Origin of the sequence: Planktotalea frisia (assembly GCF_001890925.1) — a bacterium.
Taxonomy (GTDB): Bacteria; Pseudomonadota; Alphaproteobacteria; order Rhodobacterales; family Rhodobacteraceae; genus Planktotalea; species Planktotalea frisia.
In genome coordinates this window covers 1-56,634 of the sequence record NZ_MLCB01000033.1, presented here as the reverse complement: position 1 = coordinate 56,634, position 56,634 = coordinate 1, and the positions used below count along the sequence as shown (strand labels likewise).

At 54.3% G+C, this 56,634-nt stretch carries 55 protein-coding genes and 1 pseudogene (1 of these 56 only partly in view); 27 read left to right on the top strand and 29 right to left on the bottom strand.

All coding sequences use genetic code 11. The annotated features are described in order from the left end of the window. On the bottom strand, window positions 1-482 hold the 5' portion of the coding sequence (locus PFRI_RS02275; protein WP_072629134.1) for a LysR family transcriptional regulator. 415 nt of this gene lie to the left of the window's left edge; the window shows 482 of its 897 coding nt (coding positions 1-482); the start codon lies at window positions 480-482; its stop codon lies beyond the left edge, outside the window. Window positions 483-566: 84 nt separating this feature from the next. On the opposite strand from PFRI_RS02275, the gene PFRI_RS02270 reads away from it, so the two are divergent. Further along, window positions 567-1,199, top strand: coding sequence for a class I SAM-dependent methyltransferase (locus PFRI_RS02270; protein ID WP_072629133.1), 633 nt, complete (start codon window positions 567-569; stop codon window positions 1,197-1,199). On the opposite strand, the gene PFRI_RS02265 is transcribed toward PFRI_RS02270, so the two are convergent. From PFRI_RS02265 to PFRI_RS02220, 10 genes are all read right to left on the bottom strand, one after another. Continuing rightward, window positions 1,196-1,696 (bottom strand): hypothetical protein, encoded by a 501-nt coding sequence (locus tag PFRI_RS02265; RefSeq protein WP_084649564.1) that lies wholly within the window; start codon window positions 1,694-1,696, stop codon window positions 1,196-1,198. The genes PFRI_RS02270 and PFRI_RS02265 overlap by 4 nt on opposite strands. Before the next feature lie 149 nt (window positions 1,697-1,845). Beyond that, on the bottom strand, window positions 1,846-3,237 hold the full coding sequence (locus PFRI_RS02260; protein ID WP_072629132.1) for an aminotransferase family protein: 1,392 nt from the start codon (window positions 3,235-3,237) through the stop codon (window positions 1,846-1,848). Window positions 3,238-3,390: 153 nt separating this feature from the next. Beyond that, window positions 3,391-4,716 carry an NAD(P)/FAD-dependent oxidoreductase gene (locus PFRI_RS02255; protein ID WP_072629131.1) on the bottom strand — a complete coding sequence of 442 codons (1,326 nt, stop codon included), beginning with the start codon at window positions 4,714-4,716 and terminating at the stop codon, window positions 3,391-3,393. Beyond that, on the bottom strand, window positions 4,713-5,444 hold the full coding sequence (locus PFRI_RS02250) for an SDR family NAD(P)-dependent oxidoreductase (protein ID WP_072629130.1): 732 nt from the start codon (window positions 5,442-5,444) through the stop codon (window positions 4,713-4,715). The genes PFRI_RS02255 and PFRI_RS02250 overlap by 4 nt, the downstream gene beginning before the upstream one ends. After that, on the bottom strand, window positions 5,441-6,154 hold the full coding sequence (locus tag PFRI_RS02245; protein ID WP_072629129.1) for an SDR family NAD(P)-dependent oxidoreductase: 714 nt from the start codon (window positions 6,152-6,154) through the stop codon (window positions 5,441-5,443). Before PFRI_RS02245 ends, PFRI_RS02250 begins: the two co-directional genes overlap by 4 nt. A 51-nt stretch (window positions 6,155-6,205) precedes the next feature. After that, entirely contained in the window at window positions 6,206-7,756 is a 1,551-nt protein-coding gene (locus tag PFRI_RS02240; RefSeq protein ID WP_072629128.1) for a trimethylamine methyltransferase family protein, read from the bottom strand. Further along, window positions 7,753-8,514, bottom strand: coding sequence for an NAD(P)-binding domain-containing protein (locus PFRI_RS02235; RefSeq protein ID WP_072629127.1), 762 nt, complete (start codon window positions 8,512-8,514; stop codon window positions 7,753-7,755). Before PFRI_RS02235 ends, PFRI_RS02240 begins: the two co-directional genes overlap by 4 nt. Beyond that, window positions 8,511-10,001: an aldehyde dehydrogenase gene (locus PFRI_RS02230; RefSeq protein WP_072629126.1), complete on the bottom strand. Its 1,491-nt coding sequence runs from the start codon at window positions 9,999-10,001 to the stop codon at window positions 8,511-8,513. The genes PFRI_RS02235 and PFRI_RS02230 overlap by 4 nt, the downstream gene beginning before the upstream one ends. Then, window positions 9,998-10,906 carry a dihydrodipicolinate synthase family protein gene (locus PFRI_RS02225; RefSeq protein ID WP_072629125.1) on the bottom strand — a complete coding sequence of 303 codons (909 nt, stop codon included), beginning with the start codon at window positions 10,904-10,906 and terminating at the stop codon, window positions 9,998-10,000. Before PFRI_RS02225 ends, PFRI_RS02230 begins: the two co-directional genes overlap by 4 nt. Further along, window positions 10,903-11,598 carry a GntR family transcriptional regulator gene (locus PFRI_RS02220; protein WP_072629124.1) on the bottom strand — a complete coding sequence of 232 codons (696 nt, stop codon included), beginning with the start codon at window positions 11,596-11,598 and terminating at the stop codon, window positions 10,903-10,905. The genes PFRI_RS02225 and PFRI_RS02220 overlap by 4 nt, the downstream gene beginning before the upstream one ends. Window positions 11,599-11,713: 115 nt before the next feature. On the opposite strand from PFRI_RS02220, the gene pdxR reads away from it, so the two are divergent. The 7 genes from pdxR to PFRI_RS02185 all read left to right on the top strand — a co-directional run bounded on the left by pdxR (window position 11,714) and on the right by PFRI_RS02185 (window position 21,489). Beyond that, window positions 11,714-13,183, top strand: a complete 1,470-nt coding sequence (gene pdxR, locus PFRI_RS02215) for a MocR-like pyridoxine biosynthesis transcription factor PdxR (RefSeq protein WP_072629123.1) — start codon at window positions 11,714-11,716, stop codon at window positions 13,181-13,183. A 145-nt stretch (window positions 13,184-13,328) separates the two neighbouring features. Then, window positions 13,329-15,107 (top strand): sulfoacetaldehyde acetyltransferase, encoded by a 1,779-nt coding sequence (gene xsc, locus PFRI_RS02210; protein WP_072629122.1) that lies wholly within the window; start codon window positions 13,329-13,331, stop codon window positions 15,105-15,107. A gap of 5 nt (window positions 15,108-15,112) precedes the next feature. Next, a complete protein-coding gene (pta, locus tag PFRI_RS02205) occupies window positions 15,113-16,165 on the top strand; it encodes a phosphate acetyltransferase (RefSeq protein ID WP_175549223.1) in 1,053 nt (350 codons plus the stop codon). Continuing rightward, window positions 16,162-16,911 (top strand): TSUP family transporter, encoded by a 750-nt coding sequence (locus tag PFRI_RS02200; RefSeq protein WP_072629121.1) that lies wholly within the window; start codon window positions 16,162-16,164, stop codon window positions 16,909-16,911. The genes pta and PFRI_RS02200 overlap by 4 nt, the downstream gene beginning before the upstream one ends. A 30-nt stretch (window positions 16,912-16,941) precedes the next feature. Then, a complete protein-coding gene (locus tag PFRI_RS02195; protein WP_072629120.1) occupies window positions 16,942-19,761 on the top strand; it encodes a molybdopterin oxidoreductase family protein in 2,820 nt (939 codons plus the stop codon). 82 nt (window positions 19,762-19,843) lie between these two features. Continuing rightward, window positions 19,844-20,617: a 4Fe-4S dicluster domain-containing protein gene (locus PFRI_RS02190; RefSeq protein ID WP_072629119.1), complete on the top strand. Its 774-nt coding sequence runs from the start codon at window positions 19,844-19,846 to the stop codon at window positions 20,615-20,617. Then, on the top strand, window positions 20,617-21,489 hold the full coding sequence (locus PFRI_RS02185) for a dimethyl sulfoxide reductase anchor subunit family protein (protein WP_072629118.1): 873 nt from the start codon (window positions 20,617-20,619) through the stop codon (window positions 21,487-21,489). The genes PFRI_RS02190 and PFRI_RS02185 overlap by 1 nt, the downstream gene beginning before the upstream one ends. Before the next feature lie 37 nt (window positions 21,490-21,526). Here PFRI_RS02185 and PFRI_RS02180 read toward each other — a convergent pair whose 3' ends face one another. The 8 genes and pseudogenes from PFRI_RS02180 to PFRI_RS02140 form a co-directional block, all read right to left on the bottom strand. Beyond that, entirely contained in the window at window positions 21,527-21,820 is a 294-nt protein-coding gene (locus tag PFRI_RS02180) for a DUF1330 domain-containing protein (protein WP_072629117.1), read from the bottom strand. A 15-nt stretch (window positions 21,821-21,835) separates the two neighbouring features. Then, window positions 21,836-22,455, bottom strand: a pseudogene (locus PFRI_RS02175) (DUF1523 family protein). A gap of 14 nt (window positions 22,456-22,469) precedes the next feature. Further along, window positions 22,470-22,739: a hypothetical protein gene (locus PFRI_RS02170; protein WP_072629116.1), complete on the bottom strand. Its 270-nt coding sequence runs from the start codon at window positions 22,737-22,739 to the stop codon at window positions 22,470-22,472. Window position 22,740: 1 nt separating this feature from the next. After that, window positions 22,741-24,111 (bottom strand): DUF6638 family protein, encoded by a 1,371-nt coding sequence (locus PFRI_RS02165; protein WP_072629115.1) that lies wholly within the window; start codon window positions 24,109-24,111, stop codon window positions 22,741-22,743. Beyond that, entirely contained in the window at window positions 24,108-24,599 is a 492-nt protein-coding gene (locus PFRI_RS02160; RefSeq protein ID WP_072629114.1) for a hypothetical protein, read from the bottom strand. The genes PFRI_RS02165 and PFRI_RS02160 overlap by 4 nt, the downstream gene beginning before the upstream one ends. Before the next feature lie 170 nt (window positions 24,600-24,769). Continuing rightward, window positions 24,770-26,701 carry an ATP-binding protein gene (locus tag PFRI_RS02155; protein WP_072629113.1) on the bottom strand — a complete coding sequence of 644 codons (1,932 nt, stop codon included), beginning with the start codon at window positions 26,699-26,701 and terminating at the stop codon, window positions 24,770-24,772. Between the two features lie 72 nt (window positions 26,702-26,773). After that, window positions 26,774-27,898 (bottom strand): hypothetical protein, encoded by a 1,125-nt coding sequence (locus PFRI_RS02150; RefSeq protein ID WP_072629112.1) that lies wholly within the window; start codon window positions 27,896-27,898, stop codon window positions 26,774-26,776. 232 nt (window positions 27,899-28,130) lie between these two features. Further along, the gene (locus PFRI_RS02140) at window positions 28,131-29,207 is read right to left on the bottom strand and encodes a type III PLP-dependent enzyme domain-containing protein (RefSeq protein ID WP_072629110.1); all 1,077 of its coding nucleotides are present in this window, start codon (window positions 29,205-29,207) and stop codon (window positions 28,131-28,133) included. Window positions 29,208-29,371: 164 nt separating this feature from the next. Between PFRI_RS02140 and PFRI_RS02135 the strand changes: the two genes are divergently transcribed. Beyond that, window positions 29,372-30,493, top strand: coding sequence for a serine/threonine protein kinase (locus PFRI_RS02135; RefSeq protein ID WP_072629109.1), 1,122 nt, complete (start codon window positions 29,372-29,374; stop codon window positions 30,491-30,493). Window positions 30,494-30,607: 114 nt separating this feature from the next. On the opposite strand, the gene PFRI_RS02130 is transcribed toward PFRI_RS02135, so the two are convergent. Beyond that, a complete protein-coding gene (locus tag PFRI_RS02130; protein ID WP_072629141.1) occupies window positions 30,608-31,816 on the bottom strand; it encodes an aminopeptidase P family protein in 1,209 nt (402 codons plus the stop codon). A 243-nt stretch (window positions 31,817-32,059) separates the two neighbouring features. Between PFRI_RS02130 and PFRI_RS02125 the strand changes: the two genes are divergently transcribed. Further along, the gene (locus PFRI_RS02125; RefSeq protein WP_072629140.1) at window positions 32,060-33,535 is read left to right on the top strand and encodes an NAD-dependent succinate-semialdehyde dehydrogenase; all 1,476 of its coding nucleotides are present in this window, start codon (window positions 32,060-32,062) and stop codon (window positions 33,533-33,535) included. A gap of 35 nt (window positions 33,536-33,570) precedes the next feature. Beyond that, on the top strand, window positions 33,571-34,410 hold the full coding sequence (locus tag PFRI_RS02120; protein ID WP_072629108.1) for a PaaX family transcriptional regulator C-terminal domain-containing protein: 840 nt from the start codon (window positions 33,571-33,573) through the stop codon (window positions 34,408-34,410). Here the strand turns inward: PFRI_RS02120 and PFRI_RS02115 are convergent. Continuing rightward, window positions 34,353-35,222: an SDR family oxidoreductase gene (locus tag PFRI_RS02115; protein WP_072629107.1), complete on the bottom strand. Its 870-nt coding sequence runs from the start codon at window positions 35,220-35,222 to the stop codon at window positions 34,353-34,355. The two genes, PFRI_RS02120 and PFRI_RS02115, sit on opposite strands and share 58 nt — an antisense overlap. 65 nt (window positions 35,223-35,287) lie before the next feature. On the opposite strand from PFRI_RS02115, the gene PFRI_RS02110 reads away from it, so the two are divergent. After that, window positions 35,288-35,914 carry a class I SAM-dependent DNA methyltransferase gene (locus PFRI_RS02110; RefSeq protein WP_072629106.1) on the top strand — a complete coding sequence of 209 codons (627 nt, stop codon included), beginning with the start codon at window positions 35,288-35,290 and terminating at the stop codon, window positions 35,912-35,914. Here PFRI_RS02110 and PFRI_RS02105 read toward each other — a convergent pair. The 3 genes from PFRI_RS02105 to PFRI_RS02095 are packed head-to-tail and all read right to left on the bottom strand — an operon-like array spanning window position 35,911 to window position 38,093. After that, a complete protein-coding gene (locus PFRI_RS02105; RefSeq protein WP_072629105.1) occupies window positions 35,911-36,888 on the bottom strand; it encodes a sterol desaturase family protein in 978 nt (325 codons plus the stop codon). The two genes, PFRI_RS02110 and PFRI_RS02105, sit on opposite strands and share 4 nt — an antisense overlap. A gap of 12 nt (window positions 36,889-36,900) precedes the next feature. Next, window positions 36,901-37,653, bottom strand: coding sequence for a class II aldolase and adducin N-terminal domain-containing protein (locus tag PFRI_RS02100; protein WP_072629104.1), 753 nt, complete (start codon window positions 37,651-37,653; stop codon window positions 36,901-36,903). Continuing rightward, window positions 37,650-38,093, bottom strand: a complete 444-nt coding sequence (locus PFRI_RS02095) for a VOC family protein (RefSeq protein WP_072629103.1) — start codon at window positions 38,091-38,093, stop codon at window positions 37,650-37,652. Before PFRI_RS02095 ends, PFRI_RS02100 begins: the two co-directional genes overlap by 4 nt. 67 nt (window positions 38,094-38,160) lie before the next feature. On the opposite strand from PFRI_RS02095, the gene ade reads away from it, so the two are divergent. The 6 genes from ade (at window position 38,161) to PFRI_RS02065 (ending at window position 44,007) form a co-directional block, all read left to right on the top strand. Beyond that, window positions 38,161-39,957, top strand: a complete 1,797-nt coding sequence (gene ade / locus PFRI_RS02090) for an adenine deaminase (RefSeq protein ID WP_072629139.1) — start codon at window positions 38,161-38,163, stop codon at window positions 39,955-39,957. Window positions 39,958-39,976: 19 nt separating this feature from the next. After that, entirely contained in the window at window positions 39,977-41,449 is a 1,473-nt protein-coding gene (locus PFRI_RS02085; protein ID WP_072629102.1) for an AMP nucleosidase, read from the top strand. A 132-nt stretch (window positions 41,450-41,581) separates the two neighbouring features. Next, window positions 41,582-41,869 carry an HU family DNA-binding protein gene (locus PFRI_RS02080; protein ID WP_072629138.1) on the top strand — a complete coding sequence of 96 codons (288 nt, stop codon included), beginning with the start codon at window positions 41,582-41,584 and terminating at the stop codon, window positions 41,867-41,869. A gap of 74 nt (window positions 41,870-41,943) precedes the next feature. Further along, the gene (locus tag PFRI_RS02075) at window positions 41,944-42,819 is read left to right on the top strand and encodes a DMT family transporter (protein WP_072629101.1); all 876 of its coding nucleotides are present in this window, start codon (window positions 41,944-41,946) and stop codon (window positions 42,817-42,819) included. Window positions 42,820-42,856: 37 nt separating this feature from the next. Further along, window positions 42,857-43,570, top strand: coding sequence for a cytochrome c biogenesis CcdA family protein (locus PFRI_RS02070; protein WP_072629100.1), 714 nt, complete (start codon window positions 42,857-42,859; stop codon window positions 43,568-43,570). Window positions 43,571-43,686: 116 nt separating this feature from the next. Beyond that, the gene (locus PFRI_RS02065; RefSeq protein ID WP_245812218.1) at window positions 43,687-44,007 is read left to right on the top strand and encodes a thioredoxin family protein; all 321 of its coding nucleotides are present in this window, start codon (window positions 43,687-43,689) and stop codon (window positions 44,005-44,007) included. Here PFRI_RS02065 and PFRI_RS02060 read toward each other — a convergent pair. After that, window positions 44,004-45,002, bottom strand: a complete 999-nt coding sequence (locus PFRI_RS02060; protein ID WP_072629137.1) for an asparaginase — start codon at window positions 45,000-45,002, stop codon at window positions 44,004-44,006. The two genes, PFRI_RS02065 and PFRI_RS02060, sit on opposite strands and share 4 nt — an antisense overlap. 175 nt (window positions 45,003-45,177) lie before the next feature. Here PFRI_RS02060 and PFRI_RS02055 point away from each other — a divergent pair, with 175 nt between their 5' ends. The 3 genes from PFRI_RS02055 to PFRI_RS02045 all read left to right on the top strand — a co-directional run bounded on the left by PFRI_RS02055 (window position 45,178) and on the right by PFRI_RS02045 (window position 47,371). Continuing rightward, window positions 45,178-45,705 (top strand): invasion associated locus B family protein, encoded by a 528-nt coding sequence (locus PFRI_RS02055; RefSeq protein WP_072629099.1) that lies wholly within the window; start codon window positions 45,178-45,180, stop codon window positions 45,703-45,705. 110 nt (window positions 45,706-45,815) lie between these two features. Next, window positions 45,816-46,991, top strand: coding sequence for a dual-specificity RNA methyltransferase RlmN (gene rlmN / locus PFRI_RS02050; protein WP_072629098.1), 1,176 nt, complete (start codon window positions 45,816-45,818; stop codon window positions 46,989-46,991). 167 nt (window positions 46,992-47,158) lie between these two features. Next, window positions 47,159-47,371: a hypothetical protein gene (locus tag PFRI_RS02045; protein ID WP_072629097.1), complete on the top strand. Its 213-nt coding sequence runs from the start codon at window positions 47,159-47,161 to the stop codon at window positions 47,369-47,371. Between the two features lie 15 nt (window positions 47,372-47,386). Here PFRI_RS02045 and PFRI_RS02040 read toward each other — a convergent pair whose 3' ends face one another. After that, entirely contained in the window at window positions 47,387-48,004 is a 618-nt protein-coding gene (locus PFRI_RS02040) for a TetR/AcrR family transcriptional regulator (RefSeq protein ID WP_072629136.1), read from the bottom strand. 179 nt (window positions 48,005-48,183) lie between these two features. Between PFRI_RS02040 and PFRI_RS02035 the strand changes: the two genes are divergently transcribed. From PFRI_RS02035 to PFRI_RS02015, 5 genes are read left to right on the top strand one after another with little or no spacing between them, the layout of a single operon-like run. Next, entirely contained in the window at window positions 48,184-49,113 is a 930-nt protein-coding gene (locus PFRI_RS02035) for an AEC family transporter (RefSeq protein ID WP_072629096.1), read from the top strand. A 30-nt stretch (window positions 49,114-49,143) separates the two neighbouring features. Further along, a complete protein-coding gene (gene fghA / locus PFRI_RS02030; protein WP_072629095.1) occupies window positions 49,144-49,974 on the top strand; it encodes an S-formylglutathione hydrolase in 831 nt (276 codons plus the stop codon). Then, window positions 49,971-50,426 carry a YaiI/YqxD family protein gene (locus PFRI_RS02025; protein ID WP_072629094.1) on the top strand — a complete coding sequence of 152 codons (456 nt, stop codon included), beginning with the start codon at window positions 49,971-49,973 and terminating at the stop codon, window positions 50,424-50,426. The genes fghA and PFRI_RS02025 overlap by 4 nt, the downstream gene beginning before the upstream one ends. Continuing rightward, complete coding sequence (locus PFRI_RS02020; protein WP_072629093.1) at window positions 50,426-51,046, top strand: HAD family hydrolase; 621 nt, start codon at window positions 50,426-50,428, stop codon at window positions 51,044-51,046. The genes PFRI_RS02025 and PFRI_RS02020 overlap by 1 nt, the downstream gene beginning before the upstream one ends. Further along, a complete protein-coding gene (locus tag PFRI_RS02015; RefSeq protein WP_072629092.1) occupies window positions 51,043-51,948 on the top strand; it encodes an ornithine cyclodeaminase family protein in 906 nt (301 codons plus the stop codon). The genes PFRI_RS02020 and PFRI_RS02015 overlap by 4 nt, the downstream gene beginning before the upstream one ends. Before the next feature lie 77 nt (window positions 51,949-52,025). Here the strand turns inward: PFRI_RS02015 and PFRI_RS02010 are convergent, their stop codons facing one another. Continuing rightward, the gene (locus PFRI_RS02010; protein ID WP_072629091.1) at window positions 52,026-53,267 is read right to left on the bottom strand and encodes an MFS transporter; all 1,242 of its coding nucleotides are present in this window, start codon (window positions 53,265-53,267) and stop codon (window positions 52,026-52,028) included. A gap of 102 nt (window positions 53,268-53,369) precedes the next feature. Here PFRI_RS02010 and zapE point away from each other — a divergent pair, with 102 nt between their 5' ends. Next, window positions 53,370-54,428 (top strand): cell division protein ZapE, encoded by a 1,059-nt coding sequence (zapE, locus tag PFRI_RS02005; protein WP_072629090.1) that lies wholly within the window; start codon window positions 53,370-53,372, stop codon window positions 54,426-54,428. 4 nt (window positions 54,429-54,432) lie between these two features. Here the strand turns inward: zapE and PFRI_RS02000 are convergent, their stop codons facing one another. Then, on the bottom strand, window positions 54,433-55,035 hold the full coding sequence (locus tag PFRI_RS02000) for a pyridoxamine 5'-phosphate oxidase family protein (protein WP_072629135.1): 603 nt from the start codon (window positions 55,033-55,035) through the stop codon (window positions 54,433-54,435). A gap of 583 nt (window positions 55,036-55,618) precedes the next feature. Then, the gene (locus PFRI_RS01995) at window positions 55,619-56,548 is read right to left on the bottom strand and encodes a LysM peptidoglycan-binding domain-containing protein (RefSeq protein ID WP_072629089.1); all 930 of its coding nucleotides are present in this window, start codon (window positions 56,546-56,548) and stop codon (window positions 55,619-55,621) included. Window positions 56,549-56,634: the final 86 nt, after the last annotated feature.

The window sequence follows — 56,634 nt, the reverse complement described above, 5'->3', positions numbered from 1 at the left end:
GCAATAAGGTCAGGCTGTTCAGGGCGGACATTTCGCACAGCTATGTCCGCTTCGCGTTGGATCAGGTCACTGACAGAGTTGTCTGCAACGACATCCACCACAATTTTGGGCGCAATGATACGCAACTTGCTGATGATCGATGGCAAAAGATGAGCGGCGAATAATTCGGACGCGGAAATGCGCACGAGCCCCTCGATCGCTTGGGATTGGCCAGAGGCAACAAGCGTCACACGTCCCGCCGCATCCGCCATAGCGCGCACATGTTCGGCAAGATCGGTACCGGTTTGCGTCACTTTCAAAGATCGCCCTGCACGTTCGAACAAGGTCGCGCCGAGTTCGCCTTCAAGCGCAGAAATTTGGCGGCCCAAAGTTGGCTGAGTTTGGTTAAGAACCCGCGCAGCCGCAGAAAGCGAGCCGGTCTCGACAACCGCCAAAAACGCACGTGCGTGGTTCCAATCGAAAGAGATAGACTGCCAATTCATGCAATAATGCATAACACAAAGACGTATTTCAGCAATTCCTAGATGATGCATGCATGAATTAAGGTACGTGCAAAGGAGATCACAATGATTGATGCTGCACGCTTTTGGGACAAAATGGCCGAAAAATACTCCAGAGATCCGATCAAGGATATGGACGCCTACACATACACGCTAGAGCGTACACGTTCGCATCTGCGCACTGAGGACACGGTTCTCGAAATCGGATGTGGCACGGGATCAACAGCTCTGCTGTTGGCAAACAGCGTTGGCACGTATCATGGGACGGATATTTCTAACGAAATGATCAAGATCGCGCGGCGCAAAGTGGCAGAAAGTAGCGTGGCGAACCTAAGCTTTGAAGCGCATCCTGCGTTGGAAGGAATACATGTGCACGACGGATTGGATGCTGTGATGGCGTTTAATCTACTGCATCTGTTGCATGACATCCCAGCGACTTTGAAAGCAGCCCACACAGCACTTCGCCCCGGCGGATTGTTCATCACCAAGACGCCCTGCTTGCGCGATGCAAATTGGAAGATCGGCTTGATGCTAAAGTTGATCCCACTCGCACAAAAACTCGGCAAAGCGCCTTTTGTACAGTCGTTCACCGTGAGCGCCTATGACCAGATGACCGAAGCTGCAGGTTTTGAGATTATCGAGTGCGGCAACCATCCCCTAAGCCCGCCTGCCCGCTATGTCGTAGCCCGCAAGATCTAACAAAGTGCGCGTTTCGCCAAGTACAATAGAGCGCGAGCATAGAGTTTATGAAACCCCATGAGCACTATGAACATGTGCCCCATCGCAGGTGTGCCGTCTTTGTCCGTGCGCGCAGGTAGGATTGCGCTACCAAAAAAGAGATGTGTTTGATCACCATCGCTCTGACGCATCAGCCATGTGCGGATCGGCGTATCAGGGACTTGCAGGAGGATTTGATCGACGTCACGCTGCTCAGTGCGCCAAGCAGCCATGCTGTCAGACGTGCCATTGGCGAGCTTAGCGATATCGTCATCGGTTGAGGGTTTTTTCACAGTTAGTTTGAGGATCAAACGTTCGATGCGAAAGAGCCAAGAGTTGAAGAAAGCATTGATAAAATCCTCCAGCGGCACGTTTTTGGCGATGCTCGTTTGGAAGCAATCAGTGTGCGTGTGTGGGTCCGCCTCGTAGACATTTAGAAACGCGGGTTCAGGAAGTGCAGTTGCTGTGATCTGTGACATCATCCGTCCTCAGCTCTGATCTACATACGCCAACGTATGTGGGTGATCGCCACAGCGTCAATCGCAAGCTGGTGTAGTGCGACACTTCGCACGAAAAACGCCGCCGAAGAAGTGCTTCAGCGGCGTTTCTTAAACTTCAGTCAGTCGTTTTAACCGAAAACGCTGCCAAGCGCTTGATCAACCGCATCTGTGATGTGGTCGATATCATCCGCCGTCGCGATAAGTGCGGGCGAGAAACAAAGCGTGTTGTTGCGGCCCGGAATAGAGCGGTTTGTCGCGCCGATGATAACGCCTTGCGCCATACAATCTGCGACCACTGCGCCAACCATTTTCTCGTCCATCGCTTCTTTGGTCCCACGATCAGAGACAAGTTCCGCACCAATAAACAGACCCTTACCGCGCACATCACCGATAACAGCGTGCTTTTCAGACAAAGCTTGCAGGTTGCCCATCATACGTGCGCCCATATCGAGCGTGTTCGCCATGAGGTTCTCGTCCTCGATGATGCGCATGTTCTCAAGCGCTGCCGCCGGACCCGCCGTACAGCCACCAAAGGTCGAGATATCGCGGAAGTAGCTCAGGGGATCGGATGGATCGTCCTTGAACATATCGAACACTTCTTCCGTGGTCACACAGCAAGAGATCGCCGCATAACCAGAAGCCACGCCCTTTGCCATTGTGACGATGTCAGGCTTTATGCCGTAGTTCTGATAACCGAACCAAACGCCTGTACGACCAACGCCGCAGACAACTTCATCGATATGCAGCAAGATATCGTACTTCTTGCAGATTTCCTGAACACGCTCCCAGTAGCCTTCAGGTGGGGTGATGACACCGCCGCCCGCGGTCACAGGCTCAAGGCAAAGCGCGCCAACCGTATCCGCGCCTTCGCGCAGGATGACTTCCTCGATCTGGTTTGCGGCCCAAACGCCGTAATTCTCTTCGGGTGCGCCGTCCTGCTCGTGCTTGCGGTATTCCATGCAGTGCGGAACGCGGATGAAGCCGGGGGCAAACGGACCATACTGCGCGTTGCGCTCGTCCTGACCACCTGCGGACATCGTCGCCAATGTCGAGCCGTGGTAGTCACGATCACGGTAGAGGATCTTGTGCTTCTTGCCGCCATAGCGCTTATGTGCGATTTGACGGACGATCTTAAAGCCTTTTTCGTTGGCCTCAGAGCCGGAGTTCGCATAATAGACACGGCTCATGCCAGGCATCTTGGTAATCAACTTTTCCGCAAACAAAGCACCGGGGATCGACCCTGTTGTACCACCAAAGAAATTCATCTTAACAAGCTGGTCGCGCACAGCATTCGCAATGCTCTCGCGGCCATAGCCAACATTTACTGTCCAAACACCGCCAGACACCGCATCGGTGTGCTCTTTGCCGTGCTGGTCCCAGACTTTGATGCCTTTGCCTTCGATGATCATCTTCGGCTCGCCAGTCTCGAAACCTTTATGCTGAATCAGATGGTGCCATACGTGCGCACGATCTGCGTCTACGACTTTAGAATAGTCGTTGTCTTTGAATGTACCGTCCATTTGCAATCACCTTCTTTGTTGGTGTGCGCCACGTTGTTTGAGCGCATGAAAACGCCCTTGTCTCGCAAGGGTTTTGATACCTCTAGTTCGTATGGAAATACGCGAGTCTGATAGGGCCAGTTTACGTTTGTTCTATATCCAAATTTGGCCGTTCTACAGTTCTACCCCTGCTTGTCTTTCACCCCACGCCAGCCGCGCGCGCGCGCCGAGCGTCGCGACGGGTTCAGGTGGCAGGCGTTTCGGAGCATCGAGCGCTTGCAGCTCAACGAGCATATCCGAGCAATGACCAACTGCCATTTCCGCTGCCATCATCCCACCAAGCGTGCCTTGCACAGTGCCAAGCCCGTTCTGGCAACATGCACTAAACAGTCCGTCATCCACTTCGCCAAAAGCTGGCACATTGTTCAGCGACAAGCAAAGATGACCGCCCCAACGATGTTCCATCTTCAACCCATCAAGCTCTGGGAAACGCGCCTTGAAGCTTGTGTCATGGGTTTTCCATATACGTTTAAGCTTTGAAGGGTTCACCGCCATTTTAGGCTCGTAGGTAAAGCGATTGCGCACAATCAAACGCGACCCTTTGGTGTCGCTGATCCTGCGCACAGTGCTGCCCAAAGGATCAGCAGGCGTCAGCCCCCAATTTGCTTTGCCCGAGAGCTTTTCTGCATCGAATGCCCGCGTCATTGAGCCATACGTAAACACATGCACGAGGCGCTTTTTGAAATGCCCAAAGCTCTGCGCATGACCGTTCACCGCAAGGATTACTTTGGGCGCTTTCACCGACCCATGTTCACTTTGTGCATGCCAAAGCCCTTCACTCCGCTTGAGTGCTAAAACTTTGCTTTGTTCATAAATCTTCACTCGATTGGAGCACAGCTTGCGTGCAACAGAGCGCACAAAAAGCGCAGGTTGCAGCATCACCGTCCCGGGAGTAAATAAACCACCACGGTAGTAAGCGCTTCCTGTGATGTCTTGCATCTGCTGCGCGTCAAGCTGCTGACTTGGCTCACCCAGCTGCTGCAAATGCGCGGCATACTCTTTGTTATGTTGCATGCCCTTGGCGCTGGCCGCACCGTTGATCTTGCCGACTTTCTGAAAAGCCTCGGGTGGCACGCCCAATGCATTTACCATGTCTTGGGCGAACGCGATTGCCGCACGATTGCGCGCAATAATGGATTTATCAGCGCTCACATCGCCCCCATAATCGGAAGACGCCAGATCATGCGGCAGATCGATCATTAACCCTGTGTTGCGTCCCGCTGGCCCTTCGCCCACGCGCAAAGCATCCAGAACGGTGATCTTATCTGAAGGGCAAAGCTGGCTAAGACGGCGCGCAGCCGCAAGCCCGGCAAACCCCGCCCCGATGATAAGCCAATCTGTGGTTTCATCTGCTTCCAATGCGCCGAAACGCACACGCGCTGGCAGGATCGCATCCCACGCCGCAGGGCCGGGGTTGGAAGGGAAACGCGTAACCTTCATGGCAGGCTAAGTTGCGCCATGCGTCCACCATCGATGGTCCAGACTTGGCCTGTGACAAAGCTTGCCTCATCGCAGGCGAGCCAGCAAATCAGTTTCGCCACCTCTTCGGGCGCGCCTGTTCTGCGGATCGGATGGATGGACCCTATTTCAGAGCGGAACTTTGCTGGATCATCCATGCTCTCGATGAAGTCTTCGTTCAATGGTGTGTCGATCCAGCCCGGTGCTACCGCATTGCAGCGCACACCATCAGGTCCGTGATCGACGGCGACCGCGCGTGTCAGCCCGTGCAAGCCAGCCTTGGATGCGCCGTAAGCAGGGTGCCTTGGGTTGTTGCCAAGCCCTTCGATAGAGCCAACATTCACAATCGCCCCTTTCGCGGTTTCCAGCATTGGCATGGCGTAACGCGTCAGAAGGAAAGGCGCAGTCAGGTTGACTTGAATCTGGTCATGCCAATCTTGCAAAGTGCTTTCCTCAACAGTGCCCTCGCGCATGATCCCTGCGCAATTGATCAAGATATCGAGCTGGTCCGCTTTGGCTTTCACCGCTGCGATGACACGCTCTGGCACTGCAGGATCGCTGAAATCGGCACTGATATCTTCATGGACGCTGATGCCCCGCTGCGCGCAAAACACACGCGCGCCACCGGTGGCAAGCAAGGCTGCTGTCGTCGCCCCCATGCCAGAGGAGCCGCCTGTCACCAGCGCGACTTTACCCGCGAACCGGCTCATGTGACCGGCTTCCCGCCATTCACTTCCAAAAGCGCGCCACACATGTATCGCGCGGCATCGGACGCTAGGAAAGCCACGACATCTGCAATATCTTCCGGCTCCGCGATACGTCCCAAAGGCACAGAAGCATTCAAAGCTGCAATTGCCTCATCAGGATCAAACCCGCGAATTTCGAACCCTGAACGGATCATCGGGGTGTTCACTTCATTTGGGCACACCGCATTGACCCGAATATTCTGATGCGCATGATCGCGGCCCAAACATTGCGTAAGCGAAGCAACCGCAGCTTTGCTCATCACGTAGATCGGATGATCTGGTCCGGGATGCACGCCCCAGCAGGAAGCAGTGTTCACAATCGCGCCGCCCCCTGCGTCGGCCATGATCGGGATCGTGGCACGACACAGACGGAAAGGCGCTTCGACATTCACAGCCATGGAACGCGCGAAATCATCATCGCTCGCCTCTGTAATCTTTCCGCGTGTGATAATCCCCGCGTTATTCACCAGAATGTCCAAGCCACCAAGCTTTTCCGCAACACGCGCAGGTAAAGCATCACAAAACGGACCATCCTTCAGATCGCCGTCGAAATCGCTGCCAGCCCGATCCGTTGTCGCAACTTCCGCTCCACCAGCGCGCAGCACATCAACAATCGCGCGACCGATCCCACCAGACGCTCCAGTGACCAGTGCCTTTTTCCCTTCAAACCGCATGCTTCATCTTTCCAAATAAACTTTCCCCGAAGGGCCGTTCACCAGCAAATCCTAGTAATCTTGATTAAGCGCATCCGCCGCCGGAATTTCGCGTTCCCGCCGCGCGATGTAGTCCAAAAGTGCTTCGTTCACGCCAGCATCCAGCTTGGGTTCTTCATATTCCCCAAGCATCGTGCGCACTTGGTTCAAGGCGCGCTCGTTGATCTCGACCGCACCTTCTGCCTGCCATTGCTCTATCGAATTATTGTCAAACAACTCCGGCATGAAGAACGCGCGCTGGAAATTTTCCAATGTATGTGGATGGCCCAGATAATGCCCCCCCGGTCCAACATCGCGCACGGCCGCCAATCCTTCATCAAAGTCGTCCCAATTGATGCCCTGCGCCATGCGATAGGCCATCGCGCACTGCTCTGCATCCACCACGAATTTCGACATTGAACAATGCATACCCGCCTCGTTCCAACCTGCCGAGTGCCAGATATAATTCGCCCCGGACATCATCACCGCCATCAAGGTCGTCGCACTCTCATACCCCGCTTGAGCATCAAAGGTCTTCGCGCCACCCAGCGTATTCGATGTGCGCCAAGGCACTTTATAAAACCGCGCCATTTGACCGATCATCATGTTCATCAAGCTGATCTCGGGCGTGCCTGCCATCGGTGCGCCGGACTTCATCGAAACCGTGCTCAGGTAGTGCCCATAAATCGCGGGCGCGCCTTTGCGGATCACTTGTGTATAGGCCAGCGCACTCAATGCTTCAGCGTTGAGCTGTGCGACGGTTGGCGCGACTGATGCAGGCGTGTTGGCCCCACCCAAAACGAAGGGCGAGCACAAAACCGGTTGATTGCGTCGCGAGAAGGCTCGCAATGCGCCAAGCATCGTCTCGTCCCAAACGAGCGGCGAATTCCCGTTGCAGTTTCCAGTGACGACGGGATGCGTTTCGAGGAACTCTTCACCAAACAAGATCGCCGCCATATCGAGCACATCTTCGGCATTCTTCGGACTGGTCGTCATGCCCATGAACGTCTTATCGCTGTGTTTCATAGACGAATAGGTGATGCGCAAATGTCGTTGGCTGATCGGGTGGTCGTAGGGTTCCACAATGTGATGCGCGCTTGAGTGCATCGCGGGCAGCATGTGGCTCAGCTTGTGAAAATTCGCCAAATCATCGAGCGTGGGATTACGGCGCACATCGTCCATATCGCGCAGGAATGGTGCACCTGTCATAGGGATAAAGATCGAATGATCTTTGCCAAATGGCAGGTTATGCGCCGGATTGCGCGCGTGGTATGTAAATGTTTCGGGGATTGTGGCGATCAATTCGCGCACCAAAGCGCGGTCCAGATGCACCGTTTCGCCGCGCACATCCGCGCCGACGCGACGCCAATCTTCAAGCGCGATTTCGTCACGAAAGACGACGCCGACTTCTTCGAGAATATCCATCGACGCTTCGTCGATCTTTACGATCTGCTCAGCATTCATCGGTTCAGTTAAAGGTATGCCGCGTTTCAGCGAAGGCAGCATGCTCACATCGCGGGTTTGTCGGATCGCACGGCGTGCACCGCGACCGCGACGGGTGGTTCCGACCGCATCAACGCTCATGTCGTGCCTTTCATTTTATCGCTCAAAGCCTGCATCACTGTTCGAATCGTGGCGCGCGTGTCCGCTTGCTCCATCGCATCCACGACAACGCGGTTCAGCGTATTAGGCGACGCAAGAGCAGAGCGTTCTTCCAAGATGCGGCCTTGTCCGTCTTTCTGCACATCGCGCATGAAACCCGCGATGAGCGAGGCGACATAAGTTTCCGCGCCTGCCGGGTTGCCGGTCTGCTCACCCAGCCAATCCGCACCGTCTTTCATAACAGTCAACGCAGCAGACAAGAGCGCTGAAGCGGCGAAGTGATCAGCGATTTGGCTTTCCTTGCTGAGTTCGATCACGGGGTTTTCTGGGCTGAACAAGCTGGCGAGTGGTTCCGCCTTTGGGAAAGCTGGCAAGGGGCAACCGCCGCGCTCCAGAAAGCCGATCGGGATGGTCACAGAGATGTCCTTCGCAGGCGAAGTCGCATCCAGCAAAGAGGCGACAGAAACATCAGCCATGACCGAAACAACCTGTTGATCAGCGCGAAAGGTCAAACCTCTTACGATTTCTTCCCAAACCGCTGGACGCAAGCACAGAAACACGATGTCGGATGCATCAATGACGCCTTGATTGTCCCTTACCTTTGCGCCGACTGAGGCGGCCAATTCTGCTGCAACATCGGCGCCACGTTCGGAAACCGTGACCTCGTGTCCACTGGAGGCGAGGAACCTTACCATAGGCGCAGCGATGTGACCTGTTCCGATGAAACCTACGCGCTTCATGTGAGTGCATCCGCGTCATTGGGATCACTCAAATCAACCCAAATCGTTTTGAGTTCCGTGTATTGATCATGCGCGTGAATACCGTTGTCGCGTCCACCGAACCCGGACTGCTTGTAACCGCCAAACGGTGTCGCGATGTCACCTTCGCCGTAGCAATTTACCGTCACAGTACCTGCACGTATCGCGCGGGCGGCGCGCAAGGCTCGGCGGGTGTTGGAGGAGAAGATCGAGGCGGCAAGACCGTAGTCCGTGTCATTCGCCAATGCGATGGCTTCTTCATCGCTCGCCACTGTGAGCACACTCAGGATCGGGCCAAAGATTTCCTCGCGCGCACGTGGATCGTCCTTGGCAACATCATAGACCGTTGGCATCACGTAGGGGCCATCTTGTGTGCCGCCAACCAGCGCCTCGCCCTTCAAGTAACCTGCGACTTTCGCGCAATGCTCTGCATCAATCAGCGCGCCAAGGTGGTTTTGCGGATCAAGCGGATCACCGGTCTTCCACTCGCGCATTTGTGCTGCAATGTGGGTGAGAAGTTCGTCTTTCACCGCTTCATGCACGATCAAACGAGACGCAGCAGAGCAGTTCTCGCCCATATTCCAAAACGCAGCGTTGACCACATGCGCAGCGACATGGCCAAGGTTTTCCGCGTCCTCAAGAACCACAGCGGGGTTTTTGCCACCGCATTCCAGAACAACCTTCTTGAGGTTACTATCTGCAGCATAGCGCAAGAAACGACGGCCCGTTTCGGTGGACCCTGTGAAGCTCACCATGTCCACATCCATATGCATCCCAAGCGGTTCACCCACAGACGGACCATCACCAGGCAATACTTGTAGAACACCGCGCGGCAGACCTGCTTCCATCGCAAGTTCAGCGACACGCAATGCGGTGAGCGACGTCTGCTCGGCTGGTTTCACAATCACCGAACAACCAGCGGCCAAAGCTGGTCCAATCTTCCACGCCAACATCAATAGCGGGAAATTCCAAGGCAAGATCGCCGCGACAACGCCAATCGGTTCGCGCACGATCATAGAGATCGCATCGTCGCCTGTGGGGCTGGCTTGATCGTAAATCTTATCTATCGCTTCAGCATGCCATTTGATCGTCGCGATGGCTTCGGGGATATCAACGTTCTCGCAATCCGTTATTGGTTTGCCGCTCTCAAGGCTCTCCATCACCGCCAACTCACGTTTGTTGCGCGTCATGAGCTTGGCGAGACGGATCAAAATATCCTTACGCACCGTGGGGTGTGTGGTGCGCCACGCACCCCCGTCGAACGCTTCGCGCGCTTTCGCGACAGCCGTGTTCACATCGTCAGCACCGCATGCCGCAATCGTGCAAATTTCTTCCCCTGTTGCAGGGTTCAGCGTCATCAGCGGCGCGCCAGTGCCTGCGCGAAACCCGCCGTCAATGAAGCTCGAGCGCGGGAAATCGATGCCATCTGCAATCGCAGCGTATTCCGCGCGGGTCAGTAAATCGCTCATGCGCTTTCTCCTTCAATCGCGGCCAGTGCCGCATCCATCGTGCGGATCACCTGATCCAATTCGCGTTTGTCGTCTTTGTTCAGTGGCAGCATCGGGCGGCGCGGTGGCCCTGCTGGAATGCCGCGCAACGTGAGACCATGTTTTATACATTGCACAAACTTTCCGCCTTGCTCGAGCACGCGCATCAGCGGCAGCATGGCCGACATGATTGCGCGGCCTTTGGTAAAGTCGCCCTCAACCGCGCAGGCTTGGTAGAGCGCGATATGCGCATGAGGGGCAAAGTTTGAACCCGCACAGACCCATGACCGCGCGCCCCATGCGAAGAACTCAAGCGCTTGATCATCCATGCCGCAGCTCATTTGAATGTGGGGATAATCGCGCGCAAGCATGTGAAGGCGGTTGATATCGCCCGAGCTTTCCTTGATCGCGCAGAAATTCGGCGAACGGCCAAGGCGATCCAAAACCTCTTCATCCATGTTCACCGACATCCGCCCTGGATAGTTATAAAGCATCGCAGGCAAGTTCGCAGCGCGGTCAATCGCCAGACAATGCATCGCGATTTCGCGGCTGTTGGGGTACGCATAGGGCGGCGTTGCGATCAGCAGACCATCAGCGCCATTCGCTTTGGCTTGCACCGCATATTCAATACTCTCTTCCGTGCGGATCGCGCCCGTACCGACAATCATCGGCAGGCGTTCTTTGATCAATTCGCGGCACAGACCCATCATGTAGACGCGCTCTTTCATGCTCATCGCGTAGTATTCGCCTGTGGTTCCGGCGACGATCAGGCCATGCACGCCCGCGTCGATCAGATATTCCACGGTGCGTTCTAAAGCGTCTTTGTTGAGGGTGAAATCGTCGTGAAACGGAGTCACCAAAGGCGTGTAGATGCCCTCAAATTTCATGTTCTGTCTCCTGTCGTGCGGCGTGTGGTGTCGTCCGGCAAAGCATCGGGCCAAACATAGCGTTCAATTTCATCGCGGCTCAGCGCCCAATGATCCAAAGTGATTTCAACGGCTTCTTCTGCGCTGCCACGTTCTATCGCCTCGATCAGAAGATCATGGTGATGCGCAGATTGATTGATGCGCACGCCATCTTGCGGTGCCACACCGCGATAAAAGCGTTGCGACATACGCGTGTGATCAATCAGCAAACGGCCCATCGCCGGGATGAGATAAGGGTTGGCAGACATAGCACCTGTGATTTCATGAAAGCGGTGGTTCGCAAGGGCCATCGTCCCTGCGTCAAGGCTGGCCTTGGCTTTGGTAAAATCGAACTGCGCCGCTTTGAGCATCTTGATTTGAGGCAGTGTCGCGTTCTCCGCCGCGAGACGGGAGATGGCGCAGTAAACGATAGGCGCTGTTTGAAAGAACTGGCGCATCGCGGCGAAATCCATGGCAGAGACCAGTGCACCTTTGTTGGCCTCTAGATTGATGTAGCCTTCGCCCGCAAGCCGCTGCAAAACTTCACGAAACGGCGTGCGCGACAGACCATAGGATGCGCTGAGCGACACCTCGTCCAGCGTTGCACCAGGTGCGAGATCAAAGGTCAGCACACGGGTCTTCAGGTCAGCAATGCAAGCGTCTTTCTTGGACATCTCTTCGCGACTCACTTTCGTTTGTATTCATGTTGTATACACGTAGATCGACAATCTGTCCTGTTTGCGACTAAGTCCAGTTGCATTGCGTGATAAGGCCAATATAAGGTATGTCATGGCTATCTCAATCGACACGTTTTTCCTCGACCCCGACTCGCAAGGAACTTTGCAAGCGCAGATTCAACAAATGATCGCGCAAGGCATTCTCGCGGGGCGCTATGGAAAAGGTGAAAAGCTGCCCTCCTCGCGAAAACTCGCCATGCATCTAGGGATAAGCCGGATCACTGTGACGCTGGCCTATACAGAACTGCTCTCGAATGATTACCTGACCAGTCGCGGGCGCTCTGGTTATTTCGTCTCTCAGAACGCGCCGGAACCGCCAAAATTCGCACCCCAAGTCAAGCGTACCGAAGCTGTCGATTGGTCGCGCGCAATTGGGCAAAAGTTCACGGGTGGCTCTGCGCCAACCAAACCCGTGGATTGGCAGAAATACAAATATCCATTTATATATGGGCAAGTCGACAAAACCCTCTTTGATCATGCCAACTGGCGTCTATGCGCGTTGCAAGCTCTCGGCGCGCGCGATTTTTCGGCGCTTACGGCTGATTACTATGATCAAGACGATCACCAGTTGATCGAATTTATCCTGCGCCACACCCTCCCCCGTCGCGGCATTGTTGCACGCCCTGAAGAAGTTTTAATCACGGTCGGCGCGCAAAACGCGCTTTGGCTGACCGCGCAGATTTTGTTGACCCAACGCCGCACAGCCGCGATTGAGGACCCTTGCTATCATGCGCTGCGCGATGTGCTCACCCAATCGCGCTGTCACCTTTCGCCCATTCCTGTGGATCGTGACGGGATTCAACCAGACTTGATCGAGGATGGCACAGACGTCATTTTCACAACGCCCAGCCATCAATGTCCCACCTCTGCTACGATGCCACACGCACGGCGCAAGCAATTGCTCCGACGCGCACGCGATTTGGAAGCGATCATTGTTGAGGATGACTACGAATTCGAAGTTTCATTCCTTGGCGCGCCAATGCCCGCTTTGAAGTCACTCGATGAGGATGGGCGGGTGATTTATGTAGGTAGTTTTTCCAAGTCGATCTTTCCGGGATTGCGGCTTGGCTATCTTGTCGGCTCTGAAGAATTCATACGCGAAGCACGCGCGCTGAGGGCGTCTGTGCTGCGCCATCCACCGGGACATATTCAACGGACGACGGCCTATTTCCTTTCGCTCGGGCATTACGATGCGCTGGTGCGCAAGATTTCCAAAGTCTACCAAAAGCGCCGCGAAATTATGGAAAATGCGATTCAGGAATATGGCCTCGAGATCGCAGGAAGTGGCGTTTTCGGCGGGTCGAGCTTTTGGATGCGCGCCCCTGAGAACGTGAACACGGTTGAGTTGAAACACGCACTCAAGCGCAACGACGTGCTGATCGAAACAGGCCACCCTTATTTCGCTGCAAGCGCGGGGATCATGAATTACTATCGCTTGGCCTATTCTTCGATCTCTGAGGAGTTGATCCCAGAAGGTGTTAAACGCATCGCCCATGAAATTGATCAATTAACGAGACATTGAGTCTCAATAATATTGCGACTGGACATATTTCGCGCTATCAACTGGCGCTAACCGGAATCTCTCTGGATCCATATGAAGTGCATAAGTCACCTGCCTCTATTGCAGGTCCAATTTTTTACTCAAAACTCAACCGAGGAGCGCATCCATGAAGATGACCACCGAAGAAGCATTTGTTAAGGTTCTACAACGTCACGGTATCGAACACGCATTCGGTATTATCGGTTCTGCGATGATGCCAATCTCTGACATTTTCCCAAAAGCGGGCATCAAGTTTTGGGACTGCGCCCATGAAGGTTCTGCCGGCATGATGGCGGACGGCTACACCCGCGCAACTGGCAAGATGAGCATGATGATCGCGCAAAACGGTCCGGGCATCACCAACTTCGTCACAGCTGTTAAGACGGCTTACTGGAACCACACACCATTGTTGCTCGTAACACCACAGGCTGCGAACAAGACAATCGGTCAAGGCGGTTTCCAAGAAGTTGAGCAGATGAAACTGTTCGAAGACATGGTCTCCTACCAAGAAGAAGTCCGCGACGCATCCCGCGTCGTCGAAGTTCTGACACGTGTGATTTCCCAAGCCAAGCGTTTGTCCGGCCCTGCACAGATCAACATCCCACGCGATTTCTGGACACAAGTCATCGACGTAGAAATCGCAGACCCGATCGAGTTCGAAGCATCCTCCGGTGGTACGAACTCCGTTGCAGAAGCAGCGGCACTTTTGTCCTCTGCGAAGAACCCCGTTATCTTGAACGGCGCTGGTGTTGTTTTGTCCAAAGGCGGCATCGAAGCGTCTAAAGTTCTTGCAGAACGTCTAAGCGCACCAGTCTGTGTTGGTTACCAGCACAACGACGCGTTCCCGGGCAACCACCCGCTGTTCGCAGGCCCACTTGGCTATAACGGTTCCAAAGCAGGCATGCAGTTGATCAAAGACGCGGACGTTGTTCTGTGCCTTGGCACACGTTTGAACCCATTCTCCACATTGCCAGGTTACGGCATCGAGTACTGGCCAGCAGACGCGAAGATCATTCAGGTTGATATCAACCCTGATCGTATCGGCCTGACCAAGAAAGTCACTGTCGGTATCGTTGGCGACGCGGCGAAAGTCGCCGAAGGTATCACTGCACAGTTGGCAGACGATGCTGGCGATGCAGGTCGCAAAGAGCGTGAAGCGCATATCGCGACAACGAAATCTGCTTGGGCGCAAGAGCTGACCTCCATGACAGAAGAGCAGGATGATCCGGGTACAGACTGGAACGTGCGTGCGCGTGCGGCCAAGCCTGACTGGATGTCCCCACGTATGGCATGGCGCGCCATTCAAGCGGCGTTGCCGCGTGAGGCGATCATTTCGTCCGACATCGGCAACAACTGCGCAATCGGTAACGCCTACCCTGACTTCGATGCGGGCCGTAAGTACCTCGCACCGGGTCTGTTTGGTCCATGTGGCTATGGTCTGCCTGCGGTTGCTGGCGCGAAGATCGGCTGCCCTGATGTTCCGGTTGTCGGCTTTGCTGGCGACGGCGCATTCGGCATCGCGATGAACGAGCTGACGGCGATTGGCCGTGGCGATTGGCCTGCGATGACACAGGTTGTGTTCCGTAACTACCAGTGGGGCGCGGAAAAGCGTAACTCCACACTCTGGTTCGACGACAACTTCGTTGGCACAGAGCTGGACGAGCAAGTATCCTACGCAGGTATCGCGAACGCATGTGGCCTGAAAGGCGTCGTTGCACGTACGCAGGACGAGTTGACAGCAGCGCTGGCGCAAGCGGTTAAAGATCAGATGGAGAACGGCATCACGACGCTGATCGAAGCGATGATCAACCAAGAGCTTGGTGACCCATTCCGCCGCGACGCGATGAAGAAGCCTGTTGAGGTTGCTGGCATCAGCGCCGACGACATGGTTCAGCAGGCGGTATAAACCTGATGTCTAGCAAAACGAACCCATCCGCTTTGCTAGATGAAGCAAACAAGCTCCCGCCGCTTGCGTCTTTAATGACGCGGGCGGCGGCGGCCCCTAAAGCCATTGCTTTCGCTGAAGGCAGTGATCCGCGTATCGTCGAAGCTGCTGTTACTGCTTTGAACGCGGGACTTATTCGACAAGCGCATCTTGTTGGGTCTCAAGCTGATGTTGAGGCCACGCTGGCTACGTTTGAATTAAGTGACGCATCCGGCGTCGAAGTTCATGACCCCGAAAATTCTGCGATTTTCGACACGCTCGCTGAACGCTTCGTCAAGCTGCGAGCCCATAAAGGTCTGTCTCTGGAGCTCGCGAAGAAAGCGACACTAGATCCATTGGTCTTTGCTGCCTTGCTGGTGGAAACGGGTCGTGCCGATGGTTCTATCGGTGGCGCGGTCGCGACCACCTCTGATACGGTTCGTGCGGCTTTGCAGGTCATTGGCAAGGCCAAGTCTGAGCCTTTGGTGTCCTCCTTCTTCCTCATGATTTTGCCCGAAAATCACCCACTTGATCGACCGGCAATGGTCTTTTCCGATTGCGGAATGGTGATTGATCCTGATGCCGCTGAACTGGCTGGCATCGCTTCGCAAGCGGCTGACAGCTTTGCGGCGTTGGTCGGCGATACGCCTAAACTTGGCATGTTGTCTTTCTCCACGCATGGCTCTGCCAAGCATGACCGCGTTACTAAGGTTCAAGAGGCGACGCAGGCTTTGAAAGCGGCGCGCCCTGATTTGATTGTTGATGGTGAGTTGCAATTAGATGCAGCGCTTGTCCCGTCTGTTGCAGCTTCGAAAGCACCTACTGGTTCAGTGCAAGGGGCCGCAAATGTGCTGATCTTCCCGAACCTTGACGCAGGTAACATCGGCTACAAACTCGCGCAGCGTTTCGGGGGTGCGATTGCGATTGGACCTGTGTTGCAAGGACTCGCGAAGCCTGCGAATGATCTCTCGCGCGGATGCACCGCGGGTGATGTTCTGGCGATGATTGCGGTCACTGCTTTGCAAGCGCAAAACGCATGAGCGCTTTCCTCAATCTTACGATGAACCAAATCGTGCTGCTCGGGGTGATATGCTTTGCGGCGGGTCTGGTGCGCGGGTTTGCTGGTTTTGCTTTGTCCGCATTGGTTATGGCCTCTGCTGCGACGATCATTTCGCCCATCTCACTCATCCCGGTTCTATGGTTTTTGGAAATGGCCGCGAGCCTGCAAATGGCAGGTGGCGGTTGGCGTGATGCGAACCGCACCATTGCGATCCTGCTCGTCGTGGGTAACTTCATTGGCTGGCCAATTGGTCTAAGCCTCACCACATCGTTGCCAACCGACACCTCAACACTCATCGCCTTGTGCATCATCCTCGCCCTTGCAGCCCTACAACTCGCGCGCTTGCGCATTCCGGGCCTTGCGACCCGCCCCGGCACGCTCATCTCGGGCATCGTTGCAGGCATCGCAGCGGGCGTGGCTCATGTAGGTGGCATGGTCGTCGCGCTCTATGTGCTGTCACAAAACCAACCGGCAAAAATGATGCGTGGCACGCTGGTTGTGTACCTGTTCCTAGCATCATTCGGGTCGTTCCTGTTCCTGCTCTACTTCGATGTGATGACCGCACAAGCCGCATGGCGCGGCGTGTTCTTCGCCCCCATCTCAATGCTGGGCGTGTTCGTTGGAACGAAGTTCTTCAGCCCCAAATGGGAACCTTATTACCGTCCATTTTGTCTCAGCCTCTTGATGTTCTTGGCGTCATTGGGTCTGATCCGTCTCGCATTCTAAAGCTCATCGCCTCAAGGGAGATTACAACACATGCCCAAAGACCAACCGGTACTGGACCTCTCCCCGCACGTCTCTGACGAGGTGCGCAAAACAACTTGCTATATGTGTGCGTGTCGTTGCGGCATCAATGTGCACATGAAAGAGGGCAAAGTCGCCTATATCGAGGGCAACAAAGACCATCCCGTGAACAAAGGTGTTTTATGTGCCAAGGGGTCTGCTGGCATCATGCAGGTCAACGCGCCGTCGCGTTTGAAAGCACCGCTAAAGCGTGTTGGTCCACGTGGATCGGGTGAGTTCGAAGAAATTTCATGGGAAGAGGCACTGACAATCGCTACGGACTGGCTAGCGCCCATTCGTGCAGAAAACCCTGAGAAACTGGCGTTCTTCACAGGTCGTGATCAATCGCAATCGTTCACATCCTTCTGGGCGCAACACTTTGGCACGCCAAACTATGCGGCACATGGTGGCTTTTGTTCCGTGAACATGGCCGCTGCTGGCATCTACACGATGGGTGGTGCGTTCTGGGAATTTGGCCAGCCCGATTGGGACTACACCAAGCTGTTCATGCTCTTTGGCGTGGCCGAAGATCACGACAGTAACCCGATCAAGATGGGCATCGGCAAAATCAAGGAACGCGGTGCCAAGATCATCGGCGTGAACCCGATCCGCTCTGGCTATAACGCGGTTGCAGACGAATGGGTCGGCATCACGCCCGGCACCGACGGTCTATTCATCCTCGCGCTTGTGCATGAGTTGATGAAGGCAGGTAAAATCGACCTTGAGTATCTCGCGCAATACACCAACGCCCCTGTCTTGGTGGACGCTGAGACAGGTCTGTTGATGCGGGACGAGGCCGGCAAAGAGCTGGTCATTGATCGCAACACAGGCAAGCTCACACCGTTCGATCAACAGGGCGTGCGCCCCGATCTTTCCGCCACGCATCGCCATGCGGGCATCACGCACAAGCCTGTGTTCCACCTGATGGCAGAGCGTTACATGTCCGAGGAATACGCGCCCGAAGCCGTCGCTGAGCGTTGCGGTATTTCCGCAGAGCGCATTCGCGGTATCGCCAACGAGATCGCGCGAGTGGCGTTTGAGGAAAGCTTTGAGCTGGATCAAGAGTGGACCGATTTCCGCGGCGAGACCCATAGCAAAATGACAGGTCGCCCCGTCAGCTTCCACTCCATGCGCGGTATTTCTGCGCACTCCAACGGCTTCCAGACCTGTCGCTCTTTGCATGTCTTGCAAATCCTGCTCGGCACCGTCGAAGTCCCCGGTGGTTTCCGTTTCAAACCCCCTTATCCAAAGCCTGCGACGATCCACCCCAAGCCACACTATGGCGTGACACCGGGCAAGCCGCTTGATGGTCCACACCTTGGTTTCGTCCATGGCCCTGATGATCTCGCGCTAAAGCCCGACGGCACTGCCGCGCGCATCGACAAGGCGTTTACATGGGAAAACCCCATGTCCGCGCATGGTATGATGCACATGGTCATTTCCAACGCGCATGCGGGTGATCCCTACAAGATCGACACGCTGTTCATGTATATGGCGAACATGGCGTGGAATTCTTCGATGAACACGCGCGGCGTCATCGACATGCTGACGGACAAGAACGAGGAAACCGGCGAATATGTGATCCCACGGATCATCTACTCTGATGCGTATTCTTCTGAAATGGTCGCTTATGCCGACCTGATCCTGCCGGACACGACGTACCTAGAGCGTCACGATTGTATCTCGCTCCTCGATCGCCCGATCTGCGAAGCGGATGCTGCGGCTGATGCAATCCGTTGGCCTGTGATCGAACCTGACCGCGATGTGCGCGGTTTCCAGTCTGTGCTTTGCGAACTCGGTGCGCGTCTTGATCTGCCAGGCTTCATAAACGAGGACGGAACCCAGAAATACGCCGATTACGCCGACTACATCACCAACCACATCCGCAAGCCGGGCATTGGCCCACTCGCGGGTTGGCGCATGGGTGAGAACGGTCTGCAAAACGGACGCGGCGATGCCAATGAGGCCCAGCTTGATGCCTATATCGAGAATGGCGGCTTCTTTGTGGAGCACATTCCAGAGGGCGCAAACTACTACAAGCCTTGGAACATGGCTTATCAAGAGTGGGCTGTGGGGATGGGCATCATCGATAAGCCTGAACCCTATCTGTTCCAGCTTTATGTTGAACCGATGCGCAAATTCCAGCGCGCCGCCGAAGGGCATGGCGAGCGCCAGCCGCCCGAGCATTTGCGCGAGCGCGTGAAAACAACGATGGATCCACTACCAATTTGGTACGAGCCGTTTGAAGATAGTGCTGTAGATGTAGACGAATACCCCGTGCACGCCCTGACGCAACGCCCAATGGCAATGTATCACTCATGGGGTAGCCAGAACGCTTGGTTGCGTCAGATCCACGGCCGAAACCCGCTCTATCTGCCGACGAACCTGATGCAAAAGCATGGGTTGAAGGATGAAGACTGGGCGACGGTCAGCTCCGTGCACGGAGAAATCACTGTGCCTGTTATGGAAATGGCAGCGCTCAACGCCAACACGGTCTGGACATGGAACGCCATCGGCAAACGCAAAGGCGCGTGGGCCTTGGAGGAAGATGCGCCAGAGGTCACAAAAGGCTTCTTGCTCAATCACCTTATTCACGAGCTGATGCCCCCAAAGGGTGATGGCCTCAGATGGGCGAACTCTGACCCGATCACCGGCCAAGCCGCTTGGTTCGACCTTCGCGTCAAGATCGCCAAAGCGACAACACCGCCAAGCGAAAGCCAGCCGGCAATGCCACCGATCAAATCCCCAGTCGGCACAGGCCCAAGCGAGCTGAAGTGGAAAACCAAACCATGATGCTTCCTCTCTTCATAAATATCCTGGGGTCTGGGGTAGAACCCCAGTCCTGCCCTAAACAAACAAAAGCAGAGGCCAGATCATGACCACACTGCCCACCAGCACCCAAAAGAAACTCGGCCTCGTTATCGACCTTGATACATGCGTGGGCTGTCATGCTTGCGTCGTGTCTTGCAAAGGCTGGAACACCGAAAACTACGGTGCGCCTCTGTCGGATCAAAACCCCTACGGAGGCGATCCATCGGGAACGTTCCTCAACCGTGTCCACAGCTACGAAGTGCAGCCCGATGAGGGCGCAGCTCAGCTGATCCACTTCCCTAAATCCTGCCTACACTGCGAAGACGCGCCCTGCGTCACCGTTTGCCCGACTGGGGCAAGCTATAAGCGTGTTGAAGACGGTATCGTGCTGGTGAACGAGCAAGATTGCATCGGTTGCGGGTTGTGCGCTTGGGCTTGCCCATATGGCGCGCGCGAAATGGATGCAGCTGAGAAGGTGATGAAAAAATGCACCCTCTGCGTAGATCGCATTTACAACGAAAATCTACCTGAAGAAGATCGCCAGCCCGCGTGTGTGCGTACATGTCCGTCAGGCGCGCGTCACTTTGGCGACTTGGGTGATGAAAACTCTGACGTCAGCAAACTGGTTGCCGAGCGCGGTGGTTTCGATCTGATGCCAGAAATGGGCACCAAACCTGTAAACCAATACTTGCCCCCACGCCCCAAGGACACGATGGAAGAATTCGACATCCTCGCGCCTTACCTAGAGCCTGTGGCGCAAGACGCGGGCGGCTTCTTGGGTTGGCTCGACAAGGCGCTCGATAAATTGCCCGGTACTTCAGCCGGAGGAGCGAACTAATGCATCCAGCGCCGTCAATTATTCTCTTCACCACGCTCTCTGGCCTTGGCTTTGGTCTGCTGACCTTTCTCGGCCTTGGCATGCCCGGCTCAACGGGGTTCACAGCCTTTGTCTTCTTCACCATCGCCTATCTTCTGGCGGTTGGTGGTCTTCTTTTTTCAACCTTTCACCTTGGCCATCCTGAGCGCGCAATCAAGGCGTTCAGCCAGTGGCGTTCTAGCTGGCTATCGCGCGAAGGTATCTGTGCTGTAGCGGCCCTTGTTGTTATGGGCATTTACGGTATTGGCCGCGTGTTCTTTGCGCAGCATTGGGGTCTTATCGGTGGCATTGGCGCGATTTTGTCGCTGGCAACGGTCTACACGACGTCGATGATCTACGCGCAGCTCAAGACAGTGCCGCGCTGGAATATGCCCCTGACAAGCCCGCTGTTCATGGCGCTTTCTATCACAGGCGGCGCTTTGCTCGCGGGTCAAATCACGCTGGCAATTCCGTTCCTAATCATTTCAGCAGGCATACAAGTCGCCTATTGGATCATGGGCGACGGACGCTTTGCCGCCTCTGGCACAAACATGGAAACGGCAACAGGCCTTGGCCATATCGGCAAGGTCAAAGCGTTTGAACCTCCGCACACCGGCACCAACTATCTGATGCGCGAATTCATCCATGTGGTGGGTCGCAAGCACGCCTTCAAACTACGCGCGATTGCGATGGTTCTGGGCTTTGCCCTGCCGCTGATCTTCTTGCTACTGCCCTTTGGTCACTTCTTCGCGCTGGTTGCGGTGCTGTGCCACGTCGCAGGCATCCTGACATCGCGCTGGCTGTTCTTCGCACAAGCAGAACACGTTGTGGGCTTGTACTACGGCAAACGCTAAAAGCGACTACTATGACGTCCACCTAGCATGGTGGGCGTCACTCTTGACGCAAGCTGACTTCCGTCCTCAGGATGCACACCGCGCGCAGATTGGACATCTCCAACAGCTCTGGATCGACGCGATAGGCGTCAAAGGCTTCACGGCTTGGAAATCTCAAAACATGTGTTTCGTGCGGCCCGTCACGCAATACTTGTGCGTGATCCTGCTCGATCAGAACGATCTCTGCACCGTGGCGAGCCATGATTTGAAACGCGCGCGCTTCAAACGCTTCAAAGTCTGCAAAGCGCGCGTCTTTCACCCATAGTCTCGCCGTGACGACGACATTTGGCATAGCTCTAGACGCGCATCACTTGCGCCAGCTTCCAAACCATTTCTTCACACCGTCACTGGTGTTGGCGATGCTATCACCTGCGTCTTCCAGCACTGGATCAATATTCGCCTCGCGGAAGCGACGACAGCGAACCCAGATCGCCCATACGAAGGCGAAGAAGATGATCAGAATGTGATGTTGAGCCATGGGATCATGCGCACATTGGGATCATCCACTGCGCGCACACTGACCGCGTTCGGGAAGATCGACATGAATTCGTTGCGCCAGCCGTAGTGCTTGATGACCACCCATTGCGGCGTCTCAGCCACTGACTTTAGATCGGATGCTTCAGCCTGCAAATTCGTAGTGTCGAACTTGAAATATGGTGGCCATCCCCAGCCTGTATCCTCGTTGCGATACACCATCACGTTGTCATTGCTCAGGCGCGTTTGGATGAAAAACACATCGCGGTTCACAGATGTGACCGCATTGCCCGTGTCCGCACTTGCCCAGAAAAGCGAATTCTCACCAAAGTCGATCCGTTTTTCATAAGTATCGGTGATGCGCGCCACGTCGTGTTGCGGCAGCGTGTAGTGAAAAAAGGACGCGACCAAGACCCAGAAAGTGATCCAGAACGTCCATTTGATATAGCCCATCGATCAGGCTCCTCTTACATAAAATTCGTAGCGTAGATGATGAACGAAACGATGCCGATCGGAATGACATAAACCCCTAGGATGAGTTTGCGTCGCAAGGACCCATCATACTCTTCGAGCCCTTTTTGTACAAACTCTTCGATGTTCGCACCCTCTGTACCACCCTCGCGCCACTCGGTTTCCAACTTGTCGCGTCGTACAGAGCGCGAATAGAGCGACAGGCAAATATACACAATCGTCAGTACGAAAAATCCGACAACGACCAGCCGTGCGAGTGCAAACATCCTATTTCCCCCTCACCGCGCCCCATGGGCCAACGGCAGCTATCTTTTTCTCACTGACGCCCCATGGGCCGTCTTTCTTTGGCGCGGGCACAGGTTGCTCCATCTCGGGTTCATGCCCGAAGAGCGCAGCGCGCGCGCCAGCTTTGTCCACTTGATACTCGCGTTCCAGAAATTCCGCCACATAGGATTTTTTGGTGTCATGCCACGTCGCGTAGAGTTGGTAGAACAGCTCTTTGTGACAAATGAACAACTGCCGCACGTCCTTTGGGCTAAGCTGCGACAGCAGCATATTAACCAAGTCGCGATTGCCGTGATCAGCACTGCGTAGCGTGTAGAAATAGGCCGGATGATCCGAGGTAATGCGCGGCCACTTGCCCCCCTCTTCCGCCCAGCGCAGCAAATCTGCGAGACCGTGAAACTCTTCCGGTAAGTCCTGTGCATGACGCCGTGCGAGCGCGCGAATGTCGCGCCGCGTCGCCCCTGCCAGATCAATCCCGCTTTCTTGCGCCACATCCACAACGATGAAATCCATCTTCTGACGCAAAATCGCCGCCGCATCGATGCCGCGCGCTTTGACGATAGGTTCCGCGAGGTCGTTATATTCCAAGAACTTCGCAATCTGATTGCGGTCCTTTGTGTCGAACACATATTTGATCGGCAGTTTGCCCAGCGCCTCTTTCATCCCTGATGAAATCAAAGCCGGATGATCCATCCCTTGGAACACATAGAGCCCGCCGAAATGCGCCGTCCAGAAATTGCGCTGCTCGAATTCCATCAGATCAAGCGCGATAGGATTGCGCGTGACATCGCCCGTGCGTTTGGCCGATGTGATCATGTCCGCGATCAGCACATCATCGAACCACGCATCTTCCTCGCGCATGAAACGGTCTACATTGTCCGCCAGCGCTTGCGCTTCAGCCACTGTGCCGCTTGTCGTGTCGGCCTCGATCTTGACCCGTCGAATATCAAACAGCTTTGCAGGGCCATCGACGCTATAAACCGAATTCACCAGTTCACCTGCCACCGCGTCGCGCGCGGTCAGCGCAAAGAGCTGTGGTTCGTTCTTTAGGATAAATTCCTTAAGAATTTCCCTAGAGGTCGAGAATTTCGCATTCAGCAACGGCGCGTTTTTCTGATCGGTGGTGAGCAGGATGAACTGGCGGTTCACTCCAGCGTGGTTGAGGTAGAGAGGGTCATCCAACTCATCCCCGATCTCGGGCGAGTAGCCAGAAATATCGATATGAAAATCGGTGAGTTTGGTTTGGTGGTTCGCCAGATGCTTGAGCGCACGGTTATAGCGTTCGATCAGCGCTGCGCTTTGCACGTGGATGAGATTGCCAAACATGAGGCCGCGTTGGATGAGGTGGATCATTGGGGTGATACTTCAATATCTTCGAGATCAGCCTTAAGACGCTCCCATTCACGTTTGAGAATGCCTCTTGCTACGATTGCCAAAGCTTTACGCCCTTCGTTTTGATCGGCAACAGGCGTTGCCAGGGCACTTTGTAATTTTGGATAGTCGATGTCATCAGGGTTCATTCGCATGAGAATTCGCGCCTGAAGGGTAACCAACGCTTTCTGTGACTCAACGCCAGTGTTAATCTCTGAGTTCCAAGTCAAAGCAGAATATTCCGCGATGTCATCCCGCATTTCATCAATCCATCTTTGCCGAAAATCTGCCAATTTCAATTGTCGTGACAAGCTCCGCTCGATTAGGCGCTGTTGGAACGCACGCCTCTCTGATGCTTTGTTTATCCTCCATGTTACAATCAGTGTTAGTAAAGGCATAACGATAAGGATCAGCAAAGCCTGTCGCTCGTCTATCCAAGCACTTAGGATATCGATAAAGTCAAATTTCATGCTGTGTATCCAAATTAGAAATCGCCGCCAAATTCCAAGATTGACCAAATTCTTCGATCCCTTGCAGTTGGCGATACATCATCCCTTAACCCGCTTGCGCATAAACAGACGCACCACCCAAACCACAGGCGTGACCAGAAAGAACCAACCGAGTATGTCCCGCATCCGCTTCATCCCTTGCTCTCCAAATACCGCTTCTTCGCCACCTCTGTGCGCTCGTAATCCCGCACCATCACATCAATCGCGACTTCATCGCTCTTGTCGGCATAGCGGAACTCACTATCGGCGTAACGGTTGATCTCTTGAACGACCATTTCCACCGTGATCGGCTTGCGTAGCTCGGAGATCATGCCTTTCTTGGCGTCATAGTCTTTGAACAGGAACAACTCAGGCTCTTCCATCCATTCATCGGGCAATTCAAAGTCCATCGCGCGCACTTTTACAGCGTCCGTGATGTTCTTGATCGCGCGCCCTGTGAAACGTTCATCCGCCTCCTGAATCCCTTTCAAATAGGTGCCGAGTTTCGCAATCGTATCCAACTCACCCACTTGGCTTTGCACAGCGTCAAAGACCACAGCCAGCCCTTCCTCATGCGGCCTGCCATGGCTGGCAAAGCTGGCTGCAACCGCCTTTTGGATCGCTTGCGCCTCGAACACATCATGCTCGCCCAGCGGAATATCGTGGTTCTTGCCCATAAGCAGATAGAGGATGTCGATATAATCATCGCGCGTTTGCGGACCATCCACGAGGAAGCGAGCACCGGCGCGTTGGCGCAGCGCATCATCGACGTTTTCGGGGTAGTTAGAGAACATCCCAAACGTACAATTCCCGCGCACAACAGTGTTAGCGCCCGCAAAACTCTCCATCAGAACGGCGGTAATTTCGAGCTGCCCCGCAGAAGACTGTCGATCCCCACGTTTACCCGCAAGCTGGTCGATATCGTCAATCGTACCAAAGCCAATTACGGACGGGTCGATGATATTATTGATAAATGCCTTGGCATTTTGGCCGGACTTACCTTGGTAGCTGTCGATATTATCGGTTGATAGGTTCTGGTAACGGAACGGGTATCCCGCCGTCTCGCAATAGCCCGAAATCAGCCCTGCCATCATCTGGATCAGCGTGGTTTTTCCCGTCCCCGGCGCACCGTCCCCCATGAAGGTAAAGATGAACCCACCTAGATCGGCAAACGGATTCAAGCGGCGCTCGAAATCATAAGCCATCAGCATTTTGGCGAGCTTCATCGACTGGTACTTGGCGATGTGGTTGCCAACGACTTCGTTCGGCTTCTTGAATGTCATGGTCAGCTTGGACGCTTTGCCCTTGGACGCGGGTGTAAACCCATTGACCACGAAATCATCCGCTTCGACCTTCCAAGTCGCCGACGTAAACGCCTCTAAACGACCCGTTGACCCAGCGCGCGCGGCGACCTTGTCCATCAACGCTTCGGCATATGCACTCACAGTCGCGATCAGTTTGGGATCATCATCCGCGTGATCCGCAATGTCCTGATCCAACTCCCACAAAACGCCGTGCAAGGCCAAAGGCGCGTTGTCGGTCAAAATTTCCTCAACATCGCCCAAAGTCACAGACACTTCGCTCGCATGGGACGCCAGCAAGAACGAGGACGCCGACGCAAACACATAGAGCGAAATCAGCGCCTCTGCCGTGAGCATCTCGGAAAACTCAGCCTTTTTAGCAGTCGAAACACCGCCGCCCAAATTGGCGCGTTTCAAATCGCTTAACCCAACCTGCTCTGCATAATTCTCCGCGACCGCCATAGAAATCGCCAAAGCGCGGCGCAACGCATTCATCACGCTCGCTTGCAACGGCGACACCAGTGCCTCGCCGCCATCCGCGCCTTCAATACGCGCCAAAAGCTGAACCCCTTCAGCGCGCGCAGTAGATCGTGTCACCAAACCCGGCGTCGTCGAGCGGAACCGCCGCCGAGTACCAATGCCAGCCGATTTCTTGACGGCAACGTCGCGACCCTTGGCCACACGCGGCGTGTGGTCGAAACCTTGCAACAACGCCAAAGCCGCACCGTAATGCTTTTCAATATCCGCTTCACGCAATTCCATCTGATCCGCTGTCACGCTCATTCAACTCACTCCCGAAATGTCTTCATCTTTCCAAATAAACTTCCCCCGGAGGGGACGACGCCACAAAAGGTGTCATCGATAGCTGAGCACACGCCCGCCAGAGCTCACCACAAACTTGCGCACGCTCGAAAAACCGGGCGGGTTCTTTTCTTCCAAAACCTGATAAGGTCGTTGCGGCAAAATGATGCTCCGCTCCATTCGCGTAGCTCCTGTATCCGCACCGCGCCCCGCGAAAGGATCAAGCGCAAAGACCTCGCGATCCACAGTCCCGAACCAGCCAGCGCGTTCTTTCTCAACACGCTCGCTTTCCAACTCTTCGCGCGTCCACGCCAGCGCCCAATCTTCGCCTTCGGGCGCTTTCGCCTCGGCCAGAACATCATGCAAAGGGCCGGACTGACGCGTATAGCCGTGGGAGTACATCGGACCCAAATGGAAACGCCGCAGACCTTTAGGGTGCAGATCGTCGAACGTCTCATCAAAGCCTTTGGCAATTGTGAGCAACTTCAGCCCAGCCAGCGCTTGCCCCATCAGATGCGCTTGCACTTCTGGCCAACGATATTGATCTTTGGGCAGAGCATTGCGTCCGCTGTCTTCAAGCTCCATCAAATAGACCACAGGCAAGTTCACTTGGCTGTCATAGACCGCCCAATGAATAAGAAACTTGCGCCGTCCATCAGCCAAGTTCTCAACCCAAACGCACTCAGGATCATTCTGTGCCCAAAACAATTCCCCGCGCGCGAGTTCCTCGTAATAAAGCCGTTGAGACAGGGCAAATTGCAGCTTCGTCGGCAATTCCTGATCGCCCACAATGCGGCGCACCATTTGTTCTTTGTATTGCTCCACAGAGGGCATATTCGCCAGATGCTTTTCCGCCTGCGCCGCATCATTCGCCATGGTCAGCAATTCGCGATGCACCGGAAACCCGCTCTCGCGCGTGTCCATTGAGAGCGAGCCAAAGAACTGGCCTGTGTCGCGCCCGACCAGCAGGTATTTCATGCTAAGTGCGCGAAAGGTGAAGGAGAGCTTCGTCACATAGCGCGTGATGACTTCAACATCCGCTTTACTGAGCCGCCCTTCCGCTTGCATAACACCAGCGACCCGAGTCAGATGTTGCGTTATTTTCCCGAACTTGCGGAAATAGCGGCGCGAGGCGAAGGCATCACTGAGACCAGCGTGATCTTGGGTTGGATCGGTCACGTATTGCCCCACTTCCGAAATACCAAAACCGAACCAGCCAATATCAACGCAACTCCGAGAAAGAGAGCCGTTGGAAAGGCAATGAACCCTACGAAATAGACCCAGCCCGCCAATGCAGACAGCCAGCCTAAGCCGGCATCGCCGGCATCCCTGACGTACGCCCCGATCAAAGGCGCTAAGATCGCCAAAAGGCTGAGCAATAGGCCAAACTTAATGCACCGCACAGCTGTCGTTACCCACCATACGCATTGCTATCATGCTTCTCGACGATCTGCGCAAACCTACGCGCGAAACGCTCGTCCGCCTTCGCTTTCGCTTCCAACACTTCCCGCGCAAAGACCATGTGATCCTCATGCGCTTCCATCATGTCGGCCATACGCTGGTTCGTAGCTGTGCCTATCGCGGCCATGGCGGTTTGGGCTTCTTGATCAGTCTCGACGCCAATCTCGTTGATCCGGTGCGCCACGTCTTGCTGCTGCGCAGTCTTCAAGGATTTGGTCAGAGCATCGTAGAGAACCACACGTTGCTTCGTGTCCGTCTCTAGCTTGTTGATCAAAACCATCTGCGTCGCCGCTTGGTTCTGCAAACTATCAATCCAGGTTTTGCCCTTTTCGATGTAGCGCTCAAGCGTCTGTGACTTCGCCAACTTGACCTGCTCTGACTGCACCAACTCGTTGTACTTGGCGTTCATATCCGCCAGCTCTGTTTCCAGCTTGGTGCGTGCGGCGGCGTCTTGTTCAACGGCGATCTTATTTTCCAAAGCGATAATCTTCGGATCCATCGCCATGATGTCCTGCTTAACGCCTTCCAGCTCGCCCACCGTAAATTCACGTTCGTCTAGCGTTTCCGCCAAGTTCGCTTCAACTTTGGTCTTTTGATCATTCAAAACACCCAGCTGCCCTTGAAGCAATTTGGTGATCACGTCGGATTTCGAAATCAGGTCTTGCAGCTTGTCATCGATCGAGGCCGTGCGCACACGCTCTTGGCGCATCGCATCTGATTTCGCACCTGCGAAAATCCCGACAAAGCTTTCCCAACCCGTCTTATTGCGCATCTCATCAAAGTCTTTGGAGAACGCGGCTGTGACGTCATCGAGGCCCATAATCAGCTCTGCGATATTGGCGTTCATCACGTCTGTGTGGGCGTGCACGTCTTCAAGGCTCGCGTTTTCGATATCGATCATCGCATCATCGCCCGCCTTCATCTTTTGGCGCGCAACTTCGATACGGCTGGTGAGTTCGGAAATTTTGGACTGCGCCTCGGCAACTTGGCTTTGCGATTCAGCCACTTGGCTTGCAAAATCTGACATATAAAATTCTCCCGTCTTATTTGGTCTTGGTGTTAATATAGTTATGTTAAGCAGATTTACATCACTTCATACCGCAAGAATCCGTTTGAGTGTCGCAAAACTCGTGGCAGTTGGGAAGCGGCATCGTTAAAGATGCTGCAAAACTGTGCATATAGGAGCGCGTGATGAGCTGGTCAGCTGATAAAACCGAAGTCAAAAGCTGGAACGAATGGGACACATTGCGCCACGTGATCGTGGGTCGCGCCGATGATTGCCACATTCCACCAGAGGAGCCCGCATTGGACGCAAAAGTCCCCGAGGACAGCGACATGCGCGGTCAATGGGGACGCCGTCCGCAAGAAACGATTGATCGCGCGAACGAGCTTTTGGACAATTTCGCGGGGATGCTTGAAAAGCGTGGTCTACGTGTTGATCGTCCGACGTCAATTGATCACTCTGTGCCTGCAACGACACCTGATTTTCATACGGAAAGCCAGTTTGGCTGTATGCCGCCCCGCGATGTCTTGCTCACCGTTGGTCACGAGATGCTAGAAGCGACGATGTCCTATCGCTGCCGCTGGTTTGAGTATCTGAATTATCGCCCTCTCATGCAGCAGTACTTTAACGAAGATCCTAAGTTCCGCCATGAAAGCGCACCCAAGCCGCGTTTGACGGATGCGGATTATCACCCTGACTATCTGAGCGAAAAGATCGGCGATGCAAAGCGTTTGGAATGGGCGGAACAGAAGTTCTTTGTGACCACCGAAGAAGAGCCTTTGTTCGATGCGGCGGACGTTTTGCGTTTCGGCAAGGACTTGGTCGTGCAGCACGGTTTCACGACGAACCTTAAAGGGATTGAATGGCTACGCCGTCACTTCCCCGATCACCGCGTACACACGGTGAATTTCCCGGGTGATCCCTATCCGATCCACATTGACGCCACCTTCACACCTTTGCGCCCTGGTCTCATTCTCAACAACCCACAGCGTCGTTTGCCGGAAGATCAACGCAAGATGTTTGAAGGCAATGATTGGGAGATCGTGGACAGTGCGCAGCCCGCGCATAACACCCCGCCGCCGTTGTGCTACTCGTCTACGTGGCTCAGCATGAATGTGTTGGTGCTTGATCCGAAAACCGTCTGTGTGGAAAAATCAGAGGTCTATCAGGCTGAGCAGATGGACAAGCTTGGCATGGAAGTTGTCGAAGTAGAGCTGCGCGATGCCTACGCGTTTGGTGGTGGTTTGCACTGTTGCACAGCAGATGTGTACCGCGACGGCGAGTGCGAAGATTACTTTCCGAATATGTAAAACCTAAAGTTCGATATCGTTCTTGGTTTCCTCTCTTCGTAAATATCCCGGGGAGCACGAGGGGCTGTCCCCTCGCGCCGGTCGGATGGCGCGCAAGCGTCATCCGAAACTTATTCACCCAACAACATTGAACTCAGGTCCATAGGGATACTTGGTGATGTTTTCGTTGCCATCCTCATGGATGATCAGAATGTCATGCTCACGATATCCACCAGCACCGGGTTGGTCGTTGGCAATTGTCAGCATAGGCTCCATAGAAATCACATGACCCGCCTCAAGAACGGTGTCGATGTCTTCGCGCAGTTCAAGACCTGCTTCACGACCGTAGTAGTGCGATAGAACACCGAAAGAGTGGCCATATCCAAACGTGCGGTACTGAAGCAAATCACGTTCAGCGAAGAATTCGTTGATTTCGTTCGTGACCTCTGCACAGCTCGCACCGGGTTGAAGCAGCGAAATGCCCAGCTCATGCGCGCCGACATTGGCTTCCCAAATTTTGAGCGATGCATCGTCAACCTCGCCGACAAACATCGTGCGTTCCAGTGCTGTATAGTAACCAGAAATCATCGGGAAAGTGTTCAAAGACAGGATATCGCCACGCTGTAATTTGCGAGACGTTACAGGGTTGTGTGCACCGTCAGTGTTAATACCCGACTGGAACCAGACCCATGTATCGCGATATTCGGCGTCGGGGAACTGTTTGGCAATCTCGACTTCCATCGCATCGCGGCCCGCCATGGCGACGTCGATTTCTCGCACGCCCTCACGAACCGCATCTTTGATCGCAAAACCACCAACGTCAGCAACGGATGCGCCCGCACGGATCAGCACCAATTCTGCGTCAGATTTGTGCATCCGCTGAATCATTGTCGCTTCGTACAAATCGACCGAGCTGGATGGTGCGAGAAAACTGTCCAACTTGGCTTTTTGCAAAAGGCTGAGATGATCGCTCTCGTAGCCAATGCACTTGCCTTTGCCGGCCACAGATTCAATCGCGCGCCAATAGTTGTCGCGCTGCCAATCCGTGTAGGTGATGTTGTCGCCATAGCAACGTCGCCACGGTTGGCCCGCGTCAATCCCTGCGGAAATTGTGACGGATGTTTCAGGTGTGACAACAAGTGCATAAGGGCGTCCAAACGCGCAGTATGTAAATCCTGAGTAGTAGGAAATGTTGTGCATGGAACTGAACACAGCGGCATCCACACCCATGTCAAACATGATTTTGCGCAGCTTGCTCAAGCGGCTTTCGTACTCCGCATTGCCAAATTGTAGGGGGGCTTTTTCGCCGTTGTGAAAACGGTAGAAGTTTGGTCGTGCAGTCATCTTGTGACCTCCATTTTGACGCATCAAAGAGAGGTCCCGGCGTTCAGGACGTAGTTATGTGAGTTCGTCGGTTGCCCAGACGGGGCGACGCCATCGCCCGTGGACATCTTCGCACGTGCTTGTGCAAGGCCGCAGGCCAATCCGCGCCACAGACCGTTCCAAATCCGACACAGGCTGCGCTGCACTAGACAAAATCACGCCGCCATGCTTTGCGTTTGCCAAACATCGCTTTTGGAGAAGATCATGCTCGACACACCTACAAACCTCGCGTCTCTATTAAAAGACCCCAGCCTCTTGGTCACAAAAGCCTACATTGGCGGCGAATGGGTTGATGGCGAAAATGGTGCAACCTTTGATATTTTGAACCCTGCGCGCGGTGACGTCATCGCACAAGTTGCCGATCTGAGCCGCGCCCAAGTGGCGGGAGCCATCGCACAAGCACAAGTGGCGCAAAAAGAATGGGCCAAGAAGACCGGCAAAGAGCGCTGCAATATCCTGCGCAAATGGTACGAACTGATGATGGAAAACCAAGCGGATCTCGCCACCATCCTGACGGCTGAGCAAGGCAAGCCAATGGCAGAAGCAATGGGCGAAATTGCATATGGCGCATCGTTCATCGAGTATTTCGCGGAAGAGGCCAAACGCATCTACGGCGAGACCATCCCAGGTCATCAGCCAGACAAACGTATCACAGTGATAAAACAACCAATTGGCGTTGCAGCCTCCATCACACCTTGGAATTTCCCGAACGCCATGATCGCGCGCAAAGTAGCGCCTGCGCTGGCGGCAGGGTGCTCTATGGTCGCGCGCCCCGCAGAGGACACGCCATTGTCTGCGCTGGTCATGGGCGTTTTGGCGGAGCGAGCGGGCATTCCAGCGGGGGTTTTGAACATCCTGCCCTCAACTCTGTCGAGCGAGATTGGCAAAGAGTTTTGCGAAAACCCGGCAGTGCGTAAGCTGACGTTCACTGGCTCAACGCAAGTGGGTCGCATCTTACTGCGCCAAGCCGCCGATCAAGTGATGAAGTGCTCTATGGAGCTGGGCGGCAACGCGCCATTCATCGTGTTCGATGACGCGGACATTGATGCCGCTGTTGACGGTGCAATCATGTGCAAGTTCCGCAATGCAGGTCAAACCTGTGTCTGCGCCAACCGCATTTATGTTCAATCCGGCGTCTACGATGAGTTCGCCGAGAAATTGGCCGCCAAAGTTGGGGCCATGAGCATTGGTGACGGCTTGGCCGGTACTGTTGATTTCGGTCCTTTGATCAATTCAAAGGCAGCCGAGAAAGTGACGGCACATATCGCAGATGCAAAGGCGAAAGGTGCCAAGGTTATTTTGGGCGGCGACCTAGGCATGCAAGGCAACTTCATCGCGCCGACAATTGTAACCGGGGCGACAAAAGACATGGCGTTCTCAACGGAAGAAACCTTTGGGCCACTGGCACCTTTGTTTAAGTTTGAAGATGAAGACGAAGTGATCGCACTTGCCAATGACACGATCTTTGGACTGGCGTCTTACTTCTACGCCAATGATCTGAGCCGCGTTTATAAAGTCGCTGAAGCGCTAGAATACGGAATTGTTGGTGTGAACACTGGCATCATTTCGACAGAAGTCGCACCGTTTGGCGGCGTGAAGCAATCTGGCCTTGGCCGCGAAGGTTCGCGCCATGGGATCGAAGATTACCTCGAGATGAAATACATCTGTATGTCGGTCTAACGGCTGTTTGCAAGGCAGTGCTCAGTGAGGACCAAATGACCAGCGGTGACTTTCAAAAAACGATCGATGCGCTTGGTGGCGATGACATGCCACGCGTTTGGTCGTTGATCGTCACCGTTTTTGGCGATCTTGCACAACGCAACGGGGATGAGATCGCTGGACCTGTTCTAGGCGAAATTCTCGCGCCTGTTGGCGTGCGCCCCGAAGCGATGCGCGTGGCGTTACATCGATTACGCAACGAAGGCTGGATCGAAACCCGCAAGCAAGGTCGCACAGCTCTGCATGGGCTCAGCACGTTTGGGCTCGCGCAGAGCGCTGCCGCGAGTAAACAGATCTATGGGACCACCCAGCAAGCGGACCTCGATTGGCACATCTTATGTTTTGCGCCGAGCACGTCGACGCAAGAGCAGACCCGCAGCAAAACCTTGGCGCTGCGCGGTTATGTGAACGCGACGAGTGGGATCTATATCAAAAGCGGTGCTGCTAATCATATCGCGGACGACGCCATTATTCTTCAAGGTGAGATGAAAAACGTTCCATCCTGGCTGAGTGACGTTCTCGCGCCTATGCCTTTGCGCGCAGGTTTTCAAAAGCTTGCTCAAGCGCTTGAGACGATCAACATCGATGAGTCATTCGCGCGCGCTTTGACACCACTGCAAACAGCAACACTGCGCACATTGATTGTTCATCATTGGCGCAAACTGGTGTTGAAATTGCCGCTTGCCCCTGATGTTCTTTTTGGGAATGATTTTGAAGGCACGCAGTGCCGTGATCAGGTTCTACGCGCCCTAAAGCTGTTAGAGCGCCCCAAGAGATTTCAGACTTCGCCTGAGCGGCGCTCGAGTTCCAGCAAAGACGCAAGTCCTGCGCGGTAATCAGGAAAGAGTAACTTCACCCCCAGCTCGAACTTGATCAGATCATTTCGAACGCGTTTGCTTTCGGCATAAAAACTACGAGCCATAGGCGTCATTTCGGCTGTCTCGAAATCAACTTCTGGCGGTAAAGGCATCCCAAGCAATTCTGCGGCATGTGCAATCACGTCCTGCGGCGGGGCGGGATCATCATCACACATGTTGTAGATCGCTCCGGGATTGGGCCGCGCGATGGACGCTGCGAGGATCTGCGCAATGTCCTCAACATGGATACGACTGAAAACCTGACCCTTTTTGATGATGCGTCGTGCGGTCCCTGCCCGCACCTTTGAAAAAGGTCCGCGACCAGGGCCATAAATGCCTGCAAGACGGAATATATGAAGCGGTAGGTTCGCAATTGACTGCCAATCCGCCTCTGCCGCAACACGCATTTGACCGCGTTTGGTGGCCGGATTCAGTGGGCTGCTCTCATCCACCCAATCGCCATTTGCATCCCCATAAACACCTGTCGTGGACAGGTATCCGACCCATTCTAGGTTGGGCGCATGTTTGGTGATGTCCTCACGCAAAGCGTTGAGAACAGGATCTCCGTCAGCACCCGGCGCAGCGGAAATGAGGAGATGGGTTGCGGAGGCAAGTTCCTCGCGTAGATCAGCGCCGGGCCAGATTTTTGGCGTGACGCCCGTGGCCTTAAGTGCTTTGGCTTTGTCGTCTGAACGGGTGGTTCCAGTAATCGCAAAGCCCTGATCGAGCAGAAGCGGCGTCAAGGCACGCGCCGAAAAACCGTGGCCGAAAGAAAGGAGATGTTTTGTCATATCCTTGTTGTGCGTCAGGTCTGGGAGGGTTGCAAGAGTGCGTCATTATCGTTTGAGTGGACCTTATGAATGATGATCCAGATTTAGAAGCGGCCTATGGGCTGGAGGGGCCTGAAGGCTCAAAGAAACTCTATGCACAATGGGCGCAGAGTTACGACAGCAGCTTTGCCGCAGATATGCAGTATCGCGCGCCAAACGCGGTTGCGCAGTGTTATACACGGATTTCCGGCGCGTCGCCTGTTTTGGACTTGGGCGCAGGCACAGGGTTGCTGGGAGCAGAGCTGATGCGGCTTGGTGTAAGCGCGGTAGATGGCACAGATATTTCGCCGGAAATGTTGGCGCAAGCAAAGAAGAAGGGCGTTTATCAACGGCTTTTTGAAGGCGATCTGACCCAGCAGCTTGATTTTGAAACTGGCGCTTATGCAGGGATTGTCAGCTCTGGCACGTTCACCCATGGGCATGTGGGGCCAGAGGCATTGAGCGAAGTTCTTAGGTGTATGGCGCGCGGCGCTTGGGCGGTGTTGAGCGTGAATGCGGCTCATTGGGAAGCACTTGGGTTTGAAACGGTTTTAGAGCGCGAAGCAATGCAGATTGCAGAATGGCACAAGGACGATTTCGCACTTTATGGCAAAGGCGCGCAAGGCTCACACGCCAAGGACAAAGGTTGGCTATTGCAGATGCGCAAAGCCTAGGAATACATCCGTTTCTTACGTGCGCGGGTCTCGACAGTATCTTCGGGCGTGCCGTTATGGAACGTGCCGAACCAGCGGTCCCATGGCATTTCCTGATTGCCGTAATTGCACTCGTAGTAGCGGTGATGCAGCTGGTGATAAAACGTACCCAGCGCGAGGCGGCGCTTGTCTTTGATCAACAAATCCTCATAGCCCGTATGTGACATTGCAGCCCCCGGCCCAAGGTAGATGACGTGGAAAATCACAAGGATCGGATCACTTGGGATGATCCAATGGATGCACAGTGATGAGATGTAGAGCAAGTGTTCAACGGGGTGCATGGACAGGCCGGACCAAGGGCCGACATTAACATTGCGATGATGGAGCGAATGTACGTGGGTGTAGAGGAATGGGACATGCAACAGGCGGTGCACCCAATAGAAATGGAAGGCGGACCAGATGGGGAGCAAGATCAGGGATAGCGCGAACCAGATCGGGTTACTGAGTGGCGTGATCACAGGCGTATAGCCGTTCGCCATAAGCCACATCGTAAGAACCGTGAACGCCGTCAGAACGCCAACACCAGAGGTGAGCGACCAGAACATGTTGTCGTGCACTTGGTTAGAGAATTTCCAAAGTTTGTTGCCGCGCGCCATGTCGCGTTTGTCAAATTTCAGCTCGGATCCCTGCCCTTTGCGCATGAAGAAATACCAGTGTAGCGTGCCCGCGCACAGCGCGACCAAAGCGAAATTGGCGAGCCAGACTTGGAAAATCCAACCGGCTTGAATAGTTTTCGCATCGGCGAAATCTGGATAGATCCAAAGCCAGATCGCAACGGCGAGCAAGACCATGATCACACGCTCTGACAGAGACAGCCAGTTTCGTGCAAACCAACGGGCGAGGAAGCCGGGCTTGGGCGGCCATTTAAAGATCGACCCGTCCGCGAGCGGCAGATCAGGGTGATAGTTCCAGTCTTTGGAAATAGGATCGCTCATATCAGGCACCGTTTAGGAAGAATAGTTTGACCCTTCATCATCAAGGATCGCTTTGAGTTCCGCCAAATGGCGCTCGTCTTGCTCTGGATAACCCTCAAGCTCTTGCGCGGTTTTTTCTGCAATATCATCAGGCAAAACGCGCAACGGCTGGCCGGTTTGCAAAGCCCGAATGTATGTCTCGCAAGAGCGTTCAAAATAGAACAGACGGTTGAAGGTATCCGCGACGGTATCGCCAATGATCATCACGCCGTGATTGCCCATGACCATCACTTTCTTCTTGGGATCATCAAATAGTTTCGCGCAACGCTCGCCCTCTTCTTCGAACGCAAGACCGCCGTAGTTTTCATCGACCACCACGCGATTGTAAAACGTGGCAGAGTTCTGATCGATAGGTGGTAAACGACTGTCCGCAAGGGATGCCAGTACCGTCGCAAAGATCGAATGCACGTGCATGGCACAACGCGCGTGGGGGCAGTGTCGATGCATCCCGCCATGCAAACCCCAAGCAGTTGGATCAGGGGCATCTGGCCCCTCTAACGTCTCAGGATCATTTGCATCAACGATGATCAAATCAGAGGCTTTGACACGGCTGAAATGTACTTGATTGGGGTTCATCAGGAACCGTGTACCTTCATCGTTGATCGACAAGGAAAAGTGGTTTGCGACGCCCTCGTGCATGTTGAGACGCGCTGTCCAACGAAAGGCGGCGGCGAGGTCAACGCGCTCTTGCCAGTGATCCATATTCGGGCGTGTCGCTGCGTTCATTGTGTGTTGCTTTCTTCTTGTGTGAGCTGGCGGGACGGCACCCATGCATAGCCGTTCGCGCATAGGATACAGGCTTCACGTAGACCATGGGGCTTGTTGGTCGGTTCTTGCAGAATATGTCCGCCTGCACCTTCGGCTTTGCTCGCAGCGACATCAGGATCGGTCGCAAACAGATGGAATGCAGCGCCGCCACCGCGTGGACCAGATTCGGGCATCAGTGACGGTAAAGGGTGCGAATGATAGGTGCCATCGCTGTGAAGTTGGAATACTTGATCGCCGTAGGTCATGATCGCGAAATCGGGCGATACGCGGTGTGCTTTGATGCCAAAAACTTCGCTCAAGAACGCCGCTTGCGCCACGACATCGCGCACCAGTATGTTCAGGCCCAACCCCGTGAGGGAGGCTCCGAAATCGGCAGCACCGACTGTCTCATAGTCCATTTTTGCAGCTCCTGTGCGCGTTCAATCAGATGCTTGAACATCCCTCAAGCTCATGTCAACTTTGCACATGAATTCAACGAACTTCAAAACATGGGCGCAAAGTGCGCCGAGATTGGTCGCTGTTGCAGCGGGACGCGCAGCCGCAGACCTTGTGATCAAAGGCGGCACATGGGTGAATGTCCACACTCGCGAGTGCCTTGAGAACCACGATCTGGCCATCGCAGACGGACGCTTTGCCTATTGCGGACCGGATGCGTCCCATTGCGTTGGACCTGAGACCGAAGTCATCGAGGCCAATGGACGCTACATGATCCCCGGTCTGTGCGACGGGCACATGCATATCGAATCTGGCATGCTGACCCCTGCTGAATTTGCGCGCGCGGTGATACCGCATGGCACCACGTCAATGTTCACAGACCCACACGAGATCGCCAATGTTTTGGGCCTCGCGGGTGTGCGCATGATGCATGACGAAGCACTGATGCAGCCGATCAACATCTTCACGCAGATGCCATCCTGTGCGCCCTCCGCGCCGGGATTGGAGACCACGGGTTTCGAAATTTCAGCCGAAGATGTGGCCGAGGCGATGGCATGGCCTGGTATCATCGGGCTGGGCGAGATGATGAACTTTCCAGGCGTTGTGAACGGTGATCCCCAGATGCTCGCGGAGATTGCGGCGACGCAGAACGCAGGCAAGACTGTTGGCGGGCATTATGCGTCGCCCGATCTTGGACCTGCGTTTCATGCTTATGCGGCCGGTGGGCCTGCGGATGACCATGAGGGCACATGTGAAGCCGACGCAATTGCGCGCGCGCGTCAAGGCATGCGGCACATGATGCGGCTTGGCTCTGCTTGGTATGATGTGGAAAGCCAGATTACTGCCGTGACAGAAAAGGGCCTAGACCCGCGGAGTTTCATCCTTTGCACGGACGATAGTCATTCGGGAACTATCGTGAATGAAGGGCATATGAACCGCGTCGTGCGTCATGCAATTGAGTGCGGCTGTGATCCTGTGATTGCGCTGCAAATGGCGACGATCAATACGGCGACGCATTTCGGATTAGAGCGTGAGCTAGGCTCTATCGCGCCGGGGCGGCGGGCGGATGTTATTCTGACCTCTGATCTCAAGACCTTGCCGATCGAACATGTGATTGCACGCGGTCAAACCGTGGCGCGGATTGGCATTTGCGAAGTGGACTGTCCGCATTTCGATTGGCCGCGGCATGCGCGCAACACTGTGCATATGGGACCTGCAAAAACCGCTGAAGCGTTTGAAATCAGTGCGCCGGATGGCGCGAATACGGTACGCGCCAATGTGATTGGCGTGGTGGAGAACCAAGCGCCGACGAAAGCCTTGAAAGCAGATTTGCCTGTTACCGACGGACTTGTTGAAACCGCTGGCGACGTTTGCCAGATTGCTTTGGTCGAACGTCACCGCGCAACAGGCAGTGTGGTGAATGGCTTTGTTTCTGGCTTCGGTTACAAGGGCAAGATGGCTATGGCCTCGACAGTGGCCCATGACAGTCACCATATGATCGTTGTTGGCACAGATCGCGCGATGATGGCTCAAGCGGCGAACAGATTGTCCGAGGTCGGCGGCGGCATCACCGTTTGGAAAGACGGCGCAGAGCTGGCGTTGGTGGAACTGCCCATCGCAGGTCTTATGTCTGACGAACCTGCCAAAACTGTCGCGCGCAAAGCTGATGCAATGGTCCAGGCCATGAATGAGTGCGGCTGCACATTGAACAACGCTTATATGCAGCATTCCTTGCTGGCTTTGGTGGTGATCCCTGAAATCAGGATTTCCGACCTTGGCCTTGTGGATGTTACGAAATTTGAACTGACCCCGCTCTTTGAAAGCTAGGGGCGTATTGAGGATATTTATGAACGATAAATCTGTAGTCACACCCAACGCCGCCCATCCAGAAGCCTACCGCGACCCCAAGGCGGCAGTGGACCAGCTGGTTAAGCTATATGAACAAGCGACGACTTTTCTGTGCGAAAAGTTCACCGAAGCGATGCAAAGTGGTCATCCCGGCCATCGTTACCGCGCGTTTTATCCTGAGATCCGGATCACCACGACCAGCTTTGCTAAAATCGATAGCCGCCTCAGTTTTGGTCACGTGTCATCGCCGGGCATGCACGCGGCGACGATCACGCGGCCTGATTTGTTTCGCAAATATCTGGAACAGCAAATCGCGCTTTTGATCGAAAACCACGATGTCGCGGTTGGGATCAGTGTCTCTGACACGCCCATCCCAGTCCATTTTGCTGTCGCCAATGATGCGGGCATATCTGTGCCGCAAGACGGTGCAGCTGAATTTACGCTGCGCGATGTGTTTGATGTGCCAGACTTGAGCACGACAAACGATGATATCGTGAATGGCACTTATGAATTGCCAGAGGATGGAACAGAACCTCTCGCGCCGTTCACCGCGCAGCGCGTGGATTATTCGCTTGCAAGGCTGGCGCATTACACCGCGACCGAGCCTGAGCATTTCCAGAACCACGTGTTGTTTACCAACTACCAGTTCTATGTGTCCGAGTTCGAAGCCTATGCGCGAATGCAATTAGCTGATCCGAAAAGCGGCTACACCAGCTTTGTCAGCACAGGCAATGTTGTGATCACTTCGCCAGACGATGTGATCGAGCCCGTTATGAAGATGCCGCAAATGCCTACCTATCACTTGAAAAAAGCAGATGGCAGCGGGATCACATTGGTGAATATCGGGGTTGGCCCGTCGAATGCAAAGACTGCGACAGACCACGTCGCGGTCTTGCGTCCGCATGCATGGTTAATGGTTGGACACTGCGCGGGCCTGCGCAATTCGCAAAGCTTGGGTGATTTTGTCCTCGCCCATGCTTACTTGCGAGAAGACAAAGTGCTTGATGATGATCTTCCGGTCTGGGTGCCTGTTCCCGCGCTCGCGGAAATTCAGATCGCATTGGAAAAGGCAGTTGCCGAAGTGACCAAGCTAGAGGGCTATGACCTGAAGCGCATCATGCGAACAGGCACAGTGGCGTCAGTGGACAATCGCAACTGGGAGTTGCGCGATCAAGACGGGCCAGTGCAACGTCTGTCCCAATCCCGTGCCGTTGCACTTGATATGGAAAGCGCGACAATCGCCGCCAATGGCTTTCGTTTCCGCGTCCCTTACGGCACGCTTTTATGTGTCTCGGACAAGCCCCTTCATGGCGAATTGAAGCTGCCGGGAATGGCGTCAGATTTCTATACGACACAGGTCGCGCGGCATTTGATGATCGGGATTCGCGCGATGGAAACGCTTAGCAAAATGCCGCTGGAACGCATTCATAGTCGAAAATTACGCTCATTTCACGAAACTGCCTTCCTTTGACCTAGCGGAAACCAGCCAAAATACCTGTTTTTCGCACTTTTTTACATCTCTATGCGTTGTGCTAAGTATCAAGATAACGTTACATGCGTCAGTAGGGGCCCAATATACGGGCAGTAAAGGGAGACCATGAACATGGCAAAACCAATGACAAAAACTCAACTGGTCGCTGCGCTGGCTGACGAAATGGGCGTAGACAAAAAAGCGGGCGGCGTTGCGCTTGACGCTGTTTGCGCTCTGATCACTCGCGAAGTTTCCGGCGGTGGTGCTGTGACGCTTCCAGGCGTTGGCAAAATTTATTGCCGTGAGCGTCCTGAGCGTATGGTTCGCAACCCAGCAACGGGTGAGCAGATCAAGAAAGAAGCGGACAAGGTTGTTAAAATGACAATCGCGAAAGCCCTCAAAGACAGCGTTAACGGCTGATCTTGCTTTCACAACAAAATTACGGAAAGGGTCGCTCAGGTTGAGCGGCCCTTTTTACGTTTAGGAGCACCAAGATGGATCTGCGCGCACTTTTGATGGGCCTCGCCTTTGCGTTTATGTGGTCGAGTGCATTCACGTCCGCGCGCATCATTGTCCAAGACGCGCCACCGCTCGCGTCGCTTAGCTTGCGGTTCTTTTTGTCTGGTGTGATCGGCATCGCGATTGCCAAGGCGCTGGGGCAACATTGGAAGCTCACTTCTGGGCAATGGCGCGCGGTGTTTGTGTTTGGCCTGTGCCAGAACGCGCTGTATCTCGGTTTGAATTTTGTAGCGATGCAAACCATCGAAGCGTCGCTTGCATCTATCATCGCCTCGACGATGCCGCTGATGGTGGCGGGGGCTGGCTGGCTGTTCTTGAAGGACCGTTTGCCGCTCCAAGGGATCATCGGTCTTGTGTTGGGTATCGCAGGTGTTGTCCTGATCATGGGTGCGCGGTTTGATGGCAATGCTGATGCGTTTGGAATGGCGATTTGCGTGATTGGCGCGCTTGGATTGACCGTTGCGACGTTGGCGATGCGAGGTGCCTCATCGGGTGGCAATTTGTTGATGATCGTTGGTTTGCAAATGCTGGTCGGCTCAGCGATCCTTGGTGTCGTGTCAATCTTTACCGAGACGCTCTTCCTAAATCCGTCGATCAAACTCGCGACTGCTTTTGTCTACACCACTTTGATCCCCGGCCTTGTCGCAACCTTCATTTGGTTCAGTCTGGTTGAACGGATCGGCGCCGTGCGTGCCTCAACGTTCCACTTTCTCAACCCTTTCTTTGGCGTGTCGATTGCGGCGCTTCTTCTAGGGGAAAAACTCGGGCTCATGGATGTGGTCGGTGTTGTGATCATCACGGTTGGCATCTTGCTCGTGCAGCTATCGAAACAAAAACCCACGGATAGTTGAAGTGACACCTTGAGTGGTTTCGCCGTAGTGCATTCATATGGAACTTATCTTTGCATATGGCGCAGGACTGCTGACGCTGATTAATCCTTGCGTTTTGCCGGTCTTGCCAATCGTTTTGGCAACGGCCCTTCAGGCGAGTCGCTTGGGGCCTGTCGCATTGGCAGCTGGGATGAGCCTGTCATTCGTCGTGCTCGGCGTGTCCGTCACAGCCTTTGGTCGCGCGGTTGGCCTTACCACCGATGATATTGCGCAAGCGGGTGCAGTTTTGATGATCCTCTTTGGGATTGTGATGCTGGTGCCGCAAGCCTCTGCAGTCTTCTCGACCGCCACCGCTGGTTTTGCTGCGCGCGCCGATAGTGGGCTTGATGATGTGGACCGTGGATCGCTCACAGGACAGTTCGTTGGTGGCATGTTGCTGGGCGCAGTTTGGAGCCCTTGTGTGGGACCAACGCTCGGTGGCGCTATTTCACTAGCAAGCCAAGGCGAAAGCCTGCTGCGCGCGACGTCTATCATGGTGTTCTTCGCACTTGGTATCTCGACGATCATTCTCGTCCTCGGCTACGGAGCACGATCTGCATTGCAAAAACGCCAAGCTGCGATGCGCCGTTTCGCGATCGCTGCACGTCCGCTATTGGGCGCGATCTTTATCGCCGTCGGTCTTATGCTTTTCTTTAAGTGGCATTATGTGATTGAGAGCTGGTTGCTCGATATCATGCCGATCTGGCTACAAGACCTATCCGTTGCTTTGTAATTTGAACCTATCAAGGAGTTTAAAATGAACCGTAGAACTTTGATCTTGTCTGGCGCAGCGACGCTGATTTTACCTGCTGCCCCCGCCTTGGCCAAGAACGTAAACTATGTGCCTGGATTGCTGAACAGCACCAAGCAGCTGGCGACACTGTTTTTCTCGATTTCAAGGCGAGCTGGTGTGGCACGTGCCGCGCGCAGGGCCGTGTTTTGAAAAGCCTCAAGGAAGAGAACGCCGCTTACGCAGAGAACATCGTGTTCATCGATGTGGACTGGGACACATATGGCAATTCCGTCATGGCAGACCGCTTGAAGATCCCACGTCGCTCTACTTTGGTAGCCTTCAAAGGAAAGCAAGAGATTGGTCGCATTGTCGCGGACACCTCAAAGCGTAACATCAAGAAATTGGTGGATGCTGCTCTGAATGCCGCGACCGCTTAAGCCAAAAGACTGGCCGCTGGCCTGATGTATCCTGTGAGCGTCCCGCGCCAATTGGTGATCGGGGCGTTCATACGTTTCAGGGTTGCGGGGTGGTTCGCATCAAGCACGCCTACACGCACCAAAAGCGCTGCAATCGCGCATTCCGCACCTCGCGTTGTTCCATCTGCAATTTTGAGTGCTATGCCGAGTTGTTGCTCTGGCAAGATCGCCACATAGAACGCCTCTGCGCCAGTTTTGATCGCTGTGCGTCCCCCCATTGCGCGCATCAATTCCGTGCAAGCGCGTGTTTCACCCGCGACGAGTTCAGGATGCAGTGCCATCGCTTCAGTCAGGCGCGCAGCAGCAGTACTTACCCTGTCAGAGCGCGTATGCGCAGAGGAAAAGAAGCCCATCGCGCGTGCTATACCATGCAAGGAACTTGCGAAGTTCGGTGCAGAGCATCCATCGATCCCGAAACCGGGGGATATGAGTTGAGTGACTTCCTCAAACGCGTCAAGGCAGGCTTTTTGCACGGGATGCAAAGGGTCGATGTATTCAGGCCCTGCCTTGAGATGCTTGGTCAGCGTCAGAAAGCCCGCATGTTTGCCAGAACAGTTGTTGTGAATTTGACAAGGGCTGGCGTCCGTTTTGATCAAATCGGTCTTCGCAGGCACATCGTCAGGCATTTGTGGTCCGCAACGCATGTCATCATCACTAAATCCCAAATCATCTAACCACCGCGACACACGGTCGGTATGGATCGCAGCCCCTTGATGGGATGCACATGCAAGCGCAAGGTGTTCGGTGCCAAGACCCGCCGCATCCGCAGCGCCAGAAGTGATCAAAGGGATCCCTTGCAACATTTTGGAAGACGACCGCGGCAGCACGATTTCGTCGGGGTTGCCCCAAGCATCCACAATCTCGCCAGCACCATTGCAGATGACCGCATGGCCCAGATGCACGCTCTCTAGAAATTCACCACGCCAGATTTCTGCTAGGGGGACAGGTGTGCTCATGACAATCTCCAGAATTTGAACGGCGAAAAAATGCCAAGGAGGCATTCACCTGTGGTGGATTTCAGGCTAATGTGCTTTTGTCGAGAAGAAAAATGCCCTTTGCGACGCGAGCCGAGAACAGGCAATGCGCATGAGGGTCGCGATTGAGGTTAAGGACAGCTGGAGGCTGGACAAGATGAATTCATGGATCACGCGCACAAGTTTGGCGGCAGCGTTTGTTGTTGCAGCGACAGGCGCATTTGCTCAGGCACAGAGCACGAACCGCGTTGGCGCAAATACCGATTGGAGCGTTTTCGTTGAAAGCAATCCCAAGGAATGCTGGAGCGTTTCCTCTCCCAAAGAGACAGTCAATACACGTGACGGCCGCGTTGTTGCTGCCCGTCGCGGCGATATTTTACTATTTGTCTTCAATCGCCCCGGTTCCGGTGTGACAGGTCAGGTGACATTCACGGGTGGCTATCCTTTCGCGAGCGGCTCGACGGTGAATATGAATATCAGCGGTACGCAGTTTGAACTGTTCACTGATGGCGAATGGGCATGGCCTGCGACGCCCGCTGATGACGCAAAGATCATTACAGCGATGAAGCGTGGCAGCAGTGCAATCATGACTGCGCGCTCTGGCCGTGGTACGGAGACGAAAGATACGTTTTCTCTGCTTGGCTTTACAGCATCTGTTGAAGAGTCCGAGAAGCGCTGTAAGTAAACCAACTTACCAATGTGATTAAATGACGCCGTACCAAATTGGTGCGGCGTCTTTCATTTTAAGGCGAATCCGGTGTATAGCCCGCGCAACTCATTAAAGGTGATGTTCCAATGACGGCCACAGCTCCGATCACGCAAGACGTAATGACGATCCCGCGCAAAGTGCCTGAGGGTCCGACCAACCTTGTCGGTCTGACGCGCGACGGTATGCGCGCCGCGTTGATTGAGAGCGGCACACCTGAGAAACAAGCCAAGATGCGTGTCGGGCAGATTTGGCAGTGGATTTATCAATGGGGCAAGCGCGACTTTGCCGAGATGACGAACCTGAGCAAAGCGTTTCGCGCTGAGTTGGCTGAAAAATTCGTGATCGAAGTCCCCGAAGTCGTGACTCGTCAAGTGTCCGAGGACGGAACGCGCAAGTATCTCGTTAAGATTGCTGGCGGCCATGAGGTAGAGGTCGTCTATATCCCCGAAGAAGGTCGCGGCACGCTTTGTTTGAGTTCCCAAGTTGGGTGCACGCTGACCTGTTCCTTCTGCCACACAGGTACGCAAAAGCTGGTCCGCAATCTGACAGCAGGCGAAATCATCGGTCAAGTGATGATCGCACGCGATGATCTGGATGAATGGCCCGAACAAGGTGCGCCCAAGGACGAAACGCGTCTGCTGAGCAACATCGTTTTGATGGGGATGGGCGAGCCGCTTTATAACTTCGAGAACGTGCGTGACGCGATGAAGATTGCGATGGACCCTGAGGGAATCCAATTGTCGCGCCGTCGCATTACTTTATCCACGTCAGGCGTCGTGCCAGAGATCGCGCGCACAGCTGAGGAAATCGGCTGTCAGCTTGCAATTAGTTTTCACGCAACGACAGATGAAGTGCGCGACAAGCTGGTGCCGATCAACAAACGCTGGAATATCGCAGTGTTGGTCGAGGCTTTGCGCGCTTACCCGCGTGTTTCCAATTCCGAACGCATTACTTTTGAATACGTGATGCTGGAGGGTGTGAACGATAGCGAAGAAGATGCGCACCGGTTGGTCAAATTGATCGAGGGCATTCCGGCCAAAATTAACCTGATTCCTTTCAACGAATGGCCCGGTGCACCCTACAAACGCTCGTCCGGCAATCGTATCCATCGCTTTGCTGATATCATCTATAAAGCAGGCTATGCCTCGCCTATCCGCAAACCGCGCGGCGAGGATATTATGGCAGCTTGTGGTCAGCTCAAATCTGCGACCGAGCGTGCGCGCAAATCTCGCAAACAAATCGAGGCAGATGCCGGCCTGTAACATTTCAGGCATCGCTTCATGTAATATTCATATGTTGGGCCTACTTGTCAGTGGAGTTACCCGCGACGTCAAAGGTGCACATTGCGCACTCAAAAAGGACATAGTCCTGAGAGAGCGTGAAAGGTGCATCAAATATGACGTTCGTACCACCACTCAAGGAGACGACAATGACATATCACGCAGCAGACCCGATTACGATTTCACGCATTCTAGATCTCGTGCGCCCGGAACTCCGTAATGTTGCATCTCGCGATGAACTTAAACGCCGTTTGGCCCGTTTAGGGTATGGTTTCAGCGACACCCGTCGTGGCCGTATGCTCACAACGATGCCCCATGGTGTCGAAATCGCGCCAATGCCGCCTTCACTCACGACGTTTTAGAGCGCTCATAGGCGATCAAGCACCGTATTTTGCAAGAAACGTACTGACAGCGCCGTCAATGATGCGGTCTAACTCGGATTGCTCGAATACGGTCTGAACACCGAAAAGAATTTTCGGGAAAACGTCCGCTTTGCAAAGCTCACCAAATTGATCCGCGGCGAGATCAAAGTCGGTAATCTCAAGCTGCCCAGCTTCTGTAGCACTTTGCAAATAGGCCCCGATCTTTTCGCGCACGACCATTGGTCCACTTTGATAAAAAGCCAAACCAAGCTCGGGAAAACGATCCGCCTGCGCGACGCATATGCGAAACATGCGCTGCCCAAACTCAGAGGTTATGAAACCAAGCAAGTGACGCGCTGCGTTGCTTAGAACGACAGCTGGCGGTGCACTTTGATCAATATGCTCCATCGCTTCATCCGATTGGCGCGCACATTCGGTTTGCACCACAACGATAAACAAGCTCTCCTTATCTGGAAAATAGCTGTAAAGCGTTGCTTTAGACACGCCGCTGGCTTTGGCAACATGATCCATGTTGCTCGCACTGAAACCTTCAGCAAGAAACACATCTCGCGCCCCTGCCAAGACTTGATCGAATTTGCGTCCCTTGCGGATTGCAGTATTTTGAACGTTCACAGCCAACTCCAGAAACGCGGATCGACTGCCGCGATTGAGCGGTTTTGCTAACACAAACACGCGCGCATACCTACGGTGGTAACCAAACTTGTTGAAAAATCCTGTCACTGTGGCGTTTGAAGCAAGTCCAGGTCGCTTCCATCTTGCCCCGTTTCACATCGCAAGTTACCCCTTAGGCAATGCTTGATATCTTTTTACAAACGCTGCCATTCTTCGCTGTCATCGCCCTTGGCTATGGCGCGGGACGCACGGGGTTTTTTACGCCCGAGGCGACAGCCTATCTGACGAAATTCGTGTTTTACTTCGCGCTGTCCGCTATGCTCTTTCGCTTTTCAGCCACCTTGCCATTCAGCGAAGTCTGGAACGGGCGACTTGTTATCGCTTATCTTTGGGGCACAGCGTTTATCTATGGCGTCGCAACCATCGTGGCACTTTTGCGCAACCAAGGTCTCGCCAAAACCGCGATCGAAGCGCAATGCGCTGTCATCGGAAACACTGGTTTCTTAGGTGTGCCAATGTTGGTACTATTGATGGGCGAGCAAGCGATTGGCCCTGTAATGTTGGTTCTCGCTGTTGATCTCGTCGTTTTTTCCAGCCTGATCGTTATTCTCATGTCTATCGCCAAAGACGGACGCTTTGATCTTTCGATTTTCAAAACCATAGGGATCGGGTTACTCAAAAACCCGATGATCGTCTCAATGGTGCTTGGACTGAGTTGGTCTGCAACTGGCGCAGCTTTGCCCAAACCGGTCTTTGCTTTCACAGAACTGCTCGGCGCAGCTGCAACGCCCGGCGCTCTGTTTGCAATCGGAGCTTCGCTCGCCAGCAAGTCCACGGAAAAAATCGAGGTCGCTGCATGGTTGTCGTTTTGCAAACTGGTTTTGCACCCCGCCTTTGTCGCCATCGCCGCGATCTATATTTTCCCGCTCGATCCGTATTCTGCGGGCGTGATTATCGCCGCTGCCGCCTTGCCAGTCGCGGGCAACGTCTACATGTTGGCGCAGCATTACAACGTCGCCCCGCAACGGGTGTCCGCCGCCATTTTGGTCTCAACGGCTCTTAGCATTGTGACCGTTTCTTTAGTTATTGGATGGGTCAGCCAGCTTTAGCCCGCGACCCACACACAGGAGTTAAGATTTATGAAAACCATTTCCGAGAACGCATGTTTCGGTGGCAAACAAGGGGTTTATTCGCACGCCTCAGAGGTTTGCGGCGGTGAGATGACATTTGGTTTATTTATGCCCGCCGAAGCCGAAAATGATCCCGTACCAGTTTTGTGGTTCCTCTCTGGCCTCACCTGTACGCACGAAAACGCGATGGTCAAAGCAGGCGCGCAGAATTGGGCGGCAGAGCAAGGGATTGCTTTGATTTTTCCCGACACATCCCCACGCGGGACCGGTGTGGCGAATGACGAAGCATACGATCTGGGCCAAGGTGCTGGGTTCTATGTAGACGCAACAGAAGCGCCATGGTCGCCGCATTTCAAAATGTGGAGCTATCTGGCCGATGAACTTCCCACGCTGATCGAGGATCAATTCGAAGTCGATATGGAGCGCCAAAGCATCACAGGCCACTCCATGGGCGGTCACGGCGCACTGACTTTGGCAATGAATTTGGAGGGGCGTTTTCGGTCTGTTTCCGCCTTCGCGCCGATCTGTAATCCGACAGCGTCTGATTGGGGTCGCAAGCAATTGGGCGCTTACCTTGGCAATGACGAGAGCACTTGGACCAAGCATGACGCGGCTTTGCTCATGAAAGATAAGGGCTTTGACGGACCAGTTCTGATCGACACAGGCACCGATGATCAGTTTCTTGATCTTTTGAAGCTCGAAACCTTGGCAGAGGCGGCAACCAAGCGTCGTCAGCAAATGAATTTCCGTATGCAACCGGGGTATGATCACAGCTATTTCTTCATCTCGACCTTCATGGAAGATCACGTGACCTTCCACGCCGAAGCGCTTTACGCTTGAGCGTTTACATCGACGCAGATGCTTGTCCGGTTAAGGCCGAAGCAGAGAAAGTCACAACGCGCCATGGCGTGACGATGTTTGTCGTTTCCAATGGCGGCTTGCGGCCTTCGCAAAACCCTTTGGTTGAAAACATCATCGTCGATGCAGGACCCGACGTGGCCGACATGTGGATCGCTGATCGATGCGGTCCTGCGGATGTGGTTGTGACCGGCGATATCCCCTTGGCCGCGAAGTGTGTTGAGGCGGGTGCAGAAGTGTTGCAGCACAACGGGGATCGTTTCACAGCTGCCAACATCGGGCAACGCTTGGCGATGCGTGATTTAATGGCGGACCTGCGCGAAGCCAATCCGCTCGGCGCGGGCGGTGGCGGCAAGCCATTTTCCAAAGCCGATAGATCGCGGTTTCTGGATTCGTTGGAACGCGCGTTGAGGGCCGCAAAAGGGAAAGTGTGATGACAGTTGACGCAGTAATTTTTGACATTGGCAATGTGCTGATCGAGTGGCAGCCAGAGCGTTTTTATGATCGCGTGATCGGTGAAGACCGTCGCCGCGCGATCTTTGATACAGTTGATCTGCACAAGATGAATGACCGGGTTGATCGCGGTGAGCATTTTCGCGATGTAATTTACGAGACGGCGGATCAATATCCCCAAATTCGCGACGATATCCGCATGTGGCATGACAATTGGATCGAAATGGCGTCGCCTGCAATCGAGCATTCCGTGCGTTTGATGCGTGCTTTGCAAAGCAAAGGCGTGCCTGTTTTTGCCTTAACGAATTTCGGTGTTGAGAGCTTTGCCTATGCGCAAACGGAGTATGATTTCCTCAACGAATTTGATCGCGCTTATGTCTCCGGCCATATGAAAGTGATCAAGCCTGACGCCGATATTTACGCGCAGTTGGAAGCGGATTGCGGAATTGATCCCAAACACTTGCTGTTTACTGATGATCGTTTGGACAACATCGAAGCAGCCGCTGCACGCGGTTGGCAGACGCACTTGTTTGAAGGCGCGACGGGTTGGGCAGCGCGTTTGGTCGCGGAAGAGTTATTAAGCAAGGAAGCGGCGGCATGAGCATTCAGATTGGCTTCGATGATGGAGAGAAGCGTCTCGATTGGATCGGGTTGACCGAGGCTTTGAAAGCCGGTCATCAATTGCCCAAGGCCGAGATTGCTGACACGTTTCTCTACCGCGGCAAGGATACTTTACTGAACCGTTCTGCATGGATTGATGGGCTTGGGTTGGCTGTGAAATGCGCCACTGTGTTTCCCGATAATCCCAGAGCTGGCGTGCCGATGATCAACGGCGCTGTGTCCTTGTTTGATGACGCGCACGGACGGCTAGACGCGATTATCGACTTTCATTTGATCACTAAGTGGAAAACGGCTGGGGATAGTTTGCTCGGCGCGATGCGGCTGGCACGTCCTGATAGTCGTAAGATTTTGATCATCGGGTCTGGCACTGTCGCCCGCTCTTTGCACGATGCATACAGCGCTGGTTTTCCCAATGCACAGTTCACCGTTTGGAGCCGCACGCGCGCGAATGCCGAAACATTTGCACAAGAGCGCGACGCTACTGTCGCGGATGATCTGGAGCGCGCGGTGCGCAGCGCGGATATCATAACAAGCGCGACGATGAGCACTCAGCCCGTCTTGCGCGGTGAATGGTTGCAAGCAGGTCAGCACGTTGATTTGATCGGAGCGTATCGTCCGGATATGCGCGAAGCGGATGATGTTGCGTTGCAGCGTGCGCGGGTGTTTGTGGATAGTTTCGACACGACCATCGGGCATATAGGCGAAGTGCAAATTCCACTTGAGAGCGGTGCCATTTCGCGCGACCATTTGATCGCGGATTACTATTCTGAAGGCGGTTTTGAGCGGCGCTCAAACGACGAAATCACACTGTTCAAAAATGGTGGCGGCGCGCATTTGGATTTGATGGTGAGTCGATACGTTCTGGATCGCTACGAAGTTTAGGGCTTCCAATCGCCAAGCGATCGGACCGACTGGGGGCCAGCCCCCAGACCGCCGAGATATTTATTAAGAGAGGAAGGCTAGGCTGCGAGAGGGCGGGTGAGTTTGCGTTCTCTGATTGGCAGATGGATGATTGCGCTGAAGGCACCAACGCCGATACCAACCCACCAAACGGCTGTGTAACTGCCGTAAATGTCATACATTCTGCCTCCAAGCCACACGCCAAGGAAGCTTCCCAGTTGATGGCTGAAAAAGACAATCCCATAGAGCGTACCCATGTAGCGCAGGCCGTATATATGCGCGACGAGACCGGACGTAAGCGGGACTGTCGCCAGCCAGAGGGACCCCATCGCGACTGAGAATATGATCACTGAAGTCGGCGTGATTGGCATCATGATGAAGATTGTGGCGATGACTGTGCGTGCTGTGTAGATCCCCGCGAGCAAGTACTTCTTAGAGTAACGATTGCCGAGCCAGCCAGCGAAGAGCGTGCCGCCTATATTGGCGGCTCCGATGAGCGCGATGGCGAGTGCACCAAGGGCGGAGGTTGTCGTTATGCCCGCAGCATGGAGTGCACCACCGGGCAAGATTGGGCCGCACATTTCTGTCACGAAGGCGGGGAAATGCGCAGTGATAAAGGCAAGCTGATAACCACAGCTAAAGAATCCGAGGAATATGAATGTGTAGGTCGGATCTTTGAACGCCCCCTTCAGGACTTGGCCAAGGCTTTGTTCCAGTTCCGCTTTATTTGCCGTTTTTGGCGCGCGCATGAAAGGCAGCAACATTAAGACTGCGAGTATTGCGGCGGCAAAGACGAGAAAGACGTTTTGCCATGGCATAAAGGTCAGGAGCAATTCAGCAGTGGGCGCGCCGACCACCTGCCCTGCGCTTCCGGCTGCGGTGGCAATCGCAAGCGACATAGAGCGGTTTGCATCGGAACTAGCGCGACCAACAACCGCTAGGATCACGCCGAAACCTGTGCCAGCGATGCCAAATCCAACGAGGATTTCAAGCATTTGATGCGCTTCTGGCGTCACCGCAAAAGAAGACAGAACAAGCCCAGCCGCATAGATGAACGCACCGATGATGATGGCTTTGCGATCACCGATCTTTTCCGCCATCGCGCCAAAGAGGGGCTGACCGATGCCCCAAGCAAGATTCTGGATCGCAATGGCGAGCGAAAATTCAGAACGCATCCAGTTGAATTCAGCAGCAATCGGGATTTGGAACACACCAAAAGACGCCCGAATTGCAAAATTGACTAAAATGATGACGCAGCCGACGATCAGGACAGGCGTGAACAAGGAAGACTGCTGTTTCATGATCGGGCTTTCTGGCGTTAATGGCGCGACGTTACGCTTTTTGTCGGGTGGGTCAATTGCGCGCGCTCTTTTCGCGCCGCTTTACACAGGCTAAAGAGCAGCATGGAAACGCTTTCAGACATCTACGCCGCGCGCGTTACAAGTGGTGAACTAACCGCTGATCCAGTACAAGAACTGGCGCTTACGCGATTTGAGCGTATTCGCGCCGCAATTGCCGAGCCTGTGAAAAAAGGGCTGTTTCGCAAAGCGCCACCACCGCCAAAAGGGCTTTATCTTTGGGGTGGCGTTGGGCGCGGCAAGTCGATGTTGATGGACCTTTTCGTCGATGCCTGCCCCGTTCCAGCGCGGCGTGTGCATTTTCACGCCTTCATGCAGGAAATTCACGCAGGGATGCACAAGGCCCGCAAAGACGGTGTCGAGGATGCGTTGAAACCTGTCGCACAGGCGGTGATCGCTGAGGTTAAACTGCTCGCCTTTGACGAGATGCAGATCACTGACATTACCGACGCGATGATCGTTGGTCGATTGTTTGAGATGTTGATGGAAGCAGGCGTCGTGATTGTCACGACCTCGAACCGGGTCCCTGATGATCTGTATAAGGACGGGCTAAATCGTCAACTTTTCCTGCCGTTTATCGCACTCTTAAAGGAAAAGATGGAGGTCGCGGAACTCGCCAGCGAAACCGACTATCGACAGGATCGTCTTGCCGGATCGCCAAGCTATTTCACGCCGATTGATCACGCCTCGCGTACGCAGATTGAGGAAGTCTGGCAGCGCTTGAGTGACGGCAAAGGCAAACCTCTTGATCTGATCGTGCAAGGGCGCACCGTGAGGCTACCAGGTTTTCACAACGGTGTTGCGCGCGCGAGTTTCTTCAACCTGTGTGGCGCGCCCCTTGGGCCTGCGGATTATCTAACGATTGCAGAGGCAGCGCGCGTGTTGATCCTTGAGGATATCCCACGCCTGAGCCGAAATAACTTCAATGAAGCGAAGCGTTTTGTGACGCTGATTGATGCGCTCTATGAGGCGAAGGTCCAGCTGATTGCTTCCGCTGCTGCATCACCGGAAATGCTCTATGTCGAGGGCACAGGCACGTTCGAATTTGAACGCACCGCGAGCCGTCTACGCGAAATGCAAAGCGAGGGTTGGGGGCAGGACTAACCCGTCACCACATGCGTGACTTTGCGTATTCCGGATAGTCTGCATCATAGCTTTCCGCGTCAAACATTGCTTCTCGCTCTTTCAAAAATGCTCCCGCTGTTGGCAATTTCATCTCGCCGCGTTCATCGTTCCAAAGCTTAGAGCGCATCAGTGCTTTCGCGCATTGGAAATACATCTCAGTGATCGTGATCGCGAGAACGCTTCGTGGCAGCTTACCCTTCTTTTCGAACCGCATCAGAACATCCTCACTCGCGGTCACAATCCCAGTGCCATTCACCCGTACAACACTGGTGCTGTTCGGGACCATGAACATCAGGCTCACACGCTCGTCGCACACAACGTTGCGCAGAGTATCGACCCGATTGTTGCCAAACCAATCAGGCATCAACACCGTTTTATCGTCCGCAATCGTGACGACAGACCCGTCATCACCGCGCGGACTGCCATCGGTTCCCTCTGGCCCAACGGTTGAGACAACAACAAAGCGCGATGCCTCGATCCAGTCGCGATAGAGAGGGGTCATATGCGTCACGACTTTCGTCAAAGAGCGCGGATTTGCTTTGCCATAGATGTCTTCCAATTCGGCGATGGATTTGATTGGGGTCATGGCGTGCTCCGGCGCTTTGGGGGTTGCTTTGCTGATAACACTTACACTGCGATTTTTGAAAACCCTTTTGACAAAAAAGAAGGAGCTCAAAAGCTCCTTCAAGTCTTTGCCTGTTATTAAGTCCCATTTCCCGAACGCCGCTCGATAAGACGTTACTCCCGGAAGGATCTTTCGTTTTTAGGGCTTTTGAGATGAGAAAACACATTTCGCCAAACGACGCTACGCATGTGTAAAGACATGACCGTTTCTCCCCCAATCGGATCTTTTGGTGAAACAGCACTGGCAGGCGCTGCGTGATCCGGTTGGGATAAAGCTATAAGCGAATCGATTCGCGACAGTCAACATTCTGTGATTCGACCAAATGTAACCACAGGATGTTGCTACACATGCAGGGCGTTAGCGCGATAGATTTCGGGTTTTAGTTTTTGCTGAATCCGCCACCGAGCAAGCCCTTGAAGGGACTCATATATTTATGTTTACGGGATCTAACATGCCGTTCAGGCATTGTTCTAAACAGGCCAAAAGCGGGTCAATTCCGCGCGCGAAATAAATTTAAAAAAATTTGAAATTTTTACACATTACCCTAAGGCATGCTGTATTTTAACACCTGACCAATGCGCAATTCATTCGGATTGCGACGCAAAGGCGGATTATCTGCCAAAAGGCGATCCGTCGCGAGTGCGGATCCGTATAGCTTAATTGCGATCAAAGCGAGCGTATCACCTGAGGACACCGTGTAGGTGCTAGCAGCTGCACCATTGCGAGCAGGGGCCGCCGCGCGCGCTGTACGCTGCGGCGCTACCTGTACGGCAGGAGTTGCTGCAATGCGAGGTGCTGTAAATGTCGCTTGAGTAGGTTGCGTTCCATCCACATGACCCATTGAGCGACGCACGATGGAATTCAAAAGACTGCCCTCTTGCCCCGGCGCTTTAGAGACATGACCGATGCTGTTGAGCGTATTCAAAGTTTGCCAGCTCATATCGCGTAACTCGGGCGCAAGGTAGGGTGTTGCGTCAGGCGTAGCAGATAGCGCAGCCGAACGAGCCGACTGGGGTGCAGGCTGAAGTACAGCTTGTTGACGTACTGGCGCAGCAGGGGTCGGTGTCGGCGGCGCTTGCGCTTCTCGCTCTGCAAGGATTGCCGCGAAAGTCGCCGCTGATGTGCTCTTTTGTGAGGCATTCCCAGCCGTAGGCGCGTAAAAATCTGAATCCTGAAGTGCTTCTCGTACAGCCGCAGATGTATCCAGCGTCGCTTGCAGGCGTGGCTCTGGATTTGGCTCTACGCGCGTTTGCGCATCTCTTGCAGCTTTGAGATCAGCCGCCAGATCATCGGGCACTGTGAGAATTGGTTCAGCGACAGGTTCGTTGAACACCTGCACTTGATTGCGCGAGGTCTCGAACAATTCCAAATTGCTCGGCGTCGACGCAAAATTTTCGCGCGGGCCAGGCTGAAGCACGATAACTAAAATCGTCGAAAGAGTGAAAAATGCGAAGATCGCTATGCCACGTATCATAAGTCTACACTCACTTTGAAACCGTTATACCGCTGCTACCCCAAAACCCGAATTTTTTCATGGGTTATGACGCGGAAATTGTCTGA

Excerpts from the sequence above, each read along its gene's own strand:
- PFRI_RS02170 (WP_072629116.1), bottom strand. The coding sequence starts at position 22,739 with ATGTTTGCACTCGCACGGCTGGTCGTTGTCGGATTTTTCGTACTGACG.
- PFRI_RS02250 (WP_072629130.1), bottom strand. The coding sequence starts at position 5,444 with ATGAGCCGGTTCGCGGGTAAAGTCGCGCTGGTGACAGGCGGCTCCTCT.
- PFRI_RS02120 (WP_072629108.1), top strand. The coding sequence starts at position 33,571 with ATGACCAGCGGTGACTTTCAAAAAACGATCGATGCGCTTGGTGGCGAT.
- PFRI_RS02135 (WP_072629109.1), top strand. The coding sequence starts at position 29,372 with ATGAGCTGGTCAGCTGATAAAACCGAAGTCAAAAGCTGGAACGAATGG.
- xsc (WP_072629122.1), top strand. The coding sequence starts at position 13,329 with ATGAAGATGACCACCGAAGAAGCATTTGTTAAGGTTCTACAACGTCAC.
- PFRI_RS02235 (WP_072629127.1), bottom strand. The coding sequence starts at position 8,514 with ATGAAGCGCGTAGGTTTCATCGGAACAGGTCACATCGCTGCGCCTATG.
- PFRI_RS02105 (WP_072629105.1), bottom strand. The coding sequence starts at position 36,888 with ATGAGCGATCCTATTTCCAAAGACTGGAACTATCACCCTGATCTGCCG.
- PFRI_RS02200 (WP_072629121.1), top strand. The coding sequence starts at position 16,162 with ATGAGCGCTTTCCTCAATCTTACGATGAACCAAATCGTGCTGCTCGGG.
- PFRI_RS02195 (WP_072629120.1), top strand. The coding sequence starts at position 16,942 with ATGCCCAAAGACCAACCGGTACTGGACCTCTCCCCGCACGTCTCTGAC.
- PFRI_RS02110 (WP_072629106.1), top strand. The coding sequence starts at position 35,288 with ATGAATGATGATCCAGATTTAGAAGCGGCCTATGGGCTGGAGGGGCCT.
- PFRI_RS02160 (WP_072629114.1), bottom strand. The coding sequence starts at position 24,599 with ATGAAATTTGACTTTATCGATATCCTAAGTGCTTGGATAGACGAGCGA.
- PFRI_RS02260 (WP_072629132.1), bottom strand. The coding sequence starts at position 3,237 with ATGGACGGTACATTCAAAGACAACGACTATTCTAAAGTCGTAGACGCA.
- PFRI_RS02155 (WP_072629113.1), bottom strand. The coding sequence starts at position 26,701 with ATGAGCGTGACAGCGGATCAGATGGAATTGCGTGAAGCGGATATTGAA.
- PFRI_RS02080 (WP_072629138.1), top strand. The coding sequence starts at position 41,582 with ATGGCAAAACCAATGACAAAAACTCAACTGGTCGCTGCGCTGGCTGAC.
- PFRI_RS02070 (WP_072629100.1), top strand. The coding sequence starts at position 42,857 with ATGGAACTTATCTTTGCATATGGCGCAGGACTGCTGACGCTGATTAAT.
- PFRI_RS02140 (WP_072629110.1), bottom strand. The coding sequence starts at position 29,207 with ATGTCAGATTTTGCAAGCCAAGTGGCTGAATCGCAAAGCCAAGTTGCC.
- PFRI_RS02255 (WP_072629131.1), bottom strand. The coding sequence starts at position 4,716 with ATGAAGGTTACGCGTTTCCCTTCCAACCCCGGCCCTGCGGCGTGGGAT.
- PFRI_RS02230 (WP_072629126.1), bottom strand. The coding sequence starts at position 10,001 with ATGAGCGATTTACTGACCCGCGCGGAATACGCTGCGATTGCAGATGGC.
- zapE (WP_072629090.1), top strand. The coding sequence starts at position 53,370 with ATGGAAACGCTTTCAGACATCTACGCCGCGCGCGTTACAAGTGGTGAA.
- PFRI_RS02165 (WP_072629115.1), bottom strand. The coding sequence starts at position 24,111 with ATGATCCACCTCATCCAACGCGGCCTCATGTTTGGCAATCTCATCCAC.
- PFRI_RS02180 (WP_072629117.1), bottom strand. The coding sequence starts at position 21,820 with ATGCCAAATGTCGTCGTCACGGCGAGACTATGGGTGAAAGACGCGCGC.
- rlmN (WP_072629098.1), top strand. The coding sequence starts at position 45,816 with ATGACGGCCACAGCTCCGATCACGCAAGACGTAATGACGATCCCGCGC.
- pta (WP_175549223.1), top strand. The coding sequence starts at position 15,113 with ATGTCTAGCAAAACGAACCCATCCGCTTTGCTAGATGAAGCAAACAAG.
- PFRI_RS02220 (WP_072629124.1), bottom strand. The coding sequence starts at position 11,598 with ATGTCCAAGAAAGACGCTTGCATTGCTGACCTGAAGACCCGTGTGCTG.
- PFRI_RS02225 (WP_072629125.1), bottom strand. The coding sequence starts at position 10,906 with ATGAAATTTGAGGGCATCTACACGCCTTTGGTGACTCCGTTTCACGAC.
- PFRI_RS02130 (WP_072629141.1), bottom strand. The coding sequence starts at position 31,816 with ATGACTGCACGACCAAACTTCTACCGTTTTCACAACGGCGAAAAAGCC.
- PFRI_RS02060 (WP_072629137.1), bottom strand. The coding sequence starts at position 45,002 with ATGAGCACACCTGTCCCCCTAGCAGAAATCTGGCGTGGTGAATTTCTA.
- PFRI_RS02010 (WP_072629091.1), bottom strand. The coding sequence starts at position 53,267 with ATGAAACAGCAGTCTTCCTTGTTCACGCCTGTCCTGATCGTCGGCTGC.
- PFRI_RS02270 (WP_072629133.1), top strand. The coding sequence starts at position 567 with ATGATTGATGCTGCACGCTTTTGGGACAAAATGGCCGAAAAATACTCC.
- PFRI_RS02020 (WP_072629093.1), top strand. The coding sequence starts at position 50,426 with ATGACAGTTGACGCAGTAATTTTTGACATTGGCAATGTGCTGATCGAG.
- PFRI_RS02045 (WP_072629097.1), top strand. The coding sequence starts at position 47,159 with ATGACATATCACGCAGCAGACCCGATTACGATTTCACGCATTCTAGAT.
- PFRI_RS02125 (WP_072629140.1), top strand. The coding sequence starts at position 32,060 with ATGCTCGACACACCTACAAACCTCGCGTCTCTATTAAAAGACCCCAGC.
- ade (WP_072629139.1), top strand. The coding sequence starts at position 38,161 with ATGAATTCAACGAACTTCAAAACATGGGCGCAAAGTGCGCCGAGATTG.
- PFRI_RS02085 (WP_072629102.1), top strand. The coding sequence starts at position 39,977 with ATGAACGATAAATCTGTAGTCACACCCAACGCCGCCCATCCAGAAGCC.
- PFRI_RS01995 (WP_072629089.1), bottom strand. The coding sequence starts at position 56,548 with ATGATACGTGGCATAGCGATCTTCGCATTTTTCACTCTTTCGACGATT.
- PFRI_RS02185 (WP_072629118.1), top strand. The coding sequence starts at position 20,617 with ATGCATCCAGCGCCGTCAATTATTCTCTTCACCACGCTCTCTGGCCTT.
- PFRI_RS02240 (WP_072629128.1), bottom strand. The coding sequence starts at position 7,756 with ATGAGCGTTGATGCGGTCGGAACCACCCGTCGCGGTCGCGGTGCACGC.
- PFRI_RS02015 (WP_072629092.1), top strand. The coding sequence starts at position 51,043 with ATGAGCATTCAGATTGGCTTCGATGATGGAGAGAAGCGTCTCGATTGG.
- PFRI_RS02035 (WP_072629096.1), top strand. The coding sequence starts at position 48,184 with ATGCTTGATATCTTTTTACAAACGCTGCCATTCTTCGCTGTCATCGCC.
- PFRI_RS02100 (WP_072629104.1), bottom strand. The coding sequence starts at position 37,653 with ATGAACGCAGCGACACGCCCGAATATGGATCACTGGCAAGAGCGCGTT.
- PFRI_RS02265 (WP_084649564.1), bottom strand. The coding sequence starts at position 1,696 with ATGTCACAGATCACAGCAACTGCACTTCCTGAACCCGCGTTTCTAAAT.
- fghA (WP_072629095.1), top strand. The coding sequence starts at position 49,144 with ATGAAAACCATTTCCGAGAACGCATGTTTCGGTGGCAAACAAGGGGTT.
- PFRI_RS02095 (WP_072629103.1), bottom strand. The coding sequence starts at position 38,093 with ATGGACTATGAGACAGTCGGTGCTGCCGATTTCGGAGCCTCCCTCACG.
- PFRI_RS02245 (WP_072629129.1), bottom strand. The coding sequence starts at position 6,154 with ATGCGGTTTGAAGGGAAAAAGGCACTGGTCACTGGAGCGTCTGGTGGG.
- pdxR (WP_072629123.1), top strand. The coding sequence starts at position 11,714 with ATGGCTATCTCAATCGACACGTTTTTCCTCGACCCCGACTCGCAAGGA.
- PFRI_RS02055 (WP_072629099.1), top strand. The coding sequence starts at position 45,178 with ATGAATTCATGGATCACGCGCACAAGTTTGGCGGCAGCGTTTGTTGTT.
- PFRI_RS02000 (WP_072629135.1), bottom strand. The coding sequence starts at position 55,035 with ATGACCCCAATCAAATCCATCGCCGAATTGGAAGACATCTATGGCAAA.
- PFRI_RS02115 (WP_072629107.1), bottom strand. The coding sequence starts at position 35,222 with ATGACAAAACATCTCCTTTCTTTCGGCCACGGTTTTTCGGCGCGTGCC.
- PFRI_RS02190 (WP_072629119.1), top strand. The coding sequence starts at position 19,844 with ATGACCACACTGCCCACCAGCACCCAAAAGAAACTCGGCCTCGTTATC.
- PFRI_RS02075 (WP_072629101.1), top strand. The coding sequence starts at position 41,944 with ATGGATCTGCGCGCACTTTTGATGGGCCTCGCCTTTGCGTTTATGTGG.